This is a genomic window from Agromyces sp. NPDC058484 (genome assembly GCF_042720415.1).
GTDB lineage: Bacteria > Actinomycetota > Actinomycetes > Actinomycetales > Microbacteriaceae > Agromyces.
The window spans coordinates 56,008-112,212 of the sequence record NZ_JBHXMP010000007.1; the positions used below are offsets into that span (position 1 = coordinate 56,008).

Genomic DNA, 56,205 nt, shown 5'->3' on the forward strand with positions numbered 1-56,205 from the left:
TCATGCGGCTTCGGGCGCTGCGCGTCGTCGTCGACGTGAACCTCGCGACTGGCGTGTTCTCGCTGCACGATGCCGTCGACTTCTTCGTGCGGCTGGTGCCGATGGACGTCGAAACCGCGACCGAGGAGTCGTCGACCTACGTGGCAACCCCGGGCCTCGCGATGGCGTACCACGTCGGCAAGCTCGAGGTGCAGCGCTTGCTCACGGATGCCGCGGTCGCCGCGCAGCTCGACGGCGGGCCGTTCTCATTGCGCAAGTTCCACGACTTCGTGTGGCGCAACGGCAACGTGCCGGTGTCGCTGCAACGCTGGGAGATGCTCGGCGACCGCGGCGACGTCGATCTGCTCGACGCTGCGGGCCCGTGGTTCGCGGCGCCGCCGGGTGCGTCAGAATGACAGCGACCGACCGACCCGGATCAAGAAGGGGCACGTTCGCATGACCGACTCGACCATCGTGACCGACACCGACCTCGACCACCTGCGCCGCTGCGTCGAGCTGGGATTCGAGTCCCGCGCCCGCGGTGACCACCCGTTCGGCTCGCTGCTCGTGACCGCCGACGGCCGCACGGTCGAGGCGCTGAACTCCGTCGTCACGCGTCACGACCCCACCGGGCATGCCGAGACGAACCTCGTGCGTGCCGCCGCCGAGGTGCTGCCGCCGGAGGTGCTTGCGACGAGCACGCTCTACACGAGCACCGAACCGTGCGCGATGTGCGCCGGCGCGATCTACTGGAGCGGCATCGCCCGCGTCGTCTACGCGCTCGGCGAGGATGCCCTCCGCGCGATCGTCGACGAGCAGGAGGGCGTGCCGACCATGCAGCTGCCGTGTCGCGAGGTCTTCGCACACGGCGGGCGTCAGGTCGTGGTCGTCGGGCCGACCGACCTGCCCGAGGCGACCGAGGTGCATGACGGCTTCTGGCGCTGATCGGAGGGTCGGATGTCGCGCAGGAATCATCGCGTCGCGGTGCTCGTGCTCGAGGGGGCGAAGCCGCTCGACGTCGGCATCCCCGCGCAGATCTTCTCGACCAGGCGGAGCATGCCGTACGAGGTGCGCGTCTGCGGCGCCGCACCCGGAGCCGTCACGGGCGGCGACGGGCTCTCGTACCATGTCGCCGACGGGCTCGAGGCGTTCGAATGGGCCGAGACGATCTTCATCCCGGGGTACCGGCACCCCGATCGCGAGGAGGCCCCGGCGGCCGTGGTCGACGGGCTCCGCGCGGCACACGATCGCGGGGCCCGTCTCGCCGCGATCTCGACGGGAGCCTTCGCACTCGCCGCGACCGGGCTGCTCGACGGCAAGCGGGCGACGACGCATTGGCACTACACGCGGGCGCTCCGCGCGAGGCATCCGCTCGTCCGCGTCGATGAGAACGTGCTCTTCGTCGACGAGGGGAGCGTGCTCACTTCGGCGGGCGCGGCATCCGGAATCGACCTGTGCCTGCACCTCGTTCGGCGCGATCACGGCGTCGGGCTCTCGAACCACGCCGCTCGTCGGCTCGTCGCCGCGCCGTACCGCAGCGGCGGCCAGGCGCAGTACGTTCCGCGAAGCGTGCCCGAGCCCCTCGGCGAGGTGTTCGCGGCCACGCGCGAGTGGGCGCTCGGCCGCCTCGATCAGGCGATCGGCCTTGCCGACCTCGCCCGCAATGCGAACGTGTCACCGCGAACGTTCTCGCGCCGCTTCGTGGAGGACACCGGGTACACGCCCATGCAGTGGATTCTGCGCGCCCGAATCGACCTCGCGCGCGAGCTGCTCGAGCGCACCGACCTCGGCGTCGAGCAGATCGCCGACCGCGTGGGCCTCGGCACGGGCGCCAACCTGCGCATGCACTTCCAGCGCATCCTCGGCACGTCGCCGACCGACTACCGGCACACGTTCGCGCACCCCGAGGACTGAGGCGGGCTCCGGAGCTGCACACCGAGCAAATGGCGCGATCCTTGCGCAAGGTGTCGCCTTCGCCACTTCCGCGAATGGGGTGCCTCGGCGAACGTGGATGGGTACGGAATGAAAGGAACCACCCCGCAATGACCCGCATCGCCGTGAACGGATTCGGCCGCATCGGCCGCAACGTCGCCCGCGCCCTCGTCGAGCGCGACGCCGACCTCGAACTCGTCGCCGTCAACGACCTCACCGACCCGGCCGCCCTCGCGCGCCTGCTGAAGTACGACACCGTCGGCGGCCGCTTCGGCCGTGAGGTCGAGGTCGACGGCGACACGCTCGTGATCGATGGCCGCCGCGTCAAGGTGCTCGCCGAGCGCGACCCGGCGAAGCTGCCCTGGGGTGAGCTCGGGGTCGACCTCGTGCTCGAGTCGACCGGACGCTTCACCGACGCCGAGGCCGCACGAGCCCACCTGGCCGCCGGGGCGAAGAAGGTCCTCGTGAGCGCTCCGGCGACGGGCGCCGATGTGACCCTCGCCTACGGCGTGAACACCGACGCGTACGACGCCGACGAGCACGTCATCGTCTCGAATGCCTCGTGCACCACGAACGCGCTCGCGCCGCTCGCGAAGGTGCTCGACGACCTCGCCGGCATCGAGCACGGATTCATGACCACCGTGCACGCCTACACGCAGGACCAGAGCCTGCAGGACGGCCCGCATTCCGATGCTCGCCGCGCACGCGCCGCCGCCGAGAACATCGTGCCCGCCTCGACCGGTGCCGCGAAGGCGATCGGCCTCGTGCTGCCGGGCCTCGACGGCAAGCTCTCGGGCGACGCGATGCGCGTGCCCATTCCGGTCGGCTCGATCGTCGAACTCAACGCCACGGTCGAGAAGGACGTCACGCGCGACGAGGTGCTCGCGGCCTACCGCGCCGCCGCGTCGAACGGGCTCGCGGGCGTGCTCGAGTACTCCGAGGAGCCGCTCGTCTCGAGCGACATCGTCGGCAACCCGCACTCGTCGATCTTCGACGCCGCGCTCACCCGCGTCGAGGGCAAGCACGTCAAGGTCGTCGCCTGGTACGACAACGAGTGGGGCTTCTCGAACCGCGTCATCGACACGCTGGAGCTGCTCGCGAAGGCCTGACGCGGGACTTCTTCATGAGCGGATGCCGCGGCACTCGTTCACAGGATGAGCGGTGATTCGGCCCCGAATACGGGCCTGAATCACCGCTCATCCTGCGTTCGCCGCCCCGGACCGTCGCGCCCTGCGGCGCGCGAGCGCGACGCAGGGCGGCGCGACTGTCGCGCCAGTGCGGTCAGACGCGTGCCGTGCGCCGCACGACATCGCCGAGCGCGTCGGCGTCGAGGGCGTACAGGTCGCGCGAGCCGGCGGTGACGGCGCCCACGAGGCCGGATGCCGCGGGCAGCAGCTGCTCGGCGTAGAAGCGGGCGAGGGGCAGCTGCGCCTCGGCGATGCCGTCGTCGTCGAGCCCGCGCGCGGCGAGCGCCGACTTCGCCATCAGCCAACCACCCACCACGAGGCCCCAGATGCGCAGGTACGGGGTGGAACCTGCGAGCACCGAGTTCGGATCGGCGGCGCCGGTGCGGAGCATCCACGCCGTGGTCTGCTCGAGGGTGTCGAGCTGTGCGTTCAGCTGTGCGCGGATCGACGCGAACTCGTCGCCGGCCGCGGCGAGCTCGTCGTCGAGCTCGCGCATGGAGGCGATGAACTCGAGGGCCGACGCGCCGCCCCGCACCGGGAGCTTGCGGCCCACGAGGTCGGCGGCCTGGATGCCGTTCGTGCCCTCGTAGATCGCGGCGATGCGCACATCGCGCACGTGCTGGGCAGCGCCGGTCTCTTCGATGAAGCCCATGCCACCGTGGATCTGCAGCGCGAGCGAGGTGAGCTCGTTGCCGAGGTCGGTGCCGAACGACTTGCAGACGGGGGTGAGCAGGCCCACGATCTCGTCGGCCCGGGCGCGGGTCGCGGCATCGGGGTGGTGCGTCGAGATGTCGACCTGCACGGCATTCAGCAGCATCATGCGGCGGAGGGCGGCAATGGAGGCCTTCTGCGTCATGAGCATGCGGCGCACGTCGGGGAAGTCGATGATGGGCGAGTCCTGCGTGGCGCCGTTCGCGCGACCCTGGATGCGCTCGGTCGCGTAGTCGAGCGACTGCTGGTAGGCGCGCTCGGCCACGGCGAGGCCCTGCGTGCCCACCGACAAGCGGGCGCTGTTCATCATGACGAACATGATGCGCATGCCGAGGTTCTCGTCGCCGATGAGGTACCCCGTGGCGTCTTCGTACGACAGCACGCACGTGGGCGACCCGTGAATGCCCATCTTGTGCTCGACACCGACGGCGTGCACGCCGTTGCGCTCGCCGAGCGACCCGTCGTCGTTCACGAGGAACTTCGGCACGATGAAGCACGAGATGCCCTTGGTGCCGGCCGGTGCATCGGGCGTGCGCGCGAGCACGAGGTGCACGATCTGGTCGCTCAGGTCATGGTCGCCGAAGGTGATGAAGATCTTCTGACCGGTGATGCCGTACGTGCCGTCGTCGCGCTTCACGGCCTTGGTGGTCAGGGCGCCGACGTCGGAGCCGGCATGCGGTTCGGTGAGGTTCATCGTGCCGGCCCACTCGCCGGTGACCATCTTCGGCAGGTAGCGCTGCTTCTGCTCGTCGTCGCCGTAGTTGAGGAGCGCTTCGATCGCACCCTGGGTGAGCAGGGGCGCGAGCGCGAACGCCATGTTCGCCGACATGGTCAGCTCCTGGATGGCGAGGCCGACCGTGCGCGGGAACCCGCCGCCGCCGAACTCCTCGGGTAGCGGCACCGAGCCCCAGCCCGCGTCGACGAAGGCGGCGTACGCCTGCTTGAAGCCGGCGGGGGTGGTCACCGTTCCGTCGGGATTCAGGCGCGACCCCTCGACGTCGCCGGCGCGATTGGTGGGCGCCACCACCTCGGCCATGAAAGCACCGACCTCGTCGAGGATCTCGGTCACGGTGTCGAGGTCGGCGTGCTCGAAGCCCGGGAGCTGCGCGACGTCATCGTAACCCACGACGTGCTCGAGGGCGAAGGTGAGGTCTGCAACGGGCGGTCGGAATTCGCTCATGTTCGCAGCGTAACCCCGGGCACCGTCACGGGAGCAGCCATCTGGAGGGTTCGGCGAGGCATCCGGCCCCGTCCGAGTGCCCGTTTGTGTCATCCCACAGGCTGGGGGCCGCGGGCCTGGATGACTTCGCCCGGGCGCGGCGCCACACTGCCGTCGTCGACCCAGTGCGCGGGCGCCGGCAGCTCGACACCCGCCGACCGCAACGCGATCGCCGCGAAGGCGTAGATCATGATCACGATCGTCAGCCCGCCCACGATCATCGCGCTCGCGACGACCGGTGACAGGCGCACGCCCTCGGCGCGGTAACGGGGCACGGCCAAGTACGCGATCCACATCGCGGCGGCGCCGAACCCGGTGATCCAGACGGTGCGCAGGGGCTGGCCCGCAAGCGGCGCGGCGATCGCGATGACGAGTGCGGTCAGCCCCATCGCGAGACCCGACCAGGCGAGGAACCGGGCGAATCCGATGCCGCCGATGTCATCATCGCCGCGCCACCACGGGTTCGAGTCGCTCATGCTCCGATCGTAGACGCGCGGCATCCGCTCGCCTGCCGGCCGGTTCGCTCAGCTCGCCGGGCGCACCTCGGGGCCGACGCCGTCGGGACGGATGGAGGCCTCACCGGACTCGCCGCGGTGCGCGATCGCGTCGGGATCGTCGCCGTCCTCGAGCGTGACCGGTTCCTCGTCGACGCCGGGCGGCTCGGGGATGCTTCCCGCAACGCCGAAGTCCGTGCCGACGCTGCCGATCCCGGAGACGCCATCGACGCTCCCGATGCCGGTTTCCGCACTGTCGCGGTCGTCGTTCATGTCGCTCATGATCGGCCCTTCCGTCTGCCTCCTCTCACCTTCGCAGCCGGGCGGGTCGGCGCGCGCGGGGTTGACACCGATCCGACGACCATCGGTCGACCTGCCACTGCTGGGCTCAGTGTTGTCGACCTTCCCTGAGCCGGCACATCCGGCGGTTTCGTCCAACGTCGTCGAGCACGGAAGGGGTCGCGCCGGCGGCCACCGCCGCGCATCGCTGATCGCCCCATCGAGCACGCGGGCGCAGGCTCCTGCGTCGCGCTCAGGTGAGTGGGCGCGGGTCGCCGGGGACGTCGCGCTGCGGCCGGATGACCTTGATGCCGCCGCCGTGATGGGCCTTCGACAGGTCGAACGTCACCGACCGCTCGTGCTCGAACAGCGGCGTCGCGTAGCCGAGCAGGTCGATGAAGCCCTCGGGCGACTTCGGGAACGTGTACACAGCGGTGCGGCCTGCGAAGTAGGGGCGGGCGCGCTTCCACGCCGTCTCGGTGTCGAGCGTCGCGCCCGCGTGCTGCGCGTCCCACCAGGCGAGCAGTGCCGGCGCGATCGACGGGTCATCCGCCGACTGCGGCCGCACGCCGACGACATCGCAGATGCATGGCCGCGGCGGGTGGTGACAGATCGGGTTGGTCGGGTCATGCGGCACGATGCGCCTCCGGCTCAGGTCGTGACCGGCGGTGTGAGCAGGGCCGCCGAGAGGCTCGCGGCGCCGCCGACGAGGGCGATGCCCAGGAGGACGTAGCCGACCCGCACCCATCGGTCCCGTCGTATGTGGTCGTTCGTGAGGTTCTCGACGACGGCCGTCTTGGTCTCGAGGATCAGGTCCTGCAGGTCGGCGAGGCTGGGGGCGTCGGGTTCGAACGACTGCTCGACCAGCTCGCGGATCTTCAGGCGGAGTGTCGATCGGGGGAACAGCGAAACGAGCGCCGCGGCGGCCGACGCCAATGCGAACGCCAGGGCCACAGCCGGCAGCAACCCGAACGGACGCACGATCAGCTCGGCCGCCCAGCTGCCCGCGATGAGCCCGGCACCCACGAGGAGCAGCGACGCCTTCGTCATCGTAGTGGTCAGGCGACCTGCCGCGATGTCCCGCTGCTGGTCGGCTTCATCGCTGAGCAGCCGGATCCGCTCGAGCCGCTCACGCTCGCGCCGACGCTCGCTGCGACATCCCATGGACGCCTCCAATCGGCATCGATGCCGTCATTCTCGCAGCGGGTCGTCAGGTGGGCAATGGCGGTCGGGGGGAGCCTGCAGGCCGGGCGCCGCGAAGCAGCGCCCGGCCGTCGGCTCGGTTCAGGCCGCCGCGTCCTCCACCTCGACCGCTGCGCGAAGCCCCTCGACGAGCGGTGTGGTCGGCCGCCCGATGATCCGCGACAGCGTGCCGTCGGTGTGGGCGAGCACCCCCTCGCGGATGCCCGTGTCGATCGCCGCGACGAATCCGGCCGTGCCGGCGTCGAGCCCGGCCGCCTCGAGCGCCGCGACGTGCGCTTCGGTCGTCAGCGGTTGGTACACCACCTCGCGGCCGACGAGAGCGGATGCCGCCGCCGCGAGCTCATCGTAGCTCCAGGTCACGTCGCCGCCGAACTCGTACACCTGGCCGAGATGGCCGTCTTCGAGCAGCACAGCGGCAGCGCCGTCTGCATAGTCGGCGCGGGCGGCACTCGCCACGCGGCCATCGGCCGCCGACGACGTGATCACGCCCGTCGAGGCGGCGCGTGCGACATCCGCTGCGTAGTTCTCGGTGTACCAGTTGTTGCGCACGATCACGGCGGGAACGCCCGCGGCGGCGATGGCCTCCTCGGTGGCCTTGTGGTCGGGGGCGAGCACGAAGTCGGCGGTGGTCGCCCGCGGTGCGCTCGTGTAGACGAGCTTCGCGACGCCCGCGGCCCTGGCGGCGTCGATCACGTTCTGGTGCAAGGCGGCGCGGTTGCCCGGCTCCGATCCCGAGATGAGCAGCACGGCGTCGACGCCTTCGAGTGCGGGCGCGATGGTGTCGGGGCGCGCGTAGTCGAGTTCGACGGTGCGGATGCCGCGTGCCGCGACATCCGTCAGCTTCGACGTGTCGCGCGCACTCGCGACGATCTCGGCGGGGGTGGCGCCGCGGGCGAGCAGCGATTCGACGACGAGGCGGCCGAGGCGGCCCGAGGCGGCGGTGACGAGGATGGTCATGTCGTTCCTTCCGGGAGTGAGCGGGGTGAGGTTCACCATCTGCAACCGGATGTCGCGCGCATACCTTCCATCGCGGTGGTACCCACTTTCAGGTAAGGTACCCACATGACGGTGAGTCTTGCGCAGATCCGGGAGACGTCGGGCGAAGTCTTCACGGAGGGATGCCCCACGCGCGTGGTGCTCGACCACATCATGAGCAAGTGGGGCGTGCTCGTGCTGCTCGCGCTGACCGACGGCACGCATCGCTGGGGCGAGCTGCGCCGCGAGGTGCAGGGAATCAGCGAGAAGATGCTCGCCTCGACGCTGCGCACGCTCGAGGCCGACGGCATCGTGGCGCGCACGTCGTTTCCCGAGGTGCCGCCGCGGGTGGAGTACTCGCTGACCGAGCTCGGGCGAGAGCTCATGGAGCGGACGCTGCCGCTGGTGGAGTGGGTGGCGGCGAATGCCGACGAGATCGTCGGGGGCGTGCGGAGGCGCTGAGCGGATGCGTCGGCGGTCCGGCGACGAAGGGCCCGCGCCCTACTCCTCTACACGCTCCAGCGCCACCATCGTCGTGGTTCCGAGCGCCGTCACCTCGTAGCTGATGACGCCGTTCTCGTAGATGAACGTCTTGGTCGGGTCGCTCGAGGCGAGCAGCGCTGCGTCGGTCTGGGCCGTGTCGTTCTGCGAGTTCCAGGTGTAGGGCTCCCCCGGAGCGGTCGGTGCGACGAAGGTTCCCGCCCAGTACAGCGACCGGGTGTCACCGCCATCGCTGACCCAGTCGACGACGATGGTTCCACCCTCGATGGTCGCCGCCTGGTAGCTCTCCGGCGACGTCGGGTCGGCCTGAGTCCACTCACCGGTGAGGTCGGGCACCTCGGCTTCACGCCCGCCGTGACTCGCGGCTGGGTCGCCGTTGCTCTCGGCGCCGGTGCTCGGAACGCATCCGACGAGACCGAGGCTCAGCATCGCGATCACGCCGAATGCCATGACTCCGTGCGCTCGTGTCTCGTTCATCGATTCCTCTCGACTGTCAACGGTGGTGGACTCGGGGGCGCCGAGCCTCGACAAATCTACGTGAGCGGATGCCACCGCCCCGAATCATCCGATCGACGGATGTCGCCTCAGCTGTCGTCGGCGTCGAGCGACGCCGAGAGGTCGTCGCGACGTTCGACGATCCACCGGCGATAGCTCGAGGTGAGGAGTTCGGGGTCTCCGAGCGCGGCGTGGAGCGTCCAGTCGAACGGCCGCGCGACCCCCAGTGCCGCAAGCATCGGCTGAGCCCGCTGGGCGGGGGAGCCCGTGAGACCGAGTTGCGCCATCATCGCCTTCACGGTGACGTCGCCGTACACGCCGAACGCGGCGTTGTTCTTGGACGCGATCCAGATGACGGCGGCCGCGGCCGTCTCGAGCCGGCCCTTGCGCCGGAAGATCCCGGGATCGGCCGATGCGATCCGCGACAGCATCCGATAGCAGACCGTGCGGAACTCCTCGTCGTACAGGGCGTCGCAGGCCTCAGCCACCAACTGACCGACGTGAGCGACGGCATCGCGGATGTCGCCGGCCACGGCCGACGGGTCGAGTTCCTCGACAGGAAGCGGCGAGGCATCCAGGTTCCGAAGGGAGTCGAGGCCGCCGACAGTATCTGCCCATAACCGCAGGAAGTACTCGTCGAGCGTCTCGTCATCGTGGAAGTCCTCGTCGAAGTCCTCGTCGAAGTCATCATCATCGCCGTCGCCGAGCGGCGGCACGGCGCCGATCCGTTCGAGGAGCGCCATCGGCCCCTGGTGTCGCGGTCTGCGGATGGCGGTGCGGTACTCGGGCTCGAACTCGTCGATCGCCGCGAGGGTGTCGCGGGTGTAATGGGTCGGCACGCCGCGCGTCTGATGCGAGTAGCGGACGAGCGCACGAAGCACATCGGGAACTCGGTCGAGGTAGGCGGCGTCGGCGACGACCTTGCGCGGCACCAGGTCGAGGAGCACGATCTCCGCGGTCACGGGACTGTGTCGCAGCGGGTCGCCGGTGCCGTACTCGGCTCCGAACCAGAGCAGGTGGTCGAGGATGTCGCGACCGTCGTCGTCGAGCCCGGCCCCGTGCGTCGACGCGAGGAAGTCGGCGGCGACGGCGTCGATCTGCTCCTGCGTCCACTCGGGCACCGAGTAGCCGGCGCCGCCCTCGGGCATGAGCCGAAGCATCCACTCGACGAGGGGTCTGGTCATCGGCCACGTGTCGGACTCGAGCGGTTCGAACAGCCGGCGACCGTGCGCGAGCGCCTGTTCGATGCGGGCCCGCGCGTCCGCCAGCGGGGCCTCGCGAGTCGTAATGCCGCCACCGTGGTCGTCGTCGATGTCCTGCAGGCGCTCGATGACGTCGTCGAGGGGCACGTCGAGCGCGAAGGCGTCCTTCACGACCGTGCCGAGGTTGTGGTCGACGAAGACGACGATGGTCATCGGCCGACCGCCGGGCAGGTCGACGCCGAGCACGACGTTCTCGCCGTCGCCGAGGATGTGGGCGAACTCGACGGCCTGTGTCGGTCGCACCTGATCGAGCCGCAGGAGCCAGCCGGGCACCAGGCGCTTGCGAGCGGCGACTGTGGTGCGGATGCGCCGGCGCAGGAGTTCGTCGCCGATGAGCTCCTTGACCACGAGCAGCAGTGCGTCGGTCTGACGCAATCCCACGGAGAGGAACGACTCGATGAGGTCGGCGAGCTCGACCCGGTCGGCTCGAGCGGCACCGCCGGCGGATGCGCGGAGGTCGGCGAACTGATCGGGTTCGGAGAGCGCGACCACGCCGCTCGCGAAGTTCAGCAGGGCGAGGGGGTGCGGCTGCGCCAGCGCGACGTCGAGGCCCTGCAACAGCGGCTCCTGGAGCAGCTGGTCGTCGTCGACGACCGGGCGGGGCGGCGGAACCCGTCGCTGTTGCGGCGGACGATGTCCGCCACGCCTGCGGTCGGAGCGTCGCCGGTCGTGTCCACGTGCCATGCCTCCACGCTATTCGATCGCGTTCGCGATGCCTCGCGTCGATCTGCCCCGCCGGCGCGCGCAACGTTCGGCGCGGCGTCGGCCACGGGTACTGCGACGGGAGTACGCTCTCGCGCAGCGACATGGCAGAGCGGCGATGGGCGACCCTGGCCGCGGCGAGGAGGCGAAGTTGGTTCCCGAGATCAACTACTGGGCGGTCCTGCTGGCGACGGCGTCGAGTCTGGTCGTCGGCTCGATCTGGTATGCGCGAGGTGTGTTCGGCACGCGGTGGGCGAAGCTCGCGAACGTCGACCTGGATCGACCCGGTGCCAGCGCGGTGATGCCGATCGTCGTGACGGTGCTCGTGAGCTTCGTCACGGCATGGGTGCTCGCGGGAGCCTCCACGATCGCGTGGCACTTCTACGGCGGCGGGTACCTGCTGGCGGCGCTGTTCACTTCGGTGATCCTCTGGGCGGGGTTCACGGCGGCGAGGTTCATCACGCATGACGCGTTCGAGGGTCGCCCGGGGTCGCTCACCGTGATGAACATCGCGCACGAACTCGTGACCCTCGTCATCATGGGCGTCATCATCGGCGTCTGGCCTCCGGCCGGCACCGTCTGAAGCACAGCGGATGCCGCGTCCTTCTCGTCGCGGTCGGCAGGTGTCGCGGTGATTCGGCAGCACCGCGCCTCTCACCGCACGAGTTCGAGCATTCCCCGCACCGCTTCGGCCAGCCGCCTCCCAGCGGCGACCATAGGATCGAAGGCATGGCCGGGTTCTGGGGCAAGCGCAAACGGGTTGAGCATGAACTCGACGCCCACGACGCCGACCTTGCGAAGCGCGCTGGTACGGCACTGGTCGCTGCCGACGAGCGCATCCGTGTGACCGCCGACGAGCTCGTCTTCGCCGAGGCGGAGCTGGGCTCCGACTCGACCAAGGGGTTGAGCGAGGCGCTCGCCGCGGTGCGCACGCACCTGGGCGAGGCGTTCCGATTGAACCAGCTCAATCACGATCACATCCCCGACACCCGCGAAGAACTGCGGACCCGCAACGCGCGCATCGTGCAGCTGTGCGACTGGGCGGAAGACGTGCTCGACGAGCACACCTCCGCCCTTGCCGACCGGATCGCCCGGGCCCGGCGGGCTCCCGAGATCATTGCCGGCGTACGAGCGGATGCCGAGCGTCTGCGCTCCCGAGTCCCGCACGCCCGCGATACCGTCGAACGGCTCGCCGCCCGCTATGCCCGAGAGGCCCTCGCCCAAGTGCAGGCCAACCCCGCCGAGGCCGAGCAGCTGCTCGGATTCGCCGAGCACAGCGCGGGCGTGGCCGAAAGGCGGCGTGAGGCGGGGCAGCGCGAGCAGGCCAACCTCGCGCTCGAGGCATCCACCGAATCGGTGCGCCGAGCGGCGACCCTCCTCGATGCGGTGGAGACCTTCGAGGTCGAGGCGCTGCGCGCCGAGTCCACGCTGGGGGCGATCCTCGAGGACTCCCGTGGGGACCTCGCCGTCGCGCTCAAGGAACCGCACAGCGTCGGTGTCGCGAACGCGATCGCCGGGTTGCGGGCTGCCCTCGCGGGCCTCCCGCCGGTCGGCGTCAACACCGACCCGTTCGCCCAGCTGGGCCGGCTGCGCGAGGCGAACGCGGGGCTTGATGCCGCGATCGCGGCGGCCCGCGAGCGCGCGGCGCGTCCGATTCCACCGCTGGAGCACGTGCACCACGCCATCGACGACGCCGACCGGCAGCTCGCCGTCGCCCGCGATGTCATAGCCGGCCATCGGGGCTGGATCGGCGCCGACGCTCGCACTCGGCTGGCCGAATCCGAGCGCATCCGGATCGATCTCGACCACTTCCTCGGCGGGACGGCGGCGACGGTCACCGTGATCGACGAGGACCACCGAGAACAGGCGATGGCGATGGCACGTCGTGTCGCGTACCTCGCGGGCGAAGCCCTGCACCTCGCCCGGCGCGACATCGATGCATCCCGACCGCAGGATCCCGGGCAGTGGGGCGGCCCGGGCTGGGGCGGCGGCGAGCGGCGCGGCGGCGGATCCGACGTCATGGGCGGCATCCTCGGAGGCCTCGTCATCGGCAGCATCCTCGACGGGATCTTCGACTGAATGCTCCGAGACGGAATCCCGGGTTCAGCCGGTCTGGCGAAGGCTGACGAAGTCGGGTGCGTCGGGGCCGCGGCTTCGTCCTGATCAGCTCTGGAGCATGGTCAGCGCGAACACGCGTGCGGCGGGATCCGACGGGGCTGCATCCTCGTCGACGAGACCCATCGCGACGAGCACACGGAGAGCGCGGTTGAAGTCGAGCACCACTGAACCCGCACCGCTGGAGTCGCGGTACGCCTCGTCGAACGCGAAGGTACGGACCTCGCGCTCGGCACGCGCGAGTTCCACGGCGAACCCCGCGATCTGCGAGGGCGTCCACGCTGAGTATCGGTGCGAGCCGGCGTTCATCAGCCGTGCGGCCAGCACGCGCCAGAGTTCGACCGGGCGCTCCATCACCCGATCTCGTACTTCGGCGAGTGTGCGCAGGCGGCCCTTGCTTCGTCGGAGCAGTCGGAGTGCGCGCAGGTCGTCGCCGAGTTCACCGAGGCTGGACGGGTCGACGCCGTCGGGCGCGGCAGCCAGGCGGAGGATGTCGCGGATCGGCGCAGTCACCCGTTCGGCGAGTTCGGGATCGGTCTCGTGCGCGCTGAGGATTCCCAGGTCGACGAGGTCCATCCGGAAAGCTCGACGGGCAGCGACGCTCGCCCCAGAGACGGCGTCGTCGAGGGAGCGCCCGTGCTCGCCGAGGCCGAGCAGGCCCGCAGACCCCGCCCCGAACCGCACCTCGAACTCGTGCTCCAGAAGGTGGAGCTTGGCCGGATCGCCGAGTTCGCCGTAGGCCCCCTCGGCGAGGTCGCGCGGAATCAGGCCGGCGCCTGCCACGACGGTCGCCGTGCTTGCCCCGAAGGGCCGCATCGAAGGCCCGATCGCTCGGATGCGGTGTCGCCACCCGCGTGCGGGCTCCCGGTCGTACTCTGGTTCGCGCCGCCGATACTCGAACACGAAGTCAGCGCCGAGCTGCCCGACCGCCTCGGCGACCGTCCATGCGTGCTCGCAGCTGCCCTCGTCGTCATCTGCGTAGTAGCGGTATTCGCGCCACGCATCCGGACGTCCATCGTGTCGCACGAGCGGACGGAGTCGCTCGGGCGCTGCGAGTCGCTCGGGCGCTGCGAGTCGGTCGGGCGCTGCGAGTCGGTCGGTCGACTCGAGCCAGTCGTGCTCGTGCGACCTCGACTCGGTCATGGACCAGCCCGACCATGCCGAGCCGAACGCGTGGGTGCCGGTGCCTGTCCACCCGAACGCGATCACGATCGCGTCGGCGAGCTGGTCGAGACGTGCCGCACCGTCGATGGCGATCTCGCGCCACGTCTCGTGCTCGGCCCTCTCGAGGTCGATCCGGAGGACCAGTTGCTGGCGGGGGTCGCTTCGTCGGCGCATGGGGCAATCCTGTGCCGCGGACTTCCTCGTCGGGGCGGGGCGCCCTGCGTCCGTGAGCTGCCGCTATCGCCGAGCGGGTGTGGAGGACGGGTGGACGGCGGTACAGCCGGGCGCCGAGACGGGGATCGTGCACGAACGAAACAGCCTTGCGATTCGCGTATGCCAGTTCCCCCTCAGTGGTACGCCTGTTCCCCCTCAATGAGGGTGAACTGGCATACGCGATCTGTAAGCCGAACCTCGGCGATCGACGAAGCCTCACTACGGCGCATCCGTGAAGGTCGCGCTCGGATACAGGAAGCTCGGCGCCGCCTGCAGCATGAGCGAGCTCGGGTCGTCGACCGACCAGGCGGCCCTCCAACTCACAGACCCGCCTGACTCGACCGTCGCGGTCGGGGGGAAGCCGACGTCGTCGCCGGGCCCGAAGGGGTCGCCGCCGACGTCGAAGATCTGGCTCACGTCCTGATCGCCCGACGAGAGGGTCGGAAGCGGCAGAGGTTGCAGGTCCGCCGTCGAACTGTTGGTGATCGTGAGCGTGAACACGACGTGGTTCGCGTGCGTCGCGCCGACCGCGAGATCGCTCGGCGTGTACGGCTCGGGCGCAGAGACGGTGAGCGCGACGCCGTCGTCCCAGGTCATCGTCTCGCCGAATGCGAGGTCGCCCACGACGGGTGCCTCGGGTTGTGCGGGCCCGGTATCAGGGTCAGGGCCCGGGGCGTCCTCACCTGGCAAGGGAAACACCGGCACGTCCGGAATCGCCTCGTCGATGTCGTCGATCACGCTGCCGACCGACCCGATGAGGAACGTGACGAACATCACGATGCCGACGATCGCAGCGATGATCGACACGACGAGCCCGGCGGCCGCCGGCCACTTCGCGCCGCGCACGAACAGGCCGATGATCGAGAGCACGAACGCGACGGCCACCAGGATCCACGCGAAGCCGCTCACGGCGGGTATGAATGCGAACACGAGCCCCACGATCGCGACCACGAGTGCGATGATGCCCACCACGTTCGGCCCGGGGTTCGAAGGCTCGGTGGACGGATGCCCCGGCGGCACCGTCGTGGCGGGTGCGCCGTAGCTCTGCGTCGTCGCGTCACGGTTCGCGCCGACGGCCGCGGTGGGCGAGGATGCCGCGGCATCCGACCCCCGCGACCCCCAGACGAACGGGATCGTCGGACGGTCGTCCCCGACAGGCAACACCACGGTGGTCGCCGGATCGAACCCGCCCTGCGATGGCGGCACGGCCGCGGAGCCGGGCGCCACGTACTGCGTCCAGGCGTCGCCGTCCCAGTACCGCCGCCCGCCGGTCCCGTCTTCGTACCACCCGGCGGGCGCCCTCGTCGGGTCGCTCATGTTTCGATGGTGACAGAGCCGGCGTGCCGGCGCACCGGTTACTCTCGATCCATGCCCGCGACCGAACGCCTCTTCAGTTATGGCACCCTGCGGCTGCCGCACGTGCAACGGCACGTGTTCGGCACCGAGTTGCCGACCACGTCTGACGCGCTCGTGGGGTGGCGACTGCGGATGCTGCGCATCAGCGATCCCGACGTCGTCGCCGTGAGCGGCGAGGCCGAGCACCCGATCCTCGAGCGCACGGATGACCCGGCTGATCGGGCCGACGGTGTCGTGCTCGAGGTCACGGGCGAGGAGCTCGCGGCGGCGGATGGGTATGAGGTCGACGACTACCGTCGCGTTCGCGCGCAGCTCGCCTCGGGTGGCGAGGCGTGGGTGTACGCGGCAGGGTGACCGGCCGAGCCCGGCTGGACCGGGGAGATTCACCCAGTGATCTGGGGAAGCCGGGTGGATGCCCCAGAACAGGGGGCAGCCGATGCGGGCTCGGTCGGCGGATCGACGACATCCTCGAGGAGGCCTACGGATGCGGCGCTGCCGCCGCCGCGGCCTGCCGCACCGACCGCTGGTACGCGCCGGGGGTCAGCCCGACCACGCCGCGGAAGTCGTTGCCGAGGTGCGACTGGTCGGCGTAGCCGAGGCGCACGGCGAGGCCGGCGAGTTCGGCCGAGGCATCCGTCGAAAGCACCCGCGCGACCTCCTGGAGGCGCACCCGGCGGGCGACCCACTTCGGGCCGTGGCCGACAGTGCGGGCGAGCGCGCGCTGCACCGCGCGGTCGGTCACGCCGAACCGTGCGGCGAGGGTCGTGCCGGTGCGCCGGCGCACGCGGTCGGCGAGTTCCACGAGCACCGCGTTCGCGAGCTGCAGCTCCGGATCGAGGGGTCGTTCGTGCAGCAGGGCGGAGATCGCCGCGTCGGTCGCAAGCGCCCGCGTCGTGGCATCCGCTGCCGGTTCGATCGTCGTGAGCAGGCGGTGCAGCCGGGCGTCGAGCGCGGGCGTGACAGGCGTCGTGGCATCCGCGAGCTCGCGCACGTCGAGGTCGCTGACGACGGCGAGACCCGCGGGGCGGAGCCGGATCGCGAAGACCGAACCCGATCCGGTGATGCGTCGCCGCCACGCCCCGCTCTGCACGCCGGTGACGACGAGGGGCGCGGGCACGTCGCCCGACTCGATCGTGAGGGTGACCGCGGGGTGATCGATGATGCGCTGGTCGATGCGTTCGTCCGCCGGCAGCGCCCACTGCACGTGCCAGTAGCGGTCGACCACGTCGGCGACCGACGGATGAGGGTCGAGCCAGGTCGCGGCGAACCGCTCGGCGTTGCGCGGATGCAGCATGCCGGAACGCTCATCCGGGCGAATCGGATGCCCCGTGGGCGCTCGCGCGGTGTGCGGCATACGCCCATTCTGGCGAGCCGCCGGTCGGATTTCTGCAAGACGAGGACCTTCGGCCTCGGTGAGGATCGACGCATCCGCTATGGCGGAGGCGGTCGGGATGTCGAGAGCGAGGAGGGTTCGATGATCGAGGCGTTCGGCGCCGTGAACTGGTGGGTGGCGGCGCTCGGCGCGCTCGCCTACTTCGTGCTCGGCGCGCTGTGGTTCTCGCCGCTGTTCGGGCGCGTGTGGGATCGGGCGGTCGGCCACGAACGGAGACCGGGCGAGCGGTTCCCGGTGTCGTACTACGTCGTGCCGCTCGTGAGTAGCATAGTCATCGCCGCCGCGGCCGCGTGGCTGGCCGAGGCGGTCGGCCTCGACGGGTTCTGGGACGGCGCGCTCTTCGTGGTTGCGCTGGGCGTCGGCGTCGCCGCCGCGGTCTCGGTGACGAACGCATTGACACCAGCCATGCGGCATCCGTTCGTCTATGGCGCCGTCACGGGCGGCTACCACGTCGTCGGGATCGGCATCGTGACCGCGCTCGTGGTCACCCTCGGGTGAAGTCGAGGACTACCGTCGCGTGCGTGCGCAAACTCGCGTCGTGTGGGGAGGTGTGGGTGTACGCGGGGAGGCGATCGGCGCGCCCGGTGGCGGTGCGCGTGCCGTTGCTGATGTGCGGCGACTCTCGAGGTCGCTCAGGTTGCCCGCAAGATCGCGTCCATACCGTCCACCAGGCGGTGTGCGGCCTTCAGAAGGTCGCGCGCGCGGGCTTCGGTGAGGATCGTCGCGGCGTTCTGCACCTCGGTCTTCGAGTCGATGAGCCGGCTGAGGGTCGGTGCGAGCCGCTTGCCGGGCTCGGACTGCCGAAGGAGGGTCACCGCTTCGGCATGGCTCTCGCCGGCTGCCCGTCGCCCGAGTGTGGCTCCGCAGATCGCATCGCCGGCGGCGATTCCGGCGAGCACGGCCAGGGACCCGATGGTGTTGCCGATGTCGGAGATGCCGGCGTCGTCGCCGAGTTCGAGCACGAGATCGGCGGCGTCGAGGAACGCGTGTGCATGGCGTTGGCGGGTCGCTGCCTCGCCGCGACTCATCGCCCGGGTACGGCTGGCCATCAGGTGCGACCGCCGAGAAGCTCTCGCACAGGCACACCGCGTGTCAGCGGCCGCGCATCGTGACGGAGGGAATCGATCAGCGGATCTTCGCGCTTGACGAGCCCGACGAGTTCGTCGAGGGTGACCGCGATGATCTGGGCGGAATTGCCCGTCATGCGCCGGATGCGTTGGGTGACGTCATCGAGCAGGCTGCTCGCGACGGCTTCGTCCATGTCGTGCCGCCACACGATGAGAATGTCGACATCCGAATCCGGACCTGCCTCGCGCCGCGCGAACGAGCCGTACAACAGGGTTGCAGCGGGCGCATCACCGAGCGTCGTCGCCAGGAGATCGCCGATGCGCTGTTCGGTGGTCGCTGGTGCCTCGAGGAGCTGCTCGATCGGCGGCCAGAGCACATGCTCGCGGTTGAGCGTGTAGAGATTGGCCGCACCGATCGGGCGTGCATCGACCAGGCCGATGCCGACAAGCTGCTCGAGCGTGCGTTGGGTGGTCGCCAGCGACTTCACGCCTGCGAGCGAATGAATCGCCCTGCCCGATGTCCCGTCCGCGAGCAGCGACAGGCGATGAAGCACTCTCGCGCGATTCTCTCCGAGCAGCTGCGCTGCCGGATGTGTCAGATCCATGCTCACCTCCGACCACAATTTTAGCTCAAATGAACGGTCATGTACGTCAAGCGACCAACCATTGGTTCAGGCGACGAAAACGGCGCGGCGCGCGTGGACGATAACGTCGTGTTGTACGTCGGATTGGTGTTGCGTGAGCTGAGCGACGCGCGCCGGGCGTGGCCGGGGCGCTACAACCCGAGCTTCGTGAGGATTCGCGGGAACTCCACCTCGATCGCACGCCACAGCACGTCGTCGTCGGTGCCGGTGCAGTCGTGCGCGACGAAGTTGCGCGTGGCGCGCGTCAGGCCCGGCGTCATGTCGTTGCTCAGGCCGCCAGCCGGTTGAGGTACATGACCTCGTCGTGGGTGATTCCGTAGTCGCTCGCGACGTCGCCTGGTGCTTCGCCCGCTCGCACACGGTCGAGGAGGTCCTCGACTGCGATTCCCCGCCGCGCGAGTGTTGGACGACCGCCATTCAACGTCGGTCGCACCATCACGTCGAGATCGGGATATTGGGGGAGACGGATCGCCGCCGCATACCCCACCTCGCCGAAATCGATGTTCGACAGGTAGTCGGCGACGACTTCGTTGAACACCGCCTGGCCATTGCGCACGACGGTGAGGCGATGATCGAGCGGGTCATCGGAACGGAACAGGATCTCAGCGCCGTCGTGAACCAAGCGGTTACTCGCCAGCGCGTACTCGAGCCCGATCTCGCGCTTGATGACCTCGACCGCCGGGCGGATTCGCTGCATCGGAAGTCCCGCTTTGCGGAACGCGTTCAGCACGAACCCCTCGGCCAAGCCGATGAACGGCACGGTGTACCCGCGGCCGCGTGGAACCCCGGAGATCAGCGGCTCCTTCCAGCTGTGTCCTTCGTGGTAGCCGGTCGTCCACCGTTGCACCGTCGAGCGAGTGGCCCGGATGATCTGGGCGACATCGCTCTGCGAGTACACCGGCGTCAGGTACTCGCGCTCAATGCGGGGTGCGCTCATGCCTCGATGCTAGTGACTCCCACCGTCACGCTGTGGCTTTGAGGCGACGCGCGCTCATCGACCGGACAGCAGTTTCGACGTCGCTTCGCCCTGTACTTCGCGTCGCGCGACGCGGTCATCCGAGTTGCTTCGTGCTGCTGCTCAGCGCTCGTCGGTGTCGTGGCGCTTCCAACGGCGCTTCGCGCCGATCTTGCGGTTCACCGACCAGGGCGCTTTGCGTGCCTGGCCCTGGCCGCGCCACTGGTGAGGCTTGCAGAGTGCGCAGCCGGTGTGGCGCCGGTGAGGCGAATGTGCCATCGGTTCGTTCCATTCCCGTACCACTCCCGCCCGGGTGGGCAGGGTGGGTGCGGAATGCGAACCGACGTCATGCCGCCAGTGTGGCACGGTCGACTGACACTGGCTGAACCATGGACTTGCCAGCCTGGCGCACGTGCGATGTCGGCGAGGCCCTCGACCCCGATCAGCCTCGGGTACGGAACTCCCTCGCGGGCTTGCCCATCGTGCCGTGCGTGAGCGCGCCAATGGGTTCGAGCAGCGGCTCCATGCGGCGGCGGAGCGTGTCGCGCATGAGCCGCTCGCCGGCGACGGCCTCGTGCAGCCGCTGCAGGTCGCGCATGGTGAACGGCTGGTCGAGCAGCTCGAACGGGTCGGGCCGGCGACGGTACTCGCGCCGCAGCCGCGCCACGGCGAGGGCGACGATCTCGGCATGGTCGAACCCGAGCGGGCCGAGCTCGGCGACGGGCACGACGATCGCCCGTTCGGCGGCCATGTCAGGGGATACGCCTACACACGAGAAGACGGTGTGCTCGTCGTGCCGATCGGGGTGCTCGGGCCCTGATCTGGCCTCGCGCTTCATGTGGTGCAGGCGGGCAGATAGCCCGTTGGTCTGCGCGTACTCTCGATCCTGCTCGATCCTGCTCGATCCTGCTCGATCCTGCTCGATCAGGCGTACTGCGTCAGTCGGTCGGGGGCGCTGACAATCCGCTCAGGTCCCGCGACCACGCTCGATCAGCCGTGCCGGGGTTCCGTAGGCCGCGACCTTGGTGTCGGTCGTCAGCAGCGCGAAACCCTCGGCCCGAGCCTGGGCGATGAGCATTCGGTCGAACGGATCCTTGTGGATCGGTGGAAGTGCCGCCGCTTCGACCGCGTGCGATGAAGAGATCGGAAGCTCCGCATAATCGTTCTCGATGAGGCCCCGCCTGAGGATTCGCGCGTCCGCGTCGAAATCAGTGCGTTCGAGCGCGGCCTTGATGCCGATCTCCCAGATGCTCGCCGCGCTGAACCAGAGGCGATTGTCGTCATCATCGATGATGTCCCGTGCTCGAGGCGGGAGCAGTTCAGGCTCGTACGCGATCCACAGCAACAGATGGCTGTCGAGCAGGACGTTCATGTCGTCTCACCGAACATCGACACGATCTCATCGGAGGCGATCTCGTCGAAATCGGTGGGAACGGATGCCTCGCCGGCAAGGAATCCGATGCGTCGTCGTGTCTCGCCTTGATCGAGGCGGGTGAGCTTGGCGACGGGTACGCCCGCCTTCGCGATGATGATCGTCTCGCCCGCCGCCGCGAGGTCGACCAGGCGTGAGAACCGCGTCTTCGCATCGTGAATGTTTACGGGGTCCATTCCGCCTCCGGGTGACTTCATTCCGGTGGATCCGGGATGGACTAAGTGTAGTGGACTAACCATTGGTCTTGTCGAAGCGGGGAGCGAGGATGACTTGTCGGATCCGTCGGTTGCGACGGAGGTTGGCCGTCGATCCGCTGCGATCGTCGCACCCACCGCCGGCGCTCTCGTCGCTACGGGGACACCTTTACAGCACACCGAACGCCGGGTGCCCGCGCCAGTCGGGCGTCGCGGGACCAGCGCGGCATCCGTTCGCTCGGCCAACGCGCACGAACTCACGGATTCGCAGTCACAAACTCACGGATTCGCAACCATCCGCCTCGCGACGTCGCAGCGTCGCGAGGCGGCCATCCGATCAGCCTCGGGTACGGAACTCCCTCGCGGGCTTGCCCATCGTGCCGTGGGTGAGCGCGCCGGTGGGTTCGAGCAGCGGCTCCATGCGGCGGCGGAAAGTGTCGCGCATGAGCCGCTCGCCGGCGACCGCCTCATGCAACCGCTGCAGGTCGCGCATGGTGAGCGGCGCGTCGAGCAGGCCGAACGGGTCGGGTCGGCGCCGGTACTCGCGCCGCAGTCGTGCCACGGCCAGCTCGACGATGGCGTTGTGGTCGAACGCGAGCCGGCCGATCTCGTCGAGCGCCACGACGATCGCCCGCTCGGCGACCACATCGACGTCCCGCCACGGCACGGCCGCGTAGTGCGCGACCGAGAGCACCCAGCCTCGGTCGTCGCGGCCGAGCGCATCGAACACGCGCAGTTGATACGGGCGGATGTCGCGGACACCGGTTTTCTCGGCGAGCGCTCGCCGCGCGGCATCCGCCAGCACTTCGCCCTCGTGCAGAAAGGTGCCCGGGAGTCGGTGATCGCCGTCGACCGTGGTGAGCACGACCGAGAGCGGGCCGCCCGGCGGCACCGTGAGCACCGCCGTGTCGACCGCGACCGACGGGCGAGGGTAGTCGGTGAGCGCCTTGCCGGACGTGTCGCGAAACTCCGTCATCGCCCCAGTGAACCAGAGTTGTCGGTGGTTTGCGCTACTGTGCTCAATGTAGGAGTTAGCGCAGAAACGAGTGAAGTGACGGCGGCAGTCCGGCTCGACCGCCGAAAGAAGAATTCCGACCGACCCGAAGGAGCCCCATGAATCCTCTCCGCCTCACGCCCGTGCAGCTCGACCGCGCCGCGGGCGCCGTGCTCGGCTCGGCCGCCGGCGACGCGCTCGGCGCGCCCTACGAGTTCCGTCCGTCGGTGCCCGACGACGTCGCGATCGTGATGAAGGCCGGCGGCCCGTGGGAGCTCGGCGAGTGGACGGATGACACGAGCATGGCGATCCCCATCCTGCGGGCGCTCGCGCGTGGTGCGTCGCTCGACGACGAGACGGGCGCCTCGAACAACCTAAGTTCAAGCTCGGCGACGAGGTCCACGCGATCAGCTGGATCGAGATGATGGCGCCTGGGAACGCGCACGAGATCGTGAAGCGCATCGAGGTCGAGTCGGGCCTCGGCATTCCGAACAACACGCCCGCGACCACGGCGCGCTCGCTCGTGTACCGGGTGATCGCCGCCGCGCTCGCGGCGGGCGTGAACGACCGGCACGACTGGTACGCCGAAGAGGTGGCGTTCGACTTCGACACCGATTTCGGGCGGCATCCGGTGTTCTCGCACTTTTCGACAATTCCGGATGCCGCGGGCACATACCTGCGCGCACTGGCTGCGCAGCTCGCTGCTGAACAACGCGGCCAAGTCATCTTCCAGGCGCCGATGATCGCACTCATGCGCGACCACGTGCCGGCCGTCGTGTTCGACCTCGCGGGCGTCGCGCACACGCTCGACGGCGCGAAGGAGCTGCTGCCGATGTACCGCGAGATCAACGACAACCTCACGCTCACGATGATGCAGATCGTCGGGCCGTGGCTGCCCTGATTGGAGTCTTCATGAATATTGCACCAGACGCCGCGACACCGGATGACGAGCGGGACGCAGCTCAACGCAACTATGAGGAGGCTGAGGCGTTCGTCGCCAAGCACGGCTTCTCAAGTGGTGGTCCGGTGCCGCCGCGGGAGTTCCCAGAGTGGGAGTGGGCGAAACATCCGCTTCTGGCGCGCGCTGTCGTCGAAGACTGGCTCGCGGGTGACGTGATTCGGCCGATTGGCCTTTCGCGGTTGCAGCTGAAGGCCGTCGAGGCATTGAAGCTCGTCGACCGTGGGGACCATCGCGCCATTCGCGTGCCTCCGCGATTCAACGCCGACCCCTTCATGAGCGACACCGTACGAAGCTCCGAGGATCTCATTCGCGGACTGCTCCCGGACATCACGCGCTACTACCAGGGACAGCACCCTACGGGCGAGCTGGGCGATGATGACATCTTCTTCATAGCCGTCACCGAAACTGGGGGGAGACGCCGCTTCTTTCGGACCAATGATGGCGCTCGCCTCGTCGAGATCGCCGCTGGCGAGATCACAACTTGGCTCGAATTCGGCCGCGGAAGCCACCCCCTTACCGAGAGGGAGGTAGTCGAACTGGAGGGCAGCTTTCTGGTGCAGCCGATCGCCCGCCGAAATCCCATCGACCCGCAATGGACCGCGCTATTGCCCCACGCGGCCAACCGAGCAGTGTGGGAGTGGCTCGCTGCGTACCGCGACCGCGGAGCTGTCGAATAGCGGTGACCCAGGCGCGCTTCCCACGGAAGTTGTGAGCCGCGGAGAGCGCGACGGAGATCCTCGCGGGCCTCGCCGCCTACTGGGCGATTGCCCGCCCCGTCGAGGATTCGCCGCTCAGCAGTTCGTCGGTGCGTCGCTCGTCTTCGGGTAGCTCCATCGCTGCGGCAAGGAGATTGCCGAGTCGGCGGGCGTCGTCGAGCCCTTGCCCTTTGCTGGCCCAATCGTCGAAGGTGAGCCTGACGTTCTCGTCCTTGGTGATGACGTCCAGCACGGGGCCCTGTTTGTCGCGTTCGCGGAATCGCACGTAGCGAATGCCCGAGAGGGGGAATTCGCGCTCGATCGTGCCCTGCTTGCGCACGGCGTTCTGCGTCGAGATGAAGAAGCGTTCGGGCGTCACACCGATGTATGCGTTATCACCGACGAGGCGGTCGAGATTGACGTCGGCGAGGGCCAACAGGCGTTCCTCGCCGGGCACGACCCAACGGAGGACCCGCAGGACCTCGTCTGGCGCGGCCTCTTTGAACACAGCCACGGGCGGATCCAGCGGGGCAGGTCGAGTGTGGACACGATTGCGGAGTGCCGCCACCTGCTCGGACAACGCCTCCGCCATGGCAACGGCGTCGCGGATACTTCGACGCTTGGTGGTGAACGGCAGGCTGCGCTCGCCCGGCAGCTCTGCCATCAATCGGCACTGACGTTCGATGTCCGCGAGGAGACGCGCGATGTCGCCCATGGCCTCGGTGTGCTCGCGTTTCGTCTCGGCGACGAGTTCGGCGAGAAGTCGTTCATTCTCGACAGCATTCGCCTCGTCGCGGATGATGTGGGCGGCGCGCAGCACCTGCGAGCGATGCCAGGATCCTTCCGCCATGAGAACGCCGTGCGTGTCGGCGATGATCTGCTCGATGTTCTTCTGGATGTAGGCACGACGTTCTGCGGGGTCAGCGTCGAGGGCTTTGAGATGCCCACGGACGAGCGACATGAAGAGGTGTCGCTGCTTGCGCAGGTCTGCATCCTTGGTCGCGATGGAGGCGAAGATGTGGTCGTTGACGGCGCCGACCGCCCGTGCCTCGCGTACGGCCCTCATCGTCGTCTCGTGCAGACCGAGCAGGGTCGCCCACTGGTCCTCGTGAAGTGCGCGCAGAACGTCGCGAGTAAGTTCGATGTTCTCGTCGATGCGACGTGAGATCGACTCGAGTTGCAGTTGTATCGCCAACAGCGCGGCGGCCGGCCCCAGGGCGGTGAGCATCGCAGTACTCTGCGCTCCTACCGCCGGCGCGTAGCGCGCCTGGGCGACGATCCTCCCCGAACCATCGACGATCGGGCCCAGATTCCAGCCGCCCGACGTCATCGGTTGGAACGTCTTGAGCAACTCCACGCTCTCAGGTGCCAAACGCACCAACCCTTGCGCTGACACCAGACCCTGCGCACCCTGTGCCGTCAGATTGCCGATGCCCGAGGCGATTGCGAGTTGATCGGTCAGGGCTTTGCTCGTTTGAGCGCTCATCATCTCGAAGGGCGTGAAGTCGAGTTCGACGGGTGGCCGGTCCGCAAAGAGCACGGCGAGGCCGGGCTCGATCTCGACCAGGCTGACCATCGAGTCATCCATAGCGGTCGCTACCGTTGCGCCTGGCGCTTCTTCTGACGTGGACATGCGAGCTCTCCTTGTTCGGCTGAAGTGATCGTAGTATGCAGACGGGCACGGCTACGTCCCGAACTCCGACCCGCTGAAGTGCTCGTTCGCCGGAACTCGGTCGGAAGGCGACGGTGGACGATCAGGGAGCCCCGAGGCTGTACGTGTAACTGCCCGTTGTCCAGTTCATGGTTGCGTTGTATCCGTAGCCGCTCATCGTGCCGTCGCCGTTGTCGACGTTGGCGACGAAGCAGTCGAAGACGGTCGTTTGATCGGTGAGGTCATCCAACGAGCCGCCGTTGACCGGTGAGCAGCTGACGTCGAGCACTGGCCCTTCGATGAGCTCGTCACTGGCGTGCCCCTCGGCCATCGTCTTGATGCTTGCTTCGATCTCGGTGACGCTGGTCGCTCTATTCTCACGCTCCTGCTGCTCTTCGGCGGCCTTGGCGCGCTCCGCGGCGCGCTTGTTCTCGGCGATGCGTTTCGCGTCGGCCTCGCGCTTCGCTTCGGCCGCTGCCGCCACCTCCTGCGCCGCGGCGTCGGAGGAGAGCTTCCATGCGAGACCGCCCGCCAGGCAGGCGATGATTACAGCTGTCGCGACGCCCGAGGTGATCCAGACGCGCTTCTTGGACCACCGTGGCCGGGCTCTGCGTGCGGGAGTCGATACGGCGCCGCCGGGGTCTGGAACGTCGAGCCATTCCGAGCCATTCCAGTAGCGACGGCCGCCACTCGGATTGTCATACCAACCCGCAGGCGCCGATGGTGCCGCCTCAGCCTCCGACGGGGAGTCGGGTGTCGTTTCATGTGCAGGCGTCTCATCTACAGCGTCGGCGTTGACAATGGCCGGCACGTGCTGTTCAGATGCCCGGGCCTCGTCCTGCTGACTCGGTCGCTCATCAGGTTCTGACATCGGGGAATTGATCGGGTTCGTCATGGAGTCCTCAGGCTGTAGGAAATGGCCGCCGGCGATAGCTGACTGACGCTACCGGATCCGCAGCGCACGCATCGCGGCTCGGCGCGTTGAACGCCTGTCGTTACCTGCCACTCCCGCGGAATCACAGGGCAGGAGGGGTATGCCCCAGAAGGGGGCACATGAGCGCGTGTCGCTCGACGACAGGGGAGACGCGAGGTTCGCGCGGCACATAATGTCGGGAGAGCATGCGACGTGAAGTGAAGAGCAAGATCGGTTCGCCGAGGAGTCGGCGTTCGATTTCGACACGGACCTCGAGCGGCATCCAGCGTTCTCGCACCTTCCGACGGTTCCCATCGTGCGGACGGATACCTGTGCGCGCCGGCCGCCCGGCTCATAACCAGAAGCAAGGCGTCGGGCCGTGGCTGCCGTGAGGCGCTGACAGCTCACTCTCCCTCCTGAAAGGACCGCAGAATCCTATGACCAAGAAGATCGTCTACATCGACCTCGACAACACGCTTGTCGACTTCCGTTCGGCGCTGCCGCGCCTCGACCCGGCGCGTGACCGCGACACCGACGAACCCGATCTCGACGACATCCCGGGCATCTTCTCGCTCATGGATCCGATGCCTGGTGCGGTCGACGCCTTCCACGCACTGTCGAAGGAGTACGACGTCTACATCCTGTCGACGGCGCCGTGGAACAACCCGTCGGCTTGGAGCGACAAGTTGCTCTGGGTGCAGAAGCACCTCGCGACGGATGCCTCGGGCCCGGCGTACAAGCGCCTCATCTTGTCGCACCACAAGCACCTCAACCGCGGCGACTACCTCATCGACGACCGCGCCGCGCGCGGAGCTTCAGAGTTCGAGGGCGAGTGGCTGCAGTTCGGCGTGGCGCCATACGAGACGTGGGCGGATGTCACGGGTTACCTGCTGGGCCGCAACGGCGATGACGGACTCTCGCCGATCGTGTCCGAACTCGCGCGATCGTGACTCTCTTCACGGACTTCGTGCAGGTGACGGATGCCACCGCGTCATCGCCGGTGATCCTGCACGCGCCGCACGGCGGGCGCACCATCCCGCCGGCGCATCGCGGCGCGTTCACGGCCTCCGGCGCTGAGCTCGAAGCCGAGATGGACGCGATGACCGACCACTTCACCGACCGACTCGTGGCGGAGGTCGCCGCCGAGACGGGTGCGAGTGCGGTGATCAACGGCCTGTCGCGGTTCGTCGTCGATGTCGAGCGATTCCCCGACGACACCGAGGAGATGAACGCCGTCGGCATGGGGGTGCTCTACACCCACGGCTCGCGTGGGCAGGTGCTTCGCGACCGCGCTCGGGTCGACTCCGATGCCCTGCTCGGCTTCTTCGGCGACTACTCGTCGGCAATCGAGCGGTTGACCGAAGCATCGCTCGCGCAGCACGGGCGGGCGGTGATCATCGATGTGCACTCGTTTCCGAGGCATCCGCTGCCCTACGAACTGCATGCCGACGAACGCCGACCAGAGCTCTGCGTCGGTTTCGAGGAGTTCCACGCCGGCGAGGCGCTTCGCGGTGCGGTGGCGGACGCCTTCGACTGGCTCGAGCGCGTCGACAACGAGCCGTTCCACGGTGCGTACGTGCCACTGCGGTTCTACCGCAGCGATCCGAGGGTGCAGGCGGTGATGCTCGAGATCCGGCGGGATGTGTACATGGATGAAGCGACGGTCAGGGCGGATGTATCGGGGCTGCGCGCTCTCATCGATCGAGTGAGTCGCCTGTGCCGCTCAGCCGCCGACCAATAGTCCCGGCCGAGACCGAAGGTATTCGGCGAGCCCTTCGATGTCGGCGTAGACGGTGGCGAAACTGTAACCGAAAGCCTTCTCGAGTTGGTCGCGGATCTCCGGCTTGGCCTGCGCTGTGACCCGATAGGTGAAGACCGGCCCCTTTTCGACGGGGAGTCGGCCGCGCCGGACGTTCGTCATATTCATCGGGATCGACGAGACTTGCCGAAGTCGTTCGGGGCTCCACCGTTCCGGATCGCCCGGGTGAAGTCGACCGAACCCGTGCTCCGGCGCCTCGATCGGAACGCCGTCGAGCAGGAACGCCGCGCTCTGGGCAGGAATTCGGTCGTGCAGTGCGGGCGGATGCCACAGCTTACGCCCGAGGCCCGTTCCCCAGTGCGTGCGCTGTCGGGCGTTGTCGCTCTTCAAGCGGAACCAGTACGGCGTGTTGCTGTTCCAGTCGGAATTGAGCCGTACCGCGTTCGTCGGGCTCACGGTGAAGGCGAACAACCTCGCGTCAGCGTCGTCGACGCTCGTCAATGTGCTCTGCGTAACGGCAAACCATGCGGCGATCAAGGGATTGTAGGTCACGTCGAGGAGCCTGGTCGGTACACCGACGTGCTGCATCTGCGCGAAGAGCTGCAGGCCCGGGATGCCGTCGAGCCGCCACTGCGAGCGCGCCAGATCGAGCAACCGACGCTCGGCCGCGACAAGATCGCCTTCGGTCGGAGCGACGCTGATCTGATTCGCAACCGCGCGGTAGAGCGAGCTGCGCATGCCCCACGACGCGTCGGCCTGACCGCGCCAGACGAACCGCTCGTCGGGATACGAAGCTCCGAGGGTGTTGATCTCATGCTGGAGGTCAGCCCAGCTCTCGACCTCGGTCTCCCACGGCGAGTAGAGCTCGGTTGCGTCAGCGAAGGGTGCAACCCACACGTCAGCGACGGGCTGAAGGTAAATGGTCAAACCTGCCTCTTCTCGGTCACGATCACGCCCGCTGCGGTGAACGCCCGAGCACACGATAGTGGAAGACCCGTCGCGTCGTTCACGTGCCCTAAGGGCGTCGGCGGTCGGCGCATCCAACCGGCGAAACGGCGGGGACTCAAGTCGCTTTCAGTCACCGAAGCCCGTCCATCACGTGCCCGGAGTGCGAACGCTCGAGGCGGCCACTCTCGAGGCCATGCAGCAACCCGGAGGCCAGCCGCGCGTCGATCGCCGACGTGAGTCGCTTGCCGCCGAACAGTGCGAGGGTCTCGCGCTTCAACTCGGTGTCGTCCATGCCGCCCGAGATCGCTGCTGTGACGCGCATGGCGTTCGCGATCTCGACGAGCGAGATGTGCTCCGGGTCGCGAGGCGTCGCTAGTTGCACGCGTCGCACACCACGCCAGGTCTTCGGGTCAACGTCCTCTGGCCAAACGAAGGTGCGTTCCCCGTCCCCGCGTTTGAACTCCGGCGGAACGCATCGCAGGATGGCGTCAGCCCGCGCCTGGGAGACGCGTGCGAGGCCGAAGCTGTTCGCCACAGCCTTCGCCAGCCGCGTCGAGTGCATCGGACCCTCCGTGGCGAGGGCCGCGCGGATAGCTTCTGCAACCTGATCGGCAGACGCCCGCCGCGGCAGATCATCGAGTATTGAGATGGAGCCGTAACTTACGGGCCTCCACTCGCGGAACACCATCACATCGGGGTGTGCACGCGGTCGAGTGCGAGCGATTCCGGGAGCGACCACGCCCGACCGGATGTGCAGGGCGAGTGCGTCGTGATCTGCGAGGTCGCGCGATCGGTTCGGCGCAGTAACTGGTGCGGCGGGCGCCACCGCAACGGGCGCCGAGGCCACCTCGCGCGCGCGCACCACAGACGCCTCGATCCGCGCCATCACCTGATCACGCTGGTGCAGCCACTCGGGAAGCCACACACGCTCAACACCCGGCCACCGCATGAGCCCCTTCAACACCTCCACAGGAAGCCCGTCACGGTCGGCAACGGTCTGACGTGCCCGCCAGTTCTCGCCGTCGAGGAGCACCGCGACGAGCGGCCGGTCTGGCTCGGCGGCGTCCGCGATGCTGAGGTCGACACGGAACTCGGAGAGACCGACATCGGCACGAACCGCATAGCCCGCGGCACGCAGCTCGTCTGCGATGTCGTCCCGATGGCGGTCAATGCGCGGCATCCGCCGCCCATCGTCGGTCACGGCCTCTACGCCACGAGCGGCGAGTTCGAGGTACGCCTTGAGGTGCTTGATGCCGGTCGAGCTCGTTTGCTCGGCACGCAGCTGGTCGGGTTCGAAACTGGCGAACAGAATCACCTGGCGCCGAGCACGCGTCACCGCCACGTTGAGCCGGCGCTCGCCGCCTGCCCGGCCGAGCGGGCCGAAGTTGAGGGGCAGCACGCCGTTGTCGTTCACGCTGAACGCGATCGAGAACAGGATGCAGTCGCGCTCGTCGCCCTGCACGTTCTCGAGGTTCTTCACGAAGAGGCCATCGGGCTCGTCGAGCGCCCGCAGAATACGCTCGTCACCGGTGTCACGCAGCAGGTTGTCGATCAGGTCGCGCTGCTGGGCGTTGAAGGTGATGACGCCAACCGAGGGGGACTCATTCGGCGACGCCCAGAATCGACGCTGGATGTCGTCGACGATCGCATCGGCCTCGACACGGTTGGTGCGTAGCGTCTTGCCCTTGCCTGAGCGCTGGAACTGCCCGTTGACACGCACGAACGAGATGCCGTGCCCGTCGATCGTGTCGTTGGCCGAGCTCGCGACCGGAGCGGGGAACGACGACAGCCTGTTCTCGTAGTAGTGGTGGTTGCTGAAGGCGATGAGCGATTCGTCTTGGCTGCGGTAGTGCCAAGAGAGCCACTTTCGAGGCACCTGCGCCTGCACGCTCTCGCTGAGGATCGACTCTTCGTCGACGACCGTTTCGTGCGTGTACTCGATGTCTTCGTCGACCGACGCACTCGAATCGGCGAAGCTCGTGGGCGGCATCTGCTTGCTGTCGCCGACCACGATGACCGAGGTGCCACGACCCATGGCTCCCACCGCATCGGCGACGCGAATCTGGGATGCCTCGTCGAAGACGACGATGTCGAAGAGATCGGGCCGGGCGGGAAAGAACCGTGCGACCGACTCAGGGCTCATCAGCGTGCAGGGCATGATCTGGGTGATGAGCTCGCCGTATGCGTCGATCATCGCGCGCACGCTCATGCCGCCGCGCTGCCGCTCGAGCTGCCGGCGAAGACCGCCGACCTGCCCGCCAGCGGCCGTGGCCGAGAAGGTGCGTGACGCGAGGAGGTCGGCGGGGATGACCCTCGGCAGGTGGCCGCGCACCGCGTGCGTGGCCACCGTGAACCGTGCGATGGAGTTGTCGTGTGCCTGCGGGTCGAACGTGCCGAGTGCCGTGGCATCCTCGCGCTCGGCGATCGAGGCGCGCGCCATCCCCTTGTCGAAGGCGATCGCCGCATCTTCGGCGGGGATCTCGCCGCGAAGCAGGGCGGTGCGGGCTGCAGCGAGCCCTGCAGAGCTCAGTGGTTCGAGGGCGCACACGAAGTCGAGCCAGCGGGTGAGGCTCACGGGCTCGGTGGTGTCGAGTCTCCTGGCAGAGCGTGTGTCCGACCAGCGCCGGAGGAACGCAGCGTCACCGAGCCACTCCGATGACGCCCGCGACGGGACGTGCGCGGCGGTCTCGAACTCGCGCCAGGTCGCGACGAGACGCTCGAGCTCGGCTGCGGCATCCCCGGCGCTCGTGCTCGCGAAATATTCGCGGATCGCAGCCACACGCGGATCGGTGCGATCCTTGAGCGCGTCACCAAGCCACATGATCCAGCGCAGGCGCGACTCGAATGCCGTCACGTCGCTCTCGATGAGCGGGTTCCAGCCCGAATCGATGAGCGGCAGCGGCACGTTGCCGATGGCCGCGCGAAGCGCCTCCACCTCGGTCATCGTGGCGGCGATCTCGCCGGTCAGCGTCGAAAGCGTCTTGAGGGCGACCTCCTTCTGGTCGACGACGAGCTCGTCGGCGAACCGTGCCAGCACCGCGCGGCGGCGCTTCTTGCGACCGAAGTACCCCGAGGCATCCGCTGCCAGCGCCTCTTGATGGATCTCGTGGACCTCGCGCGCGAGCACCGTGGGCCGCACCCTGATGCTCCATGCGGGTGCGACGAAACCCGCCACCTGCCTTGAAACGTCGTTCAGATAGGCGAGCCACTCCTGCTGGGCGAGCGTATCGAGAGTCATGACCGGGTGCCGCGGGGCGCGGCTCACCTGCGCCCACGCCTCCAGTTCGCCGGCGCTTGCCGCATGTGCGAGCTCGTCGAGGGAGATGCCGGCCCGCTGCGCGGCGTCGAGCGCGGCATCGAACGACTGCGCTGTGCGGTGCACCTGGGCGGCGTCGACGACCGTGCCCTGTTGCTCGTCGATGAAGCCCCACGGATGCCGCGGCTCGGGCCGAGCGAGGTCGGCGGTCTCGGGGAGGCGACGGAGCGTCGACCGCAGCGAGTCGATCAGCTCGGGGTAGGCGTTCGCGACGAGTTCGGTCGGTACCTCGAGCGAGGGGGCGTCGGGATCGAGCGAGAGCTCGGTCGTGCGTGCCGAGTACAGCGACATGCCTGCCGCGTTCGGCTCGTGCAATCGCTGGGCATAGCGGGCGAGCGCGCGGCGGCTCGCCTCGGCGGACTCGGAGTCCGCCTGCAGTTTGGCGCGGTCTGCCCGCACCGCCAGGTCGAGCGCCGTCTTGATCTGCGCCCGAACCGCGGCGGGCCGCGCCGACTTGTCATGCAGGTCGAGCGAGAGGTCGCCCAGCCCCACCGACTCGAGCCGCTTCTTCACCACGTCGAGCGCCGCTCGCTTCTCGGCGACGAACAGCACGCGTTTGCCCGCAGCGAGCGAACGCGCGAGCAAATTGGTGATCGTCTGCGACTTGCCTGTGCCGGGAGGGCCCTCGAGCACGAACGTGCGGCCGCCCACTGCGTCGGCAACCGCCTCGAGCTGCGATCCGTCGGCTGGCACCGGGACCACGGCTCCCAGTTCGTCGAGGTCGGTCTCAGGTCGCTCGGCGACGGGGTCTTCGAACGGGTCGAGCGGCGTCTGGATGAGGTGGGAGACGAGCGGGTTCTTCGCGAGCACCTCCCAGTTGTCGTCGAGGTCCTTCCACAGCCGGAACTTCGCGAACTGCAGAATCGAGAGGTCGACGGACTCCTCGACGCGGAACGGCAAGCCGGCGGCGGCGATCTCCTCGCGGGCAGCGCGTAACGCCGCGCCGAGGTCGATCCCCGATTCATCCTCGATCGGATTCTGCAACCCGGGGATTTCGAGGCCGAACGAGATTCGCAGCTTTTCGAGCAGGCAGTAGTTGGGCGTGGAGGCGCCCGCTTCGTCGAGGGTGAGTTGGTACACCTGCCCGCGATTGGCGGTCGTGATGTTCACCGGCACCAGCACGAGCGGTGACCGCAGGTCGCGGTCGTTGAATCGCCAGTGCAGCATGCCGAACGCGAGATACAGGTTGTTGGCCCCGGTTTCCTCGACGATCGTCTTCGCCTTGTTGGCCAGGTAGCGGAGCTTGCTGGTGTAGGCGCCCTCAGTGATGTCGATGAACGCCCGACGCTTGGCGCCCAGCAGCTCAGCCCGGAGCTCCTCGGGAAGATCGCGGGCGAAGCGGATGCCGCGCACTTGGTCGACCGAAGGGATGTCGTCGGACGCCAGCAGAGAGATGGTGGCCCCGGCGTTCACGGCGTCTTCGAGCCGAGCGACGGCGGGCGCAGGCACCTCGAGCCGGTAACCGGCACGCGGGGTGTAGTTGATGAGCCTGTTGCGAAGGCTCAGGTCGAGCAGCGAGTTCTTCCACATTTGCACTCGGCGAGGTACCGGCCCCTGCTCAGGCGCGGCCCCGTCGCGGGCGGACTGCCCGTAGTACGGCGCGATCGCCGGAGCTGCGGCCGGCTGGTAGGTGGTGATCGTGACGGTGCCGTCGGCAGCCACCGCCCGGCTCGGAAGCGGGTAGATGTTGCGGGCGCGCGCCTCGCGCACGTCGCTGACACCGAGCAGTTGGTCGGGGTCGCCGTCGAGAAAGCGCGTGCGAGGCGCGCGGTTGGCCTCTCCGATGGGGTGGGAGTCGGCGCCTCCCGTGAGCATCGTCGTCTCGACGAGGGCGATGTGACCGAGGTCGACGAGATTTGCGATCTCCATCGGGTCGGTGGTTGCCACCGCACCAAGCGAGTTGTCGGTGCGCCAGTATCCGAGGAAGATGTGGCCCTTGGCCAGCCACAGTGTGGTGTTGATGCCCGCTTGCTCGAGCGCCGCAGCCAGCGTCGTCGTGGTGTCGAGGCACGTACCGAGCCGGTCCTCGAGTACATCGCCGGGTGTGCGCACGCGCTGACCACGCTCGCCCCAGCTCGCAGGCGGCTCGGCGTAACGGATGTCGCGGCCTCGCATCGCGTCGTACACGGCCGTGACGATGGCATCGACCCGGTCGGGATTCTCGCTCTGATAGGCGTCGAGGTCGCCGCGTCCTGTAGCTGCCTTCAGTCGATCGGATGCTTCGACGAGGAGTGAACTCAATGCGGCGGCGTTCGGCTGCACGTGTGCTGCGAGCAACTCGAGTCCGAGGTGCAGCGGATTCGCGATCCACTGGTTGCCGGCCAAGATCTGAACATCGACGGATGCTTCTGCAAGCGTCGCGCCCGACGCATCCCGAAGGATGGCACGAATACGACCGTGCTGCTGTACGTCGATCTCGAGCATGCGGGCTGGGTCGAGCAGGAGTTCGAGGTCGCGGAGGGTGGTGGTCTCGCCGGCCTCAAGGTCGACCAGGTGCACCTTCGGATCGCCGAGCACCCCGGTCGCGCTCACGATGTCGACCTCGAGCGATGCCGCTCGGAGGTCGACGGGCACGCCGGTGATCGAGATCTCATCGACGATCGCGATGCGGCTGAGTGCCATGGGGTAGCTCAGGAAGGGGATGGAACCGATCTCGATGGTGGGCGCTTTGTGTGCAGTAGTCGGGGCAAGGGCGACGTGCGCCGGGGTTGGCGAGAGCGCGATCGGTGCACCATCCGTTTCAGAGCCCGTGACGGCGGGTCGAACGGGAAGCAGCGGTGCCTTGAGCTCGGCGATGCGATCGGCCTCGTCGTCGGCAGCGATCAATCGAAGCAGCAGCTCCATCGAGTCCATCGCCCGGTACGCAGACGTCGCGGTGAATTCCTCGTTGTGCGCCCACTTGTTGCGGACCTCACGTAGTTCGCTCGCATAGTTGCGGCCCTGCCGACCCAGTGACCGGTCGAACGGGTACCCGAGGTCGCCGAGCCGGTCGGTCATCGCGCGCAGCATCAACGGCAGATCTCGCGGCGAGTACGTGAGGTTGTGACGACCCGACAGCTTGTCTCGACGCTCGAGGATCGAGGTCCAGTTGGCGACATCCGGTGCAGCTTCTCGCATCACTCGCTCGACGAATGGCTTGAGCCCTTCGATGAGCACGCCGAGAGCGTCGCCCACGCCGGAGTGGTGGTTCGGGTCGTCCATGTTCGCCTTCCTTGAGTGTGCGTAGCCGAATCACTGTAGGGGAAGCGACCGACATCGATGCAGCACGTCTCCGCTGAGGGTAGTCAGTGTGTGACGCGCGGATGAACGCCTTTGTCTTGTATCACCCGAACTGGGGTGGTTGCGGCCAGGTGAGGTCTGGATTCATACGGTGGAATAGGAATCCAGATTGCGCGGGTTTGAACGACCCGGCCAGAGAGGTTCAGTGTGGAAGCCAAATTGCCCGATGGTCGTCGAGTTGAACTTCGTGAAGACGGCACCTGGTCGTTCAGCGCGCATCACATGAAAGAGTCGCCTAATAGGGGTGGATTCCGTGGAGTTGCATGGGGTGCGACTCGCGCTGAAGTCGCGGCGTCGGAGCCGAGCGCGCCAGTGAGGGAAGAGGCTTCATTTCTGGTGTACGAGACGCGTCTCGCCGAGATGGATGCCGAGGTGCTCTACTTCTTCGTCGATGATCAACTCGTGCGCGGAAAGCTCTTCGTCACCCAGTCGTTCCAGAATGAGTACCGGTACGTGATGAAGCGTGACGAGCTGGAGGAACTGCTGGTAGCCAAATATGGCCAACCGACGGAAACGAACCAGCACTGGATCGGTGATCTCTATCGGGATGACCGGGCTGACTGGGGGATGGCGGTGGCCACGGGCGACCTATCTTGGTACACCCGTTGGGATGAGGAGCACACCGTCGTCTTGCTTGCACTGACGGGAGAGGGTTTCGAGAGTCATCTACAGGTCGAGTACTCGTCCGTGGAACTCGTCGGCCTCGAGTCGGCCGCCGCGCGATCACGTGATCTCGGCCAGCTCTAGCGCAAAGATGTCGCGCTCAGCCGAGTTGCCCTGTCTGAACGGCGGTGAGGGTTGACGTCGTATCGGCGGCGAGGTCACTGGCGACGGAGTCCGAATGGTGGTGTCCATTGGGTGGCGCCCCACGAGGTCCATCGATCTCCGGGCGCCTGGAGGCGGAATGGATCGTGGCGTAGCGGGTATTCCGTTCCGAGGCCGCCAAGGAAATCATGGTGGCCAACGGCTCCAAGTTCGAATCGTCCGAATGCCCGGTGCCCGACATGTGGAGCCTCGGTGTACTTCTATGCCGACGAGTTTGGTGGTCGGGTCTACTTCGACAGTCATGGTTGGCCATGGCCGAAACACCCCTGTACGGACGCACGATCCAACGGAAGTCGCGCCGCGAAGGACCCGTCCGGGCGCAATTGGAAACCGAGTCGCCCCTACAGCCCGACGGGCGACGCTGGCAATTCTGGTCGTCCGATGACTGTGGCGCAGTTCAAGTGGACGAGGTATGTCGTCCTTGCGGTGCGGCAGAAAAGGCGCTCGAGTGTGCTTCGGCTCGAGTTGGCCGACATGGTTGGCAGCATCGACGATTGGCGTACGACCGAGGTGGTACCGGTGCAACCGGGCGACCACGTCTTCATCGGTGAGGGGTGGTTCTCCTACTACCCGTCAGGTACCACGGAACCGACGTACCTCGGGGCCAAATGGGTGAGACGCGTGAAGAGTCCGTGACTTAGTTGAGGATAGGGACGTTGGACACGACTGCCGGCGTCCGGGGAGTGTCGAACAGCGCGTGGAGCTCGGCCCGGGGGATCAGTGTCTCGCGCTTCTTGAACACCAGATGTCCGGGATCAAGTTGGTCCATGAGTAGCACCAGGAGGCCCTGGACCTGGCAGAGCCGTGCTGTCGAACTCGAGTTCCGCAGCATTTCGAGGCCTGTCTCGATGCCGGCGAACCACTCCCGGAAGGAGCCTCCGGCTCGATAGCGTTCGGTGAATTCGTCGAAGCGGGCAACGGATGGTGCGCGGCGATCGCCGAGGTCCTCCCATCGGAACATCGCAGCTCCGATGGCATGCTGTTCGCCGCTGTAGAGCATGAAGTCTCGGCTCGTGGAGTTTACGCGAAGGGCATCGTTGATCTCGCGGGTGATAAGGGTGATCGTGAGCTGCCCGTCGTTGGGGACATCGCCGAGGGAAAGACGACTCGCGGACGCCTCGGCAGTCGTTTCGCGGAGGAGGACGCTCCTTCGAAGAGCTTCCACCCAGCCGAAGTATTGCGCGAACACGAAGCAGGTGTACTCCGTGATAGCGCGTCGGTCCCACTCACTGCCGTGATCGAGCGCCTCGGCAAGTCCACCGGCCACGAGATTGTGCACGCGGCTCTGGAGTTCCGATGTCGCATACAGGAGCGGCTCGAGAACCGGCGCAACCACGTCCCTGCGTCGTTGTTCCTCGCGTCGTCGTTCGTCATCCGGCACGCAATGCATCTCGCTCCAGCATGAGCCGATGCTCAGATCGCTTCGTGGTAACCCCGACCCACCCCGTGAAGAGTGCAACTAGCAGAGTCGCGATGGTGGCAAGCCACGGGGTCGCTGCTTCTGGATCCATCCGAGTTCTATCTCCATCTGTTTCCACGAGGTCTCTACACGGGTTGTCCACCCGGACTGATCGCTGCCCGCGTTCGGCCGTCGATCACAGTCGCATTGGTCGACCATATCGGCGGAGCGCACCTGCTCCAGGCGCTACGAATACGCGAGTTCGACTTCCAAAGGGCGATGCGCCCAGTGCCAGTCGACAAACGCGGGCCGCGGTAGGCGCCCGCCGTCAGTGAGTTGGAGCGACGACGCCAGTGTTCCCAGGCCGAATGCACGATCCCACGCTGGATCGGATGTCACGGCTCGCTGAACCGCCTCCGAACGGATGATTCGGCCAGACCGATCGACCGCAATGAGGTGGCTCTCGAACGCCGCGTCGTGGGTAGGACAAGCTGCCAGGCCGTTCCTGGTGTCCAGGCGTTCGCTGTTCGTGCTCTCGCTCCAGGGCTTGATGTGCGAGGCGATGAGGAGGCGTGAAGGCGGGATACCGTGCTTCCTCGCGCTCAGGCCGCAGAAAGCGCATGCGTAGTCCGAATTCTCGAGGACCCGCCGCGCGAACTGTTGTTGTCCAACCCGGGCGGTGCCAACCATTGCTCGTTCGGTGAGCGGGTCGAGGTTGGTGCTCGTGTCGTCAGCCCATTCCGCCACGCTCGCTGACAGTTCGTCGTCGTTGATATCGACCGCATCCAAGACCACCTGGAACTGCGCACTCCCAACGCCGAGGAAGTCAGGGACATCAGACTTGCCGAGTCCGATTTCTCGCGCAGCCGCAAGGATCGTGGTGTAGAGCCCGAGGTACGAGTTGTCTCGGCTCGTGAGGTGTACCCAGAGTTCTTTTTCGTAGCGGGCGGAGTGAGGACGGCGGCCGTCGAGATTTGCAAGTTTCGCGGCAAGGCTCTTCGGCGTGCGACGGAACAGGTGGGCGAACAACTGCACGGTGGGAGAGCTGGCGCGAAGGTTCACCGTTCCGCTTCGCGAGGGAGGCGTCACGAGACCAAGGCCGAAGCAAATCAGTGTCTCGATCGGGAGATAGTCGACCTGATTCCGCCCGATAGAAGGCCCCCGTGCCAGCACAGCACGCCACTGGCCGCGTGCGTCCTCAGTGGTCAAATCGAGGTAATCGTTCAGGCGAATCATCTTGGTGATCCCTGCCTACGCCTCGAGAAACTCGCGCAACCACGCTTCGCCGACGATGGGGATCCCGTAGTCGCGCGCCTTGCGGGCTTTGCCCGACAGCGAGTCCGGGTCGGCTGCGGCGAGCAGCGCAACACGCTTCGTGATCGCCGGCTTCGGCACGTAGCCGTTTGCCTCGAGCAGGGCGTGCCAGTGTTCGCGGGAGCGTTCCATCTCGCCGGTGAGCACGATGTGGGCGCCGGACTCGAGCCGTACGTGGGCGCTTGTGACCACGACGGCGGGAGCGACCGGCGCGGGCGGCTGCGTGAGTGCCGCGGCAACGGTCTCGACGGGGAGCGAGAGCACCTTCGCGACCTGTGCGAGGTCGGCGATCTCGTCGGTGGTGAGCACGCCGTCGGCCCATGCCACGCCGACCAGCGAGTCGAAGTAGTCGCGGTGGAGGCGCTCGGCCGTTGCGCGGCCGATGCCGAGGTCGTCGGCGGTGCGAACGAGTTCGCGGGTCTCGTGCTCTGAGAGGTGCCGGTCGAGCAGGCACCGGTCGAGCAGGGCGAGGTAGATCTGGTGCTCGTCGGGCCCGGCGAGTTCGGGCATCCGGTCGCGCAGCCGCGCAAGGAAGTCCTTGGGCTGCGGCTCCGCGAGTGCACCGCGTGGACGCCACACCGAGTCGATCGGCGCCCTGCTCGGGAACGGCGGCCAAACGGCGTCGAGCGCAGAGACAATCGCGCGGTCCCAAGTGTGGCGATCGCCCGAGTCGATGAAGATGCCCAGCAGTTCAGCGGTGGCGACCGCATCGACGAGCGCCCGGTGCGCGCCTTCGAGTCGGATGCCGCAGGCGTCGCAGCAGTCGGCGAGAGACCGCCCGGCTCCGGGAAGGAACTCACGCGCAAGCAGCATCGTGCAGAGGGCTTCGGCGCCCTCGACGCCGTCGTACCCCGCTCGCTCGAGCTCGGCGATCAGGAACCCGATATCGAAGCGGGCGTTGTGTGCCACGATCACTCGGCCGCGAAGCAGTTCGACGAGATGGCCCGCCACCTCGGCGAACGTCGGCGCATCGAGCACGTCGGTCGCGCGGATGCCGTGTACGTGCTGTGCGCCGAGATCGCGGCCGGGGTTGACGAGTGTCTCCCACCTTCCGGTGATTCGACCCTCGGGGTTGACGTGCACCACGCCGATCTCGACGATGCGGTCATGCTTTGCCGGGGAGAACCCCGTGGTCTCGAAGTCGATCACGGCGAACCCCGGCTCGGTCATGCTGCTCCCTCACGCTGTGCTGTTTCAGCTGAAAGCCGATTCTGGCAGCAGCAGCCGACGCTCCAGGGCAGCACCCCCAGCGTCGCGGGCGGAATACCCCCGATCTGGGGCCGTGCTGATCGAGGGCAGCCCCTCCGCTAGATTCGTCATGAATCCGCCTCGTTCAAAGGGAGCACCTGTGCCCGTCGGTATCCGTGACGTCCTCGACCACATTCGCGATTCGGCGATCGACAAGCGCGATCAGGGCACCCGGTTCGAGTGGCTGATGCGCTCGTACCTCACCACCGACCCGACGTACGCCGACACCTACTCCGACGTCTGGATGTGGAGCGACTACCCCGGCCGCAACGGTCGCAAAGACGAAGGCATCGACCTGGTCGCCCGCGACGCGCTCACCGGCGAACTCACCGCGATTCAGTGCAAGTTCTACGACGAGGGCACGTACCTCACGAAGCCGCATCTCGACGGCTTCGTGAGCGCGTCAGCGAAAACCGGCGAGTTCGCCAGCCGCATGTTCATCTCCACAACCGACAAGTGGAACCAGGCCGCCGAGGCCCACGCCGAAGACCTCGGCATTACCCGCATCCGCGTGCAAGACCTCGATCAGAGCCCGATCGACTGGGGTGCACACATCACCATCGAGATCCCCGAGACCGGGCTCTCGCTGAAGGCGAAGAAGCAACCGCGCCCGCACCAGCTCGAGGCGATCGCAGCGGTCGAACAGGGCTTCGCCACCCACGACCGCGGCAAGCTCATCATGGCGTGCGGCACCGGCAAGACCTTCACCAGCCTGAAACTCGCCGAGCGAATCGTGCCGAACGGCGGCACCGCGCTGTTCCTGGTGCCGTCGATCGCGCTGCTCTCGCAGTCGCTCAAGGAGTGGAAGGCCGAGAGCGAGGTGCCGATCCGCGCGTTCGCGGTCTGTTCGGATGTCTCGGTCGGCAAGCGCAAGGCAGGCGCGAAGGGCGCGAAGGGCGGCAACGCAGGCGCGAACCAGAGCGAAGACCTCACCGTCATCGACCTGGCATACCCCGCGACCACGAAGGCCGATCGGCTCGCCGCCCAGTTCGCGAAGATCCCGAAGCACGCCGACGGCATCGTCGTGGTCTTCGCCACGTACCAGTCCATCGGCGTCGCTGCCGACGCACAGGCGTTGGGAGTGCCCGAGTTCGACCTCATCGTCTGCGACGAGGCGCACCGCACCACGGGCGTCACGGTCGCCGGCGACGACGAGTCAGCGTTCGTCAAGGTGCACGATCAGCGCTATCTCGCGGGCCGCAAACGCCTCTATATGACGGCCACTCCGCGCATCTTCTCGGATGCCGCGGCAGCGAAGGCCGACGAAAAGAACGCCGTGCTCGCCGACATGAACGACGAGCCTCTTTACGGCCCCGAGTTCCACCGCCTCGGCTTCGGCGACGCGGTGTCGAAGGGGCTGCTCACCGACTACAAGGTGCTCGTGCTCGCGGTGAACGAAGCGCACGTGTCGGGCCGCTTCCAACGGCTGTTGTCCGACGAGCACAACGAACTACGCCTCGAGGATGCCGCGAAGATCGTCGGCTGTTGGAACGGCCTGTCGAAGCGCTCCTTGCTGCCCGAGGCGTTCGCGCACGACCCCGATCCCATGCGTCGCGCGGTCGCGTTCGCCGCGAACATCAAGGAATCGCAGAAGATCGCCGCGATGTTCGAGCGCGTCGTCGAGGCCGAGATCGAGGCGCTCGAAGACGAGCACGATGCGAGCGACGCTGCCGCCGCGGCATCCGCTCAGTACCTGCGCTGCGAAGTCGAGCATGTCGACGGCACCTTCAACATCCTGCGCCGCAACGAGAAGCTCGACTGGCTAAAGGCGGAGACCGAGCCGGGCACCGCGCGCATCCTCACCAATGCCCGCTGCCTCTCCGAGGGCGTCGACGTGCCCGCGCTCGACGCGGTGATGTTCCTGAACCCCCGTAACTCGCAGGTCGACGTGGTGCAGTCGGTCGGCCGGGTGATGCGCAAGCTCGAGGGCAAGAACTACGGCTACGTCATTCTGCCGATCGGTGTGCCCGCCGAGATGGATGCCGCGACCGCGCTCGACGACAACGAGAAGTACCGCGTGGTGTGGCAGGTGCTGCAGGCGCGGCGCGCCCACGACGAGCGCTTCGATGCCGAGGTGAACAAGCTCGACCTCACCCGCCGCGAGGAGTCGCGCGTGCAGGTCGGTGTGATCGGCAAGGGCGGCACCGGCGACGAGCGCGACCAGAACGGCGACAACACGGGCGACCCCGAGCTCGACATCGACTGGACGCTCACCCTCGAGCGCTACCACGACGCGATCCTCGCGAAGATCGTCGAGAAGGTCGGCACCCGCAAGTACTGGGAGACCTGGGCGAAAGATGTCGCCGGCATTGCGACCGCGCAGATCACCCGCATCCGCACGATGGTGTCGGGGTCGGATGCCGCGCTTCGCGCCCAGTTCCTCGTGTTCGTGAAGGGCCTGCAAGACAACCTCAACCCGGCGATCGGCGAGCGGGACGCGATCGAGATGCTCGCCCAGCACCTGATCACCCGACCGGTGTTCGAGGCCCTGTTCGACAGCTACCGCTTCACCGAGCACAACCCGGTGGCGCAGGTCATGCAGCAGATGCTTGACGCGCTGTCGGGCGCCGACCTCGAGCGTGAGGCCGAGCAGCTCGAGCGCTTCTACGAGTCGGTGCGGGTCCGGGCTAGCGGCATCGAGTCGGCCGAGGCGAAGCAGACGATCGTGAAGGAGCTGTACGAGAAGTTCTTCCGCACGGCGTTCGCGGGCACGAGCGACCGGCTCGGCATCGTGTACACCCCGAACGAGATCGTGGACTTCATCATCCGCTCCGTCGACACGTTGCTGCGGCAGGAGTTCGACTCGTCGCTGTCGAGCGAGGGCGTGCACGTGCTCGACCCGTTCACTGGCACCGGCACGTTCGTGGTGCGGCTGCTACAGTCCGCGCTCATCCGCCCCGAAGACCTCGCCCGCAAGTACGCGAGCGAGCTGCACGCGAACGAGATCGTGCTGCTCGCCTACTACGTCGCGGCGGTGAACATCGAGGAGACCTTCCACGCGCTGGTGGCGGATGCCGCGGGCGGGCCGTCACCCGAATACACCCCGTTCCCCGGCATCGTGCTCACCGATACCTTCCAGATGCGGGAGGATGACGACGAACTCGACGGCGCCGGTGTGTTCCCCGAGAACAACGAGCGGGTGGTCGCGCAGAAGGCCCGCGACATCCGCGTGATCATCGGCAACCCGCCGTACTCGGTGGGCCAGTCGAGCGGCAACGACGACAACCAGAACCTGAAGTACCCCACCCTCGACCGCCGCATCGAGCAGACGTACGCGGCGCGGTCGAGTGCGCAGAACAAGAACAGTCTGTACGACGCGTACATCCGCTCGATCCGGTGGGCGAGCGACCGCATCGGCGACGAGGGTGTGGTCGCGTTCGTCTCGAACGGCGGCTTCATCGACGGCAACACCGCCGACGGGCTGCGGATGTCGCTGGTCGAGGAGTTCTCGTCGCTGTACGTGTTCAACCTGCGGGGCAACCAGCGCACCGCGGGGGAGCAGTCGCGTCGCGAGGGCGGCAAGGTGTTCGGCAGCGGCAGCCGCAACACCGTGGCGATCTCGCTGCTCGTGAAGAACCCGCGCGCCGCCCGGCACGGGCAGCTGTTCTACCGCGACATCGGCGACTACCTCAGCCGAGAGCAGAAGCTCAACCTCCTCGCCGAAGCGGCCGAGGTCGGCGGCGTCGAGTGGACCGAGCTCACCCCGAACGCGCACGGCGACTGGATCAACCAGCGCTCCGACAACTTCGCCGAGTTCACGCTGCTCGCCTCGAAAGACAAGGCGCAGGCGCGCGAGCCGCGGTTCCTGACGACGTTCTCGGCCGGGCTGAAGACCAACCGCGACTACTGGGTCAACAACTTCTCGCGCGACGAACTCGACCGCAACGTGCGGCGCATGGTCGACTTCTATAACTCCGAGGTCGACCGGGCACAGCGTGAGGGCGACGCCTTCACGCGCGACAACGACCCGCGGCGAATCAGCTGGAATCGTGCGGACCAGACGCGCCTCGCACGTCGGAAGAAGCTCTCGTTCGATGCCGAGCGCCGTTTCGTCGGAACCTACCGGCCATTCACGCGCGAGCACGTGTACTTCGACGCGACATTGAACGACATGGTGTACCAGCTCGACCGGCTGTTCCCGACGGCGGAGACGGAGAACTGGGGGTTCTACCTTACGGCGCCCGGCGCGGGGCATCCGTTCTCGCTGCTCGTAGTCGGTGGCATCCCAGACCTTGCATTCTGGGGCTCCGGCAGCGGCCAGTTCTTCCCCCGGTACAGCTTCGAGCCCGTGGCATCCGATGACCTGCTTGCCACGCTCGACGACGACGGCAGCGGGTACCGGCGCCTCGACAACGTGACCGACGAGATCCTCGCCGACTACCGGGCGACCTTCGGCGGCGACGTCACGAAGGACGACATCTTCCACTACCTCTACGGCCTGCTGCATAGCCCCGAGTACCGCGACGCGTACGCGGCCGACCTGAAGAAGATGCTGCCACGCATCCCGAAGGTCGCCGCGTTCCGGGAGTTCACCACGGCGGGCGCCGAACTCGCGGCGCTGCACCGCGACTACGAGCAGGTGGAACCGTATCCGCTCGCGATCGACGCCGCGCCCGGGGCATCCGTTCGCGTCGAGAAGATGCGCTACGCGAAGACCGGCAAGCAGGTCGACAAGACCACCGTCGTGGTGAACCCGCAGGTGACCGTGCGCGGCATCCCCGCCGAGGCGCAGGAGTACCTGCTCGGCTCGCGCAGCGCGCTCGACTGGGTGCTCGAGCGCTACCAGGTGAAGACCGACAAGGCCTCGGGCATCGTGAACGACCCGAACGCGTGGGGCGACGAGCACGGCGAGCCGCGGTACATCCTCGACCTCATCGGCCGCGTCACCGCGGTGAGCGTGCGCACGGTTGAGATCGTGCGTGGGCTGCCCTCGCTCGAGCTCGTCGACAAGGAGGCCGCAGCGTGACCAATCGCCTGTTCTCGACGTATCGCGGTGGTGAGAACGCACCACGTCCGCCCGCCGACGCGAAGTCGAAGCTTCGATCGTCGATCGAGCGGTTACTCGTCCTCAGGGATATCCGCCGGGCAAGCAGCCCGAAGGCCTAGAGCTCGTCATGGACCAGATGGAGTCGATGGCACCGCGATACACGGATGAGTGGCCTCTCTGACACCCGTTGTCGCTACGGTGTCGCTGGAGGGAAGGAACGAGATGACCGTTTGGGTGATACGCGCAGGTCGACATGGTGAGCGCGAGCAATGGTGCCTTGAGAACGGCGCTGCCGGTGGTGGGTGGGACGACGTGGGTGATCTTTCGAGTGCTACCACTCGAGAAGGCGTCCGCACAATGCTCCAAGGCGCGATGCCGAATGCGAGTACCGGGTTGGTTGCCAACCACACGGGCCAACTCTGGGCACTTCGAAATGTCCGGCCGGGTGACATCATCATCCTTCCGCTCAAGTCAAAGAAGGCGATCGCGATCGGCGTCTGCACTAAGGGCTATGAGTATCAGGCAGACGCACCGCTCAAGCACACCGTCTCAGTAGATTGGCGGCGGGATGACGTCCCTCGGTCCGCCATCAAGGACGACCTGTTGTTCACGCTCGGGGCGATCATGACCATCTTCCGAGCAAGCCGAAACAACGCGGCTGAACGGTTCAAGGTAGTCCTCGAGACGGGCGCAGATCCCGGCTCGGTCGGCCCTGCTGCCTTCGCTCGTTCGGTCGGCCCTGCCGATGAAGAACTTGAGTTCGTCGACCCCGTTGCGCCGCCAACACTTGAGACGATCAGAGATCGAATTCGCTCATTCGTGTCCGAGAACTACAAGGGCCACCGATTCACGCAGCTCGTGGCAGAGGTCCTCGCCGCCCACGGGTTCAATTGCGAAGTGTCACCACCCGGGCCCGATCATGGGGTGGACATCCTCGCAGGATCGGGACCACTGGGTCTCGAGAGTCCAAAGCTGATCGTCGAGGTCAAGTCGGAGGCGGGACAGATCGTGGCTCCGGTTGTGCGGGGGCTGCATGGCGCGATTGCTTCTCACGGCTCAGACCAAGGTCTCCTCGTAGCTTGGGGTGGTATTACCAAGGACGCTCGGCGCGAGATGCGCACAGATCGCTTCAAGATCCGGGTCTGGGACGCCGATGAGTTTCTTGATCAATTCTTGTCCGTCTACGAGCAGCTCTCTGAAGACACCCGTCGGGCGATTCCGCTGCAGAAAGCATGGGTTCTCAACGAGGAGCCGGGGTGAACGGGGCCATGAATGACAGCAGTGAACCGTGCGACGCCGGACTGACCCCCGCCGACCTCTCGCGCGAGCTCGATGTGCCGCAGAAGCGGATCCGCGACTACCTGCGGGCGACCTATGGGCTGCTTGACGGCGAGACCACCCGATGGCGACTGACCGAAGATCAAGCCGCCGGCGTTCGAGATCGGTTCGGCGCTGGTGCCGAGTCCAGCGAGGAGCAACCGCTGCACGGGGCATCTGTGCCCGATCTGCTCGGCCAGTATGCCGAAATCCTCGCGGAGCTTCGCGCACGGGGGATCGTGCGAACGTCGAACGCCCCGCTCGGCGACTATGCGGAGTACCTTACCCAGCAGGTCTACGGTGGCGAGCTCGCCGCGAACTCGGTGCGCTCGTACGACCTCATCGACGCTGAGGGCCGCCGGGTGCAGGTAAAGGCGCGCACCTTGGCGCCGACGACCAGTCCGAGTTCGGTGTTCTCGGTTTTCCGATCGTTCGACTTCGACGTTGCGGTGCTGCTCGTCTTCAGCCAGAAGACGTACGAGTTGCACTGGGCGGTCGAGATGGAGCCTGCCACGATCGAGCAGGCCGCACGATGGTCATCGCATGTGAACGGCCGCCTGCTCCGAGTGGCGCTTGCCAGACGGCACGGCATCGACGTGACCGTACGGTTCGACCGGATGCTCGGGGTCGAGGAGGCAGGCTGAGTCCGCCTCCGGTTCGTTGAGGCAGGAAGGCAACCACCTAAGGATCCCGCGACAGCGTGCAGCTCACCCTGTAGGTGCCGTTCGAGATCGTGTCGAACACGGTGACCGCGGTCGTGCGCTTGCGCTCGGGCGGCTCGTTCGGGCTGAGGCCGGCGATCGGGTACGAGGTCACGCCGTGCGCGGCGCCGAGGTCGACGGGGTCTTCGATGACGAAGTCGAGGGTCTGTGTGAAGGCGACAGACCTGGTCGTCCACCCGCGCCGCACCGCCTCGAATGACGGGGCGCGCGCCCTCGAACGCCCTCATCGTGACCGAGTCGCGGCGCCGCCGCTCACGCTGAAGCACCGCATGTGCGCGCTCGACGCTCGGCACGCCGCGTTCGGCGATCGCCGCCGGCAAAGCAGGTGTACCACCGGCCTCGCCGGTGGTACACTTGCCGCATGCCCACACTGCGACCGCGGTTTCAGGTGACTGAGACGTCTGAGGTCGAACGCGCGCTGAAGATCGCCGAGGCGACCTGGCCAGATGCGACTCGCGCCGAGCGGGTCGTGCGACTGCTGCGCGCCGGAGCCGACGCACTCGAGCGCAGTGCCATTGAAGAGCGGGCGCGCCGCATGGCGGCCATCGAGGCGACGGCCGGCATGCTCGAAGAGGCCTACGAGCCCGGCTATCTCGAGCGCCTGCGAGAGGATTGGCGCGAGTGATCGTGCTCGACGCGAGTGTCGTGATTGCACACCTGGCCGGGGCCGACGCTCATCACGAGCGTGCGACGGCCTTCTTCCGTGAGCATTCCGACGTCGAATTCATCGTGCACGCGCTGACACTCACCGAGATCCTCGTCGGGCCGATGCGCATGGGGCGCGGCGACGACGCGATGCGCGCGCTCGCATCGCTCGGCATCGGCGAGTCGGCGCCACCTTCCGGTAGCGCCCCGCGGCTCGCACAGTTGAGGGTCGCCTCGGGGCTGAAACTCCCCGACTGCTGCGTGCTCGACGCGGCGCGCGAGTCGGGGCATCCGCTCGCGACGTTCGATACGCGGCTCGCCGATGCTGCCGCCGCGCTGGGAGTCCCGGTCGTCACTCTTGGCTGAGGCCGCCGTTCTCGCGCGGTGAGCACGGCGCGGCGCGGATGCCGCGGGCGGCGAACGCGCACATGCCCGCTCTGTGGCGCAGGATCCCGTGAAGCGATCGGGAACAACGAACGCCCGCGCACGGTTCGCTTCACCATGACGACCATTGGAATCATCGGAGCAGGAAACATCGGCAGCCAGGTCGCGCGCGCGGCGATCGGGGCGGGATACGAGGTGGTCATCGCCAACTCGCGTGGGCCCGAGACGCTCGCAGACCTCGTTGCGGAGCTCGGTCCGAAGGCGCGCGCCGCAACGGCGACGGATGCCGCGACCGCGGCGGATGTCGCCGTCGTGACGGTGCCCTTCAAGGCCTATGCATCGATTCCCGTCGAACCGCTCGCCGGCAAGATCGTGATCGACACGAACAACTACTACTGGGAGCGCGACGGCCACGTGCCCGCCCTCGACGAGGGCCGCGACACCGTCTCGGGGATGCTGCAGAAGCACCTGCCCACGAGCCGGGTGGCCAAGGGCTTCAACCAGATCAGGTCGGCCGAGATCACGACCGACGGCGCACCCGCAGGGTCGCCCGAGCGACGTGCGCTGGCGACGGCGAGCGACTTCGACGATGCCGCAAAGTTCGTCGCCGACCTCTATGAGCAGATCGGGTTCGACACGGTCAACGCCGGCCCGCTCTCCGAGAGCTGGCGCATCGAGCGCGACCAGCCGGCGTATGTCGTGCCGCAGACCCGCGACGAGCTCGTCGCGAACCTCGCGAGAGCCGAGCGGCAGGTCGCGGCCGCGTAGGCATCGCCGGTTCATTGCGGTGGGCGGTCGCGGCATCCGCTGTGTTCGCGGCATCCGCGGCCGTCACCGAGCCGTCAGGTTGTTGCGTTTCGCTGTCGCGCCGGTCATCAATAGCACACCGTGCTACGTGGTGCTACCATGAGCACATGTCTGGTGAGATCAGCCAGCGCGACCTGCGCATGCGCTCGCGCGAGATCATGGACGCCGTCGAGCGGGGCGAGTCGTTCACGGTGACACGCGACGGGCACGAGATCGGCGAACTCGTTCCACTGCGTCGGCGACGCCGGTTCGTCAGCCGATCGGAGTTCGCGGCCATGTCGCGCACCGCGCCGGCCGTCGACCTCGAGACCTTCCGGGCCGACCAGGATGCCGCGATCGACACGGCGTTCGACGACCCCTATGCCCGCTGAACACCGACGAGGGCTGCTCGACACGAACATCGTGATCCTGCGTCGATGGATCGACCCGGATGATCTTCCTCTCGAAATGGCCATTTGCGCGGTGACGTTGGCCGAACTCTCGGCAGGCGTGCATCTCGTACAGGGTGCCGACAGCGCGGCGGAACGCGCACGACGCATCGACGCGCTGCAACGCGTGGAGCACGAGTTCGATCCGATCCCGTTCGATACGGATGCCGCCCGGGCTTTCGGTCGCATCTCCGCGGCGGTGCAGGCAATCGGGCGCACACCGAGGCGTCGGATCGCCGACCTCATGATCGCTGCGATTGCTGCGTCGCAATCGCTCCCGCTCTACACGACGAACCCGCGCGACTTCGTCGGAATCGATGAACTCGTCGACGTCGTGCCGGTGCCTCGGCCCGAGATCCGGTCGTAGTCGAGGCCGCGGCATCCGTCTATTTCAAGAGGGTCACCGGATGCCGCGGGCGTGCCTGACTTGTCCTCCACAGGCCAGCGCGTGCGAGAGTTATTCACAGGCTGACCGGCCGTTTCTGTGCCCGAACGAATGTCGGTGGGTCCCGCAAGAATGGACCCATGACCGAAACCCGCGACCGGCTCGTCGAGCTTCGCTCGGCGCTGGCCGACGCGTTCGGGTTCGGTGATCCGGCCGCCTGGCATGATGACGAGCTGCTCGCCACCACGGCCGCGATCGAAGCGGTGGGCCGGGTCGTCGACGCGCACCGGGCCGCGGTCGCGGGCGAGATCGCCGAGCGGTCGCGCGTCGAGCTCGGCGATCAGCGGCTCTCGACCCGCAAGGGCTGCAGGTCTGCGGGCGAGTTGGTCGAGCGCGTCACCGAGGCATCCGGGTTCGAAGCTCGGCGACGCATCATGCTCGGCACCGCGACCCGCGCCCGCGCGAGCCTGACCGGCGACGCCTTCGATGCGCCCTTCCCGATGGTTGCGTCGGCACTGGCCGAAGGCGAGCTGGGGGCGGATGCCGCGGGCACGATCGTCCGCGAACTCGATCGCACGCGCGTGGTCGCCGACCCGGCCGCGCTCGCCGCGGCCGAGCAGGCGCTCGTGGCCGAAGCCACCGGGCGCAGCGATGGCAGCACGGTGCGATGCACGGCCGACGAACTCCGCGTGCAGGCCCAGGCGTGGGCGGTCTTCCTCGACCAAGACGGCACAGAACCCGACGACGAACGCGCCATGCGCCGCAGAGGACTCTGACTCGGGCGGGCCCGCGACGGGCTCATCCCGATCACCGGCGACCTGATGCCCGAGGTCGCCGGCAAGCTGAAGCGGCTCTTCGACGCCCACCTGGCGCCGCGCTCGGGCGGCGGGTTCCTCACCGATGCCGAGCGCGCCGACCTGGCCCGGCAGGCCGAGACCCGCACCGCCGACCAGCAGCGCCATGACGTGCTCGCGGCGATCATCGACACCGCTGCGCGCTCGGGCGAGCACCCGACCATCGGGGGCGCCGCACCGACCGTGCTCGTGAGCGTGCGGGAGTCCGACCTCGCCGCAGGGCGGGGCGCTGCGCACGCCGACGGCATCGACGTTCCCGTTTCGCTTCGCGTCGCCCGGCACATGATCTGCACGGGCGGCACCCAGACCGTGATCTTCGACGACCGAGGCCGCATCATCGGCCTCGGCTCACCCGAACGCTGCTTCACCGCGCACCAACGCCGCGCGATCACCCTCCGCGACGGCGGCTGCCTCATCCCCGGCTGCTCGGTGCCGGCGTCGTGGTGCGAGATCCACCACGTCATCCCCGACGCCGACGGCGGACCCACCCACCCCGACAACGGCGTCTTGCTCTGCTGGTTCCACCATCGCACCATCGACACCTCCGGCTGGGGCATCCGGATGTTTCACGGCGTGCCGCACATCCGACCACCGGTCTGGCTCGACCCCGGCCGAACCTGGCGGCCGGCAACCAAATCGCCCACCCGACTCGCCGACCAGCACGACGGTCGAGAACGAACACCGACGCCCGCGCGGGCGCCTGCGCGCACGAAGGAGCCGAACCTGCACGACGCGCAGTCGGAGCAGCCGAGCACTATGTGCAATCAGGGCAGCCGGAGCAGCCCGACACCGCTGCCTGAATCCGGGCGGCAGCATGGTCGACTCGCCGGTACCGCCGCTCCTCGAACCCGATCGGCGTCGGAGGCGGAGGTCCTCCTCCACACCCGACGACGGCCCGCGACGTTTCCACAGTACGCCCGTTGCGTCACCTGGCCGGGTTCATATCCGCGACGATGCATCCATGTCGATCACCTTCCTCGAACCGCGGTGGTACCGTCTGAGCATGCGTGGCAACTTCACGGTGACGGTGGGAAACAAGGGGCGAGTCGTCCTGCCGACGGCCATCCGCGCACGTCGTAACTGGGTCGAAGGCACTACCCTCATCGCGATCGAATCGCCGACCGGTGTGGTGCTCACCTCACGCGAAGACGCCGAGCGCATCATCCGCGCCCAGCTCGAGGGGGCAGACCTGGTCAGAGAACTCCTCGACGAGCGCCGCGCCCCCGCACGCGGCGACCTCGCCTCGTGACGGTGTTCGATGCGTCGGCGCTACTGGCGTACCTCGGGGCCTGCTCCTCAGTTACCCGCTGGTCATCGAGGCGGTCACGATCGACGACGCCGAGCTGGCAGCCGAGATCGGGGATGCCGCGCCCGACCTCTCGCTCGCTGATCGGCTGCGTCTCGCGCTGGCCGAACGGTTGTCGACGTTCGCGCTCACGGCCGACGCCGCGTGGGCGAAGCATCCGAGAACCGAGCTGATTCGCTGAAGCGTCGCCGGTGACCATGCGAGCACGGCGGCACCACGCATCGCGGATGCCGGCGGCAAGGACTCGATCCCTCTCATTGGTCGACAAGCAAGTACTCTTGCATACCGTGCCTTGCAACGATTGCAGACGGCATTCTGCAACTGTTTGAGCCAGGGATTCGCAACGCTCTCACGACGGATCCTGCAGTGCAAGTGCCGTCACGATTCGTGGCGCGTGCGCACTGTGGTGCGCCGCCCGGGTCACCCAACCCCGAGCATCGCGCGCGCGAACGCGCGGCCCTCGTCGGTCGGCCGGCCGTCGTTCCGGCGCTTGCGGCGCAGCACGCCGAGCTGGTCGAGCACGTGCCGCGCATCCCACGTGAGGTCGTGCGCGTCGGATGGCGCGAGGATGCTGCCGTCGCCGGTCGACCAGCCGAGCGCGTCGAGGCCCCACGCGATCGCCACGTCGTAGCCGCGCGACTCCGTGTGCCCTCCGCAGGCGATCTCGATCGCGAGCAGCAGCACGGCATCGCGCGACCCCTGGTGGCGCGGGCGGGTCACGAGCATCGAGGCGAGATGCCGCCAGAGCGCCACCGGATCATCGCGCAGCCGCCTGCCGACGGCGGTCGCGACGAGCCGTCCCTTCAGCACCCGCACGAGCCCGAGGCGCGTGGCCTGCTCGCGCAGCACCAGCATCGGGGCAGTCCTGTCTTCACGATTCGACGCGCCGATCCAGTCGTCGGCCCACCCCAGTTCGACCATCCCCTCGCGCACGACCGCCGGCGGCATCCACCCCGCCTTCGTGAGCGTCAGCCCATCACCGACCCGGCCGAGCAGCCATGAGTACGGGCGCGTCATCCGGCCCGCGGCATCCGCTTCGATCGCGACCGGCGCGAGCGCACCGGTGCGACGCAACCGCAGCCGCAGTTCGCGCCGCAGCGGCTCGGGCAGGCGCTCGAGCACGCCGACGATGGCCGCGTCGGGCGCGACGGATGCCTCGTCGGCGACGACGAGCCCCGACACGTCGCTGCCGAGCTCGAACCGCAGGGCGAGCTCGAGGTCGACGCCCGCGGCGTCGAACTCGTCGGCGTCGACATCGGACTCGGGCCAGGCGATCCACCGCGCCCAGCCGGCCGCATCGGCGTGCTCGGGCGACGTCGGGTCGGCCAGCCGATCGAGCAGCTGGAGGTAGCCGCCCACCCCGCCCGAGTCCTCGAGCGGGCCGCGGCGCTCGCCGCGCACCAGCTCAGCGCGGCGCGCCCACGGCGGCTGCGTCGCATGCGGGTCATCCGCTCGCTCTCGCTCGATGAGCTCGATCGTGTGGTGCCAGCTGTCGCCGAAGTCGTACCAGTAGTACAGCGGGCCGTCGAGGGAATCGAACACGGATGCCACACGTGCGTGCTGCTCGTCGATGAGTGCGTGCTCGACCGCACCGGGGAACGGGTCGTCCGCCTGCTCGGCGAGCTCTTCGGCGGGCATCCAGCGGCGCGATCTGCGCCCGATCCGGGGCAGGTCGCGCCCGCGGGCGTACGGGTCGAGTTCGCCGAACTCGTGCAGATGCGAGTCGCGCCAGCCGAACGCGATCTGGATCACGTCGTGCAGTTCATCGAGGCGCAGGTCGCCGTCGATGTCGACGGTGCGCCAGATCTCGGGGTCGCTGCCGATGAGGCTGATTCGCAGGCGGAAGCGTTCGTCAGGCATGGTCACCGATCGATTCTCGCCTGTTCGCGTGCGGATCGCAGAACGCGATCGTGCCTGCACGTTCAGGCGGGCGGCACCGCGCCGTCGAGCACCCGCTCCAGCCACTGTGCCGCCCTGCGGTCGTACTCCCGAGCCGCGGAGGTCTGGGGCGCCGCCGCATCGCCGGGCCATTCCGCGAGCGCGTGCGCCACTCCGTCGACGTACTCCACCTCGCCGACGCCGAGTTGTTCGAACGCCCGCACCGCCTCGATGATCGGCGGCTCGTCGTCGGCGCCCTCGATGACCAGCAGCCGAGCGCCGCTCGCCGCGAGCTCGGGCGCGCGGGCCACGAAATCCATCCTCGCGGCGACGGCGTCGGCGGCCGCCGACCAGCGATACGGCGCGGGCAGGAACGCCGCCATCGCGTCGATCATGGGGCGCAGTCGCAGCATCGGGTTCATGAGCACGGCGGCGGCGATCCGAGACGAGGCACCGTGGGTGGCCACGACGTCGGCGGCGACGGATGCCCCGGCCGACCCTCCGAGCACCGCCAGCGCCGAGGCATCCGACGCGCCCCGCAGGCCGCGCAGTTCGGTGAGTGCCGCCGGGAACTCGGTGAGCGCCTGCTCGTGCATCGGCCCGTAGAACTCGGTGACCATGTCGATGCCGCTCGCGAGCAGCTCCTCGAAGCCGGAGTGAACGGTGCGGGCGCCGGTGAGAGGCAGGCCGAGGTAGATGACATGGGCGTCGAGTCCGGCGAGCGGGAGCGCCGCGGCCATCGCGGCCGGTGAGCTCGGCGGGTCGAGCAGGTGCCAGCCGACGACGGTGGGTGCCTCGGGGCGGGCGGCCGCGCGGGCGATATAGGGGACTCCGGTGGTGGTGGTGCCGTCGATCCAGGTCATGCGAGCGAGGGTAGCGTTGGCGGCGTGCAGCGGCCAGCGCGCAGGGCGCATCCCCCGAGGGCACCCCTGCACGCGACGATTCAACGCCTGTCGGTGGCTCGACCTACCATGGTGCGGACCGACAACGACAAAGGATGACGGGCTCACGACATGGGAGGAGCGCGATGAGTGTCACCACCACGAGCTTCGCCCTCTCGCGCCTGCTCGACGACGATGCGAGTTGGCGGCTGCTGCGCGCCGACAACGCGCCGGTGATCGCGTCGCTGCTTTCGGCGCACCTCGGCGGCGAGCAGACCCGCATGCCCGCCGACGAGCTCTTCGAGGTGCTCGACCACGACCTCGACCGCCTGCGTGAGGCCGGCTTCGACTTGCCGCGCACTGCGCAAGGCTACTGCGCGGAATGGCGCGAGGCCGGCTATCTCGTGCGCCGCGCCGCCGAAGGCGCCCGCGGTGAGACCTATGAGCTGTCGCAGGGTGCGCTGCGAGGCATCCGGTATCTCGACCAGCTCGCCGAGCCGAGGCAGACGGCGACCGAATCGCGGCTGTCGTCGATCGCGTCGCAGCTCGCCCGGCTCGCGGTCGACACCGACCCCGACACGACGCGGCGGCTCGCGCAGCTGCACGCCGAGCGAGAGCACATCGAGCAGCAGATCGAGCGGGTGGCGGCCGGCGAGATCGACACCCTCGATCCGGCCCGCGCGCTCGAGCGGGTGCGCGACATCCTCGCGCAGGCCGAAGAGATCCCCGCCGACTTCGCGCGGGTGCGGGCCGAGTTCGAGGCGCTCAACCGTTCGCTGCGCACCGGCATTCTCGAGTCGGATGCCTCGCACCGATCGGTGCTCGATGAGATCTTCC

At 67.9% G+C, this 56,205-nt stretch carries 54 protein-coding genes and 2 pseudogenes (2 of these 56 cut by a window edge); 27 read left to right on the plus strand and 29 right to left on the minus strand.

Annotation, left to right across the window (positions count from 1 at the left end; all coding sequences use genetic code 11):
• The 4 genes from ACFWN7_RS07635 to gap all read left to right on the plus strand — a co-directional run.
• A protein-coding gene (locus tag ACFWN7_RS07635; RefSeq protein WP_376938173.1) for a DUF885 family protein crosses the window boundary here: on the plus strand, positions 1-395 show its end. The gene continues 1,291 nt to the left of window position 1, outside the view; the window shows 395 of its 1,686 coding nt (coding positions 1,292-1,686); its start codon lies off the left edge, out of view; it ends in the stop codon at positions 393-395.
• A gap of 40 nt (positions 396-435) precedes the next feature.
• Positions 436-924 (plus strand): nucleoside deaminase, encoded by a 489-nt coding sequence (locus ACFWN7_RS07640; protein WP_376938174.1) that lies wholly within the window; start codon positions 436-438, stop codon positions 922-924.
• A gap of 12 nt (positions 925-936) precedes the next feature.
• Complete coding sequence (locus tag ACFWN7_RS07645; protein ID WP_376938175.1) at positions 937-1,893, plus strand: GlxA family transcriptional regulator; 957 nt, start codon at positions 937-939, stop codon at positions 1,891-1,893.
• A gap of 128 nt (positions 1,894-2,021) precedes the next feature.
• Positions 2,022-3,020 (plus strand): type I glyceraldehyde-3-phosphate dehydrogenase, encoded by a 999-nt coding sequence (gene gap / locus ACFWN7_RS07650; protein WP_376938176.1) that lies wholly within the window; start codon positions 2,022-2,024, stop codon positions 3,018-3,020.
• A 172-nt stretch (positions 3,021-3,192) separates the two neighbouring features.
• On the opposite strand, the gene ACFWN7_RS07655 is transcribed toward gap, so the two are convergent.
• From ACFWN7_RS07655 to ACFWN7_RS07680, 6 genes are all read right to left on the minus strand, one after another.
• Entirely contained in the window at positions 3,193-4,989 is a 1,797-nt protein-coding gene (locus ACFWN7_RS07655) for an acyl-CoA dehydrogenase (protein ID WP_376938177.1), read from the minus strand.
• A gap of 89 nt (positions 4,990-5,078) precedes the next feature.
• A complete protein-coding gene (locus ACFWN7_RS07660) occupies positions 5,079-5,504 on the minus strand; it encodes a hypothetical protein (protein ID WP_376938178.1) in 426 nt (141 codons plus the stop codon).
• A 48-nt stretch (positions 5,505-5,552) separates the two neighbouring features.
• Positions 5,553-5,804: a hypothetical protein gene (locus tag ACFWN7_RS07665; protein WP_376938179.1), complete on the minus strand. Its 252-nt coding sequence runs from the start codon at positions 5,802-5,804 to the stop codon at positions 5,553-5,555.
• A 250-nt stretch (positions 5,805-6,054) separates the two neighbouring features.
• On the minus strand, positions 6,055-6,438 hold the full coding sequence (locus tag ACFWN7_RS07670) for a hypothetical protein (protein ID WP_376938180.1): 384 nt from the start codon (positions 6,436-6,438) through the stop codon (positions 6,055-6,057).
• Positions 6,439-6,452: 14 nt separating this feature from the next.
• The gene (locus ACFWN7_RS07675) at positions 6,453-6,965 is read right to left on the minus strand and encodes a hypothetical protein (protein WP_376938181.1); all 513 of its coding nucleotides are present in this window, start codon (positions 6,963-6,965) and stop codon (positions 6,453-6,455) included.
• Positions 6,966-7,085: 120 nt separating this feature from the next.
• Positions 7,086-7,961: an SDR family oxidoreductase gene (locus ACFWN7_RS07680; RefSeq protein WP_376938182.1), complete on the minus strand. Its 876-nt coding sequence runs from the start codon at positions 7,959-7,961 to the stop codon at positions 7,086-7,088.
• Between the two features lie 105 nt (positions 7,962-8,066).
• Here ACFWN7_RS07680 and ACFWN7_RS07685 point away from each other — a divergent pair, with 105 nt between their 5' ends.
• Complete coding sequence (locus ACFWN7_RS07685; protein WP_376938184.1) at positions 8,067-8,441, plus strand: winged helix-turn-helix transcriptional regulator; 375 nt, start codon at positions 8,067-8,069, stop codon at positions 8,439-8,441.
• A 39-nt stretch (positions 8,442-8,480) separates the two neighbouring features.
• Here ACFWN7_RS07685 and ACFWN7_RS07690 read toward each other — a convergent pair whose 3' ends face one another.
• On the minus strand, positions 8,481-8,957 hold the full coding sequence (locus ACFWN7_RS07690; protein ID WP_376938185.1) for a hypothetical protein: 477 nt from the start codon (positions 8,955-8,957) through the stop codon (positions 8,481-8,483).
• A 107-nt stretch (positions 8,958-9,064) separates the two neighbouring features.
• Positions 9,065-10,921 (minus strand): DUF6398 domain-containing protein, encoded by a 1,857-nt coding sequence (locus ACFWN7_RS07695; protein WP_376938186.1) that lies wholly within the window; start codon positions 10,919-10,921, stop codon positions 9,065-9,067.
• Positions 10,922-11,090: 169 nt separating this feature from the next.
• Here ACFWN7_RS07695 and ACFWN7_RS07700 point away from each other — a divergent pair, with 169 nt between their 5' ends.
• Complete coding sequence (locus ACFWN7_RS07700) at positions 11,091-11,522, plus strand: DUF1761 domain-containing protein (RefSeq protein WP_376938270.1); 432 nt, start codon at positions 11,091-11,093, stop codon at positions 11,520-11,522.
• A gap of 146 nt (positions 11,523-11,668) precedes the next feature.
• Positions 11,669-13,018 carry a hypothetical protein gene (locus ACFWN7_RS07705; protein ID WP_376938188.1) on the plus strand — a complete coding sequence of 450 codons (1,350 nt, stop codon included), beginning with the start codon at positions 11,669-11,671 and terminating at the stop codon, positions 13,016-13,018.
• A gap of 84 nt (positions 13,019-13,102) precedes the next feature.
• Here the strand turns inward: ACFWN7_RS07705 and ACFWN7_RS07710 are convergent, their stop codons facing one another.
• Together ACFWN7_RS07710 and ACFWN7_RS07715 are read right to left on the minus strand one after the other, a co-directional pair.
• Positions 13,103-14,392: a hypothetical protein gene (locus ACFWN7_RS07710; protein ID WP_376938189.1), complete on the minus strand. Its 1,290-nt coding sequence runs from the start codon at positions 14,390-14,392 to the stop codon at positions 13,103-13,105.
• Between the two features lie 258 nt (positions 14,393-14,650).
• The gene (locus ACFWN7_RS07715; RefSeq protein ID WP_376938190.1) at positions 14,651-15,748 is read right to left on the minus strand and encodes a DUF2510 domain-containing protein; all 1,098 of its coding nucleotides are present in this window, start codon (positions 15,746-15,748) and stop codon (positions 14,651-14,653) included.
• Positions 15,749-15,799: 51 nt separating this feature from the next.
• On the opposite strand from ACFWN7_RS07715, the gene ACFWN7_RS07720 reads away from it, so the two are divergent.
• A complete protein-coding gene (locus tag ACFWN7_RS07720) occupies positions 15,800-16,141 on the plus strand; it encodes a gamma-glutamylcyclotransferase family protein (RefSeq protein ID WP_376938191.1) in 342 nt (113 codons plus the stop codon).
• A gap of 124 nt (positions 16,142-16,265) precedes the next feature.
• On the opposite strand, the gene ACFWN7_RS07725 is transcribed toward ACFWN7_RS07720, so the two are convergent.
• Positions 16,266-17,141 (minus strand): DUF6597 domain-containing transcriptional factor, encoded by an 876-nt coding sequence (locus ACFWN7_RS07725; protein WP_376938192.1) that lies wholly within the window; start codon positions 17,139-17,141, stop codon positions 16,266-16,268.
• A 120-nt stretch (positions 17,142-17,261) separates the two neighbouring features.
• Between ACFWN7_RS07725 and ACFWN7_RS07730 the strand changes: the two genes are divergently transcribed.
• Entirely contained in the window at positions 17,262-17,678 is a 417-nt protein-coding gene (locus tag ACFWN7_RS07730; protein ID WP_376938193.1) for a DUF1761 domain-containing protein, read from the plus strand.
• A gap of 134 nt (positions 17,679-17,812) precedes the next feature.
• Here the strand turns inward: ACFWN7_RS07730 and ACFWN7_RS07735 are convergent, their stop codons facing one another.
• The 8 genes from ACFWN7_RS07735 to ACFWN7_RS07770 form a co-directional block, all read right to left on the minus strand.
• The gene (locus tag ACFWN7_RS07735) at positions 17,813-18,229 is read right to left on the minus strand and encodes a hypothetical protein (protein ID WP_376938194.1); all 417 of its coding nucleotides are present in this window, start codon (positions 18,227-18,229) and stop codon (positions 17,813-17,815) included.
• Complete coding sequence (locus tag ACFWN7_RS07740) at positions 18,229-18,870, minus strand: nucleotidyltransferase domain-containing protein (RefSeq protein WP_376938196.1); 642 nt, start codon at positions 18,868-18,870, stop codon at positions 18,229-18,231. The genes ACFWN7_RS07735 and ACFWN7_RS07740 overlap by 1 nt, the downstream gene beginning before the upstream one ends.
• Before the next feature lie 152 nt (positions 18,871-19,022).
• Entirely contained in the window at positions 19,023-19,151 is a 129-nt protein-coding gene (locus tag ACFWN7_RS07745; RefSeq protein WP_376938197.1) for a hypothetical protein, read from the minus strand.
• A gap of 8 nt (positions 19,152-19,159) precedes the next feature.
• Positions 19,160-19,828 (minus strand): DUF433 domain-containing protein, encoded by a 669-nt coding sequence (locus tag ACFWN7_RS07750; protein ID WP_376938198.1) that lies wholly within the window; start codon positions 19,826-19,828, stop codon positions 19,160-19,162.
• Between the two features lie 460 nt (positions 19,829-20,288).
• Positions 20,289-20,684 (minus strand): hypothetical protein, encoded by a 396-nt coding sequence (locus tag ACFWN7_RS07755; protein WP_376938199.1) that lies wholly within the window; start codon positions 20,682-20,684, stop codon positions 20,289-20,291.
• 129 nt (positions 20,685-20,813) lie between these two features.
• Entirely contained in the window at positions 20,814-21,218 is a 405-nt protein-coding gene (locus ACFWN7_RS07760; RefSeq protein ID WP_376938200.1) for a type II toxin-antitoxin system VapC family toxin, read from the minus strand.
• Complete coding sequence (locus ACFWN7_RS07765; RefSeq protein ID WP_376938201.1) at positions 21,215-21,454, minus strand: type II toxin-antitoxin system Phd/YefM family antitoxin; 240 nt, start codon at positions 21,452-21,454, stop codon at positions 21,215-21,217. Before ACFWN7_RS07765 ends, ACFWN7_RS07760 begins: the two co-directional genes overlap by 4 nt.
• Before the next feature lie 355 nt (positions 21,455-21,809).
• Positions 21,810-22,448 carry an NUDIX domain-containing protein gene (locus ACFWN7_RS07770; RefSeq protein ID WP_376938202.1) on the minus strand — a complete coding sequence of 213 codons (639 nt, stop codon included), beginning with the start codon at positions 22,446-22,448 and terminating at the stop codon, positions 21,810-21,812.
• 137 nt (positions 22,449-22,585) lie between these two features.
• Between ACFWN7_RS07770 and ACFWN7_RS07775 the strand changes: the two genes are divergently transcribed.
• From ACFWN7_RS07775 to ACFWN7_RS07785, 3 genes are read left to right on the plus strand one after another with little or no spacing between them, the layout of a single operon-like run.
• Positions 22,586-22,891, plus strand: a complete 306-nt coding sequence (locus ACFWN7_RS07775) for an ADP-ribosylglycohydrolase family protein (protein WP_376938203.1) — start codon at positions 22,586-22,588, stop codon at positions 22,889-22,891.
• A complete protein-coding gene (locus ACFWN7_RS07780; protein ID WP_376938204.1) occupies positions 22,888-23,367 on the plus strand; it encodes a hypothetical protein in 480 nt (159 codons plus the stop codon). Before ACFWN7_RS07775 ends, ACFWN7_RS07780 begins: the two co-directional genes overlap by 4 nt.
• On the plus strand, positions 23,355-24,104 hold the full coding sequence (locus ACFWN7_RS07785) for a hypothetical protein (protein ID WP_376938205.1): 750 nt from the start codon (positions 23,355-23,357) through the stop codon (positions 24,102-24,104). The genes ACFWN7_RS07780 and ACFWN7_RS07785 overlap by 13 nt, the downstream gene beginning before the upstream one ends.
• Positions 24,105-24,180: 76 nt before the next feature.
• Here the strand turns inward: ACFWN7_RS07785 and ACFWN7_RS07790 are convergent, their stop codons facing one another.
• Together ACFWN7_RS07790 and ACFWN7_RS07795 are read right to left on the minus strand one after the other, a co-directional pair.
• Positions 24,181-25,755, minus strand: a complete 1,575-nt coding sequence (locus ACFWN7_RS07790; protein WP_376938206.1) for a hypothetical protein — start codon at positions 25,753-25,755, stop codon at positions 24,181-24,183.
• Positions 25,756-25,876: 121 nt separating this feature from the next.
• Positions 25,877-26,668, minus strand: coding sequence for a DUF2510 domain-containing protein (locus ACFWN7_RS07795; RefSeq protein ID WP_376938207.1), 792 nt, complete (start codon positions 26,666-26,668; stop codon positions 25,877-25,879).
• 455 nt (positions 26,669-27,123) lie between these two features.
• Between ACFWN7_RS07795 and ACFWN7_RS07800 the strand changes: the two genes are divergently transcribed.
• Both ACFWN7_RS07800 and ACFWN7_RS07805 read left to right on the plus strand, forming a co-directional pair.
• Positions 27,124-27,636, plus strand: a complete 513-nt coding sequence (locus tag ACFWN7_RS07800) for a hypothetical protein (RefSeq protein ID WP_376938208.1) — start codon at positions 27,124-27,126, stop codon at positions 27,634-27,636.
• Complete coding sequence (locus ACFWN7_RS07805) at positions 27,633-28,427, plus strand: N-formylglutamate amidohydrolase (protein WP_376938209.1); 795 nt, start codon at positions 27,633-27,635, stop codon at positions 28,425-28,427. The genes ACFWN7_RS07800 and ACFWN7_RS07805 overlap by 4 nt, the downstream gene beginning before the upstream one ends.
• Here the strand turns inward: ACFWN7_RS07805 and ACFWN7_RS07810 are convergent.
• Both ACFWN7_RS07810 and ACFWN7_RS07815 read right to left on the minus strand, forming a co-directional pair.
• Entirely contained in the window at positions 28,410-29,489 is a 1,080-nt protein-coding gene (locus ACFWN7_RS07810) for an FRG domain-containing protein (RefSeq protein ID WP_376938210.1), read from the minus strand. The two genes, ACFWN7_RS07805 and ACFWN7_RS07810, sit on opposite strands and share 18 nt — an antisense overlap.
• A gap of 34 nt (positions 29,490-29,523) precedes the next feature.
• Positions 29,524-35,910, minus strand: a complete 6,387-nt coding sequence (locus ACFWN7_RS07815; RefSeq protein WP_376938211.1) for a DUF4011 domain-containing protein — start codon at positions 35,908-35,910, stop codon at positions 29,524-29,526.
• A 225-nt stretch (positions 35,911-36,135) separates the two neighbouring features.
• Here ACFWN7_RS07815 and ACFWN7_RS07820 point away from each other — a divergent pair, with 225 nt between their 5' ends.
• A complete protein-coding gene (locus ACFWN7_RS07820) occupies positions 36,136-36,735 on the plus strand; it encodes a hypothetical protein (RefSeq protein ID WP_376938213.1) in 600 nt (199 codons plus the stop codon).
• 715 nt (positions 36,736-37,450) lie between these two features.
• Here the strand turns inward: ACFWN7_RS07820 and ACFWN7_RS07825 are convergent.
• From ACFWN7_RS07825 to ACFWN7_RS07835, 3 genes are all read right to left on the minus strand, one after another.
• A complete protein-coding gene (locus ACFWN7_RS07825; protein WP_376938214.1) occupies positions 37,451-38,194 on the minus strand; it encodes a hypothetical protein in 744 nt (247 codons plus the stop codon).
• A gap of 264 nt (positions 38,195-38,458) precedes the next feature.
• Positions 38,459-39,448 carry an HNH endonuclease gene (locus ACFWN7_RS07830; RefSeq protein WP_376938215.1) on the minus strand — a complete coding sequence of 330 codons (990 nt, stop codon included), beginning with the start codon at positions 39,446-39,448 and terminating at the stop codon, positions 38,459-38,461.
• A gap of 15 nt (positions 39,449-39,463) precedes the next feature.
• A complete protein-coding gene (locus tag ACFWN7_RS07835; protein WP_376938216.1) occupies positions 39,464-40,696 on the minus strand; it encodes an exonuclease domain-containing protein in 1,233 nt (410 codons plus the stop codon).
• Between the two features lie 178 nt (positions 40,697-40,874).
• Between ACFWN7_RS07835 and ACFWN7_RS07840 the strand changes: the two genes are divergently transcribed.
• From ACFWN7_RS07840 to ACFWN7_RS07855, 4 genes and pseudogenes are all read left to right on the plus strand, one after another.
• Positions 40,875-45,740 carry a DEAD/DEAH box helicase gene (locus ACFWN7_RS07840; protein WP_376938217.1) on the plus strand — a complete coding sequence of 1,622 codons (4,866 nt, stop codon included), beginning with the start codon at positions 40,875-40,877 and terminating at the stop codon, positions 45,738-45,740.
• Between the two features lie 56 nt (positions 45,741-45,796).
• Positions 45,797-45,942 (plus strand): annotated as a pseudogene (locus ACFWN7_RS07845) (type I restriction enzyme endonuclease domain-containing protein); the annotation flags it as partial.
• A 41-nt stretch (positions 45,943-45,983) separates the two neighbouring features.
• Positions 45,984-47,021: a restriction endonuclease gene (locus ACFWN7_RS07850; protein WP_376938218.1), complete on the plus strand. Its 1,038-nt coding sequence runs from the start codon at positions 45,984-45,986 to the stop codon at positions 47,019-47,021.
• Between the two features lie 8 nt (positions 47,022-47,029).
• A complete protein-coding gene (locus ACFWN7_RS07855; protein WP_376938220.1) occupies positions 47,030-47,722 on the plus strand; it encodes a hypothetical protein in 693 nt (230 codons plus the stop codon).
• A 37-nt stretch (positions 47,723-47,759) separates the two neighbouring features.
• On the opposite strand, the gene ACFWN7_RS07860 is transcribed toward ACFWN7_RS07855, so the two are convergent.
• Positions 47,760-47,987 carry a hypothetical protein gene (locus tag ACFWN7_RS07860; RefSeq protein WP_376938221.1) on the minus strand — a complete coding sequence of 76 codons (228 nt, stop codon included), beginning with the start codon at positions 47,985-47,987 and terminating at the stop codon, positions 47,760-47,762.
• Positions 47,988-48,161: 174 nt separating this feature from the next.
• Between ACFWN7_RS07860 and ACFWN7_RS07865 the strand changes: the two genes are divergently transcribed.
• The 7 genes and pseudogenes from ACFWN7_RS07865 (at position 48,162) to ACFWN7_RS07895 (ending at position 52,383) form a co-directional block, all read left to right on the plus strand.
• Positions 48,162-48,425, plus strand: a complete 264-nt coding sequence (locus tag ACFWN7_RS07865) for a hypothetical protein (protein WP_376938222.1) — start codon at positions 48,162-48,164, stop codon at positions 48,423-48,425.
• On the plus strand, positions 48,422-48,811 hold the full coding sequence (locus tag ACFWN7_RS07870) for a type II toxin-antitoxin system VapC family toxin (protein ID WP_376938223.1): 390 nt from the start codon (positions 48,422-48,424) through the stop codon (positions 48,809-48,811). The genes ACFWN7_RS07865 and ACFWN7_RS07870 overlap by 4 nt, the downstream gene beginning before the upstream one ends.
• Positions 48,812-48,829: 18 nt before the next feature.
• Complete coding sequence (locus ACFWN7_RS07875; RefSeq protein ID WP_376938224.1) at positions 48,830-49,597, plus strand: NADPH-dependent F420 reductase; 768 nt, start codon at positions 48,830-48,832, stop codon at positions 49,595-49,597.
• Between the two features lie 146 nt (positions 49,598-49,743).
• Positions 49,744-50,007, plus strand: a complete 264-nt coding sequence (locus ACFWN7_RS07880; protein ID WP_376938225.1) for a type II toxin-antitoxin system Phd/YefM family antitoxin — start codon at positions 49,744-49,746, stop codon at positions 50,005-50,007.
• A complete protein-coding gene (locus ACFWN7_RS07885; RefSeq protein WP_376938226.1) occupies positions 49,997-50,431 on the plus strand; it encodes a type II toxin-antitoxin system VapC family toxin in 435 nt (144 codons plus the stop codon). The genes ACFWN7_RS07880 and ACFWN7_RS07885 overlap by 11 nt, the downstream gene beginning before the upstream one ends.
• A 158-nt stretch (positions 50,432-50,589) precedes the next feature.
• Positions 50,590-51,693 (plus strand): annotated as a pseudogene (locus ACFWN7_RS07890) (DUF222 domain-containing protein); the annotation flags it as partial.
• Between the two features lie 24 nt (positions 51,694-51,717).
• The gene (locus ACFWN7_RS07895) at positions 51,718-52,383 is read left to right on the plus strand and encodes an HNH endonuclease signature motif containing protein (protein WP_376938271.1); all 666 of its coding nucleotides are present in this window, start codon (positions 51,718-51,720) and stop codon (positions 52,381-52,383) included.
• A 646-nt stretch (positions 52,384-53,029) separates the two neighbouring features.
• Here the strand turns inward: ACFWN7_RS07895 and ACFWN7_RS07900 are convergent.
• Together ACFWN7_RS07900 and ACFWN7_RS07905 are read right to left on the minus strand one after the other, a co-directional pair.
• Positions 53,030-54,469, minus strand: a complete 1,440-nt coding sequence (locus ACFWN7_RS07900) for a plasmid pRiA4b ORF-3 family protein (protein WP_376938272.1) — start codon at positions 54,467-54,469, stop codon at positions 53,030-53,032.
• 62 nt (positions 54,470-54,531) lie between these two features.
• Complete coding sequence (locus ACFWN7_RS07905) at positions 54,532-55,350, minus strand: hypothetical protein (protein WP_376938227.1); 819 nt, start codon at positions 55,348-55,350, stop codon at positions 54,532-54,534.
• Positions 55,351-55,514: 164 nt separating this feature from the next.
• Between ACFWN7_RS07905 and ACFWN7_RS07910 the strand changes: the two genes are divergently transcribed.
• A protein-coding gene (locus ACFWN7_RS07910) for a DUF3375 domain-containing protein (RefSeq protein WP_376938228.1) crosses the window boundary here: on the plus strand, positions 55,515-56,205 show its 5' portion. The gene runs 761 nt beyond the window's last position; 691 of the gene's 1,452 nt are visible here — the first part of the coding sequence; it begins with the start codon at positions 55,515-55,517; its stop codon lies off the right edge, out of view.

Bases quoted from the DNA above. Each gene is read 5' to 3' on its own strand.
- ACFWN7_RS07640 (WP_376938174.1), top strand. From the start codon at position 436: ATGACCGACTCGACCATCGTGACCGACACCGACCTCGACCACCTGCGC.
- ACFWN7_RS07645 (WP_376938175.1), top strand. From the start codon at position 937: ATGTCGCGCAGGAATCATCGCGTCGCGGTGCTCGTGCTCGAGGGGGCG.
- gap (WP_376938176.1), top strand. From the start codon at position 2,022: ATGACCCGCATCGCCGTGAACGGATTCGGCCGCATCGGCCGCAACGTC.
- ACFWN7_RS07655 (WP_376938177.1), bottom strand. From the start codon at position 4,989: ATGAGCGAATTCCGACCGCCCGTTGCAGACCTCACCTTCGCCCTCGAG.
- ACFWN7_RS07660 (WP_376938178.1), bottom strand. From the start codon at position 5,504: ATGAGCGACTCGAACCCGTGGTGGCGCGGCGATGATGACATCGGCGGC.
- ACFWN7_RS07665 (WP_376938179.1), bottom strand. From the start codon at position 5,804: ATGAGCGACATGAACGACGACCGCGACAGTGCGGAAACCGGCATCGGG.
- ACFWN7_RS07675 (WP_376938181.1), bottom strand. From the start codon at position 6,965: ATGGGATGTCGCAGCGAGCGTCGGCGCGAGCGTGAGCGGCTCGAGCGG.
- ACFWN7_RS07680 (WP_376938182.1), bottom strand. From the start codon at position 7,961: ATGACCATCCTCGTCACCGCCGCCTCGGGCCGCCTCGGCCGCCTCGTC.
- ACFWN7_RS07685 (WP_376938184.1), top strand. From the start codon at position 8,067: ATGACGGTGAGTCTTGCGCAGATCCGGGAGACGTCGGGCGAAGTCTTC.
- ACFWN7_RS07690 (WP_376938185.1), bottom strand. From the start codon at position 8,957: ATGAACGAGACACGAGCGCACGGAGTCATGGCATTCGGCGTGATCGCG.
- ACFWN7_RS07695 (WP_376938186.1), bottom strand. From the start codon at position 10,921: ATGGCACGTGGACACGACCGGCGACGCTCCGACCGCAGGCGTGGCGGA.
- ACFWN7_RS07705 (WP_376938188.1), top strand. From the start codon at position 11,669: ATGGCCGGGTTCTGGGGCAAGCGCAAACGGGTTGAGCATGAACTCGAC.
- ACFWN7_RS07710 (WP_376938189.1), bottom strand. From the start codon at position 14,392: ATGCGCCGACGAAGCGACCCCCGCCAGCAACTGGTCCTCCGGATCGAC.
- ACFWN7_RS07715 (WP_376938190.1), bottom strand. From the start codon at position 15,748: ATGAGCGACCCGACGAGGGCGCCCGCCGGGTGGTACGAAGACGGGACC.
- ACFWN7_RS07720 (WP_376938191.1), top strand. From the start codon at position 15,800: ATGCCCGCGACCGAACGCCTCTTCAGTTATGGCACCCTGCGGCTGCCG.
- ACFWN7_RS07725 (WP_376938192.1), bottom strand. From the start codon at position 17,141: ATGCCGCACACCGCGCGAGCGCCCACGGGGCATCCGATTCGCCCGGAT.
- ACFWN7_RS07730 (WP_376938193.1), top strand. From the start codon at position 17,262: ATGATCGAGGCGTTCGGCGCCGTGAACTGGTGGGTGGCGGCGCTCGGC.
- ACFWN7_RS07735 (WP_376938194.1), bottom strand. From the start codon at position 18,229: ATGGCCAGCCGTACCCGGGCGATGAGTCGCGGCGAGGCAGCGACCCGC.
- ACFWN7_RS07745 (WP_376938197.1), bottom strand. From the start codon at position 19,151: ATGACGCCGGGCCTGACGCGCGCCACGCGCAACTTCGTCGCGCACGAC.
- ACFWN7_RS07750 (WP_376938198.1), bottom strand. From the start codon at position 19,828: ATGAGCGCACCCCGCATTGAGCGCGAGTACCTGACGCCGGTGTACTCG.
- ACFWN7_RS07755 (WP_376938199.1), bottom strand. From the start codon at position 20,684: ATGAAGCGCGAGGCCAGATCAGGGCCCGAGCACCCCGATCGGCACGAC.
- ACFWN7_RS07760 (WP_376938200.1), bottom strand. From the start codon at position 21,218: ATGAACGTCCTGCTCGACAGCCATCTGTTGCTGTGGATCGCGTACGAG.
- ACFWN7_RS07765 (WP_376938201.1), bottom strand. From the start codon at position 21,454: ATGGACCCCGTAAACATTCACGATGCGAAGACGCGGTTCTCACGCCTG.
- ACFWN7_RS07770 (WP_376938202.1), bottom strand. From the start codon at position 22,448: ATGACGGAGTTTCGCGACACGTCCGGCAAGGCGCTCACCGACTACCCT.
- ACFWN7_RS07775 (WP_376938203.1), top strand. From the start codon at position 22,586: ATGAATCCTCTCCGCCTCACGCCCGTGCAGCTCGACCGCGCCGCGGGC.
- ACFWN7_RS07780 (WP_376938204.1), top strand. From the start codon at position 22,888: ATGATGGCGCCTGGGAACGCGCACGAGATCGTGAAGCGCATCGAGGTC.
- ACFWN7_RS07790 (WP_376938206.1), bottom strand. From the start codon at position 25,755: ATGTCCACGTCAGAAGAAGCGCCAGGCGCAACGGTAGCGACCGCTATG.
- ACFWN7_RS07795 (WP_376938207.1), bottom strand. From the start codon at position 26,668: ATGACGAACCCGATCAATTCCCCGATGTCAGAACCTGATGAGCGACCG.
- ACFWN7_RS07800 (WP_376938208.1), top strand. From the start codon at position 27,124: ATGACCAAGAAGATCGTCTACATCGACCTCGACAACACGCTTGTCGAC.
- ACFWN7_RS07815 (WP_376938211.1), bottom strand. From the start codon at position 35,910: ATGGACGACCCGAACCACCACTCCGGCGTGGGCGACGCTCTCGGCGTG.
- ACFWN7_RS07830 (WP_376938215.1), bottom strand. From the start codon at position 39,448: ATGATTCGCCTGAACGATTACCTCGATTTGACCACTGAGGACGCACGC.
- ACFWN7_RS07835 (WP_376938216.1), bottom strand. From the start codon at position 40,696: ATGACCGAGCCGGGGTTCGCCGTGATCGACTTCGAGACCACGGGGTTC.
- ACFWN7_RS07850 (WP_376938218.1), top strand. From the start codon at position 45,984: ATGACCGTTTGGGTGATACGCGCAGGTCGACATGGTGAGCGCGAGCAA.
- ACFWN7_RS07855 (WP_376938220.1), top strand. From the start codon at position 47,030: ATGAATGACAGCAGTGAACCGTGCGACGCCGGACTGACCCCCGCCGAC.
- ACFWN7_RS07865 (WP_376938222.1), top strand. From the start codon at position 48,162: ATGCCCACACTGCGACCGCGGTTTCAGGTGACTGAGACGTCTGAGGTC.
- ACFWN7_RS07880 (WP_376938225.1), top strand. From the start codon at position 49,744: ATGTCTGGTGAGATCAGCCAGCGCGACCTGCGCATGCGCTCGCGCGAG.
- ACFWN7_RS07885 (WP_376938226.1), top strand. From the start codon at position 49,997: ATGCCCGCTGAACACCGACGAGGGCTGCTCGACACGAACATCGTGATC.
- ACFWN7_RS07900 (WP_376938272.1), bottom strand. From the start codon at position 54,469: ATGCCTGACGAACGCTTCCGCCTGCGAATCAGCCTCATCGGCAGCGAC.
- ACFWN7_RS07905 (WP_376938227.1), bottom strand. From the start codon at position 55,350: ATGACCTGGATCGACGGCACCACCACCACCGGAGTCCCCTATATCGCC.